Here is a 48,176-nt window from a genome sequence, read left to right as displayed (position 1 = left end):
GTTCAAAAGCGTTGCGAAATGTTGGATTGTACACGATTAAACAAAGTTATCTGAATAATAACAAGATGGCTACTGTAAAAGAAGTGGACACTGCCATGCAAGCCGATATGAACTACTCGGGCGTCCAATCAAACTCTGTTCAAGCGATTCGTAGAGCCTTATTTACAGAAGTAAAAAGCTTTTTTAAAGCATGGGAACAGTGGAAGAAAAAACCGGAAACATTCACAGGCCGTCCTAGGTTTCCGAATTATTCTGGTTCAACGGACAAACGAATCATTGAAATCTATCAGGTTCCAAAAGTGGATGATAACGGGTATTGGATGATTCCGATGAATGTGGCATTCAGAAAAAAATTCGGTTCCATTAAAATACGTATGCCTAAAAACGTAAAAAATAAAAAAATCTCCTACATTGAGATTGTACCGAAGCAAAAAGGTCGGTTCTTTGAGGTGCATTACACATATGAAATGCACGTTTCTCAAATGAAGAAACCATCCACGACTACTAGTAACGCTTTGAGTTGCGATTTAGGTGTAGATAGATTATTAAGTTGCGTAACAAATACAGGTGACACATTTTTAATTGATGGAAAAAAATTAAAATCCATTAACCAATACTTCAACAAAAAGATACGTAATTTGCAGCAGAAAAATATAGAAAATGGAATTTCAAAACGCGTTGTAACGAATAGAATGGCCGCACTTTGGCATAAACGAGAAAGACAAATAAATGGTTACATTTCACAAACTGTGGGTTTGTTGTTCAAAAAAGTGAAAGCATTCGATATAGATACTATTGTCGTAGGGTATAACACGGGTTGGAAACAAAAATCTGATATGGGAAAAAAGAATAATCAAAAGTTTGTTCAAATTCCATTTCATAAACTGATTGCAGCAATTGAGAATAAATGTATAAAAGAAGGCATCCGATTTTTAAAACAAGAAGAAAGCTATACTTCAAAAGCTAGTTTTCTTGATAAAGATAGGGTCCCAGTTTGGGATAAGGATGATAGGACGCATTATCGCTTTAGTGGCAAACGAATCACTCGTGGTCTGTACCAAAGTAAAGCAGGAACATGTATCCACGCTGATATTAATGGTGCGTTGAATACATTGGGAAAATCAAGAGTTGTAGAATTGGATGACAACCTCAAAGTGAAAACGCCGATTCTATTAGAAGTGCAAAMACGTAAGGCTGTTGCTTCGCGCATAGCTTAGTGGGTGCGTCAACCATCCATGTGTACTCGACTTGTCGGGGCTTGTAGCACACGCCRGATTCATCTGAGTGGTGGCTTCTTCTATAAGGAAGAACTGCTCTTTTTCGAAAGGGTGGTGCAAGTGGGGAAACGATTGTTCGTTTCTAGTACCAACCAAAAACATACTTGGGGTGTTACTGTAAGGTGGCATGAATTCTAGAGCGTCAAACTGTCTAGCGATAGACGAAAAGACCTAGCGTTCTAACTCAAGCCCCCACTGAAACGCTTCATCTCAGTGGGGGTAGTTGACTTCTAGTTTTAGATTGTAGTTCATACAATAAGAATAGTATGAAAAAAAGAAGGTGACTACGTTGAAATTACATAAAGCTCTTCATCCAAGTTTTATAAAGCGAATGTATTATATGAGGTTTATTGGGAAGTTTGCAAAAGCTGAGGGAGAGAAGAATGGAGAAAATTTCTTTGTACAATGTCTTTCTTCAATACCTTTAACTTTACAAGAGTTATTTCCGACTGGAAAATATTTGTTTGAAGGATTATGCAGTAATAAAAAGAATGAAAAAATCTTTACTGATTTAAAGAAGCATAAATTAGAAAAGCAACTGGTTATGTTTCGTCTTTATTATGATCGTGGAAATTTATTTCTGGAATTAATATGCACAGAAGAGCCTCGGGAAATAGCATCTTCATATAAAGTGATTCCTTCACCAAAGGTCTCAAATTATAAAAAGAGAGCGTCATTGGAACGGAAGTTAAGCAACGGTTATTTATCATTTCTTATGCCTAAATTACCAAAAGACTTTGAGCCTCCAGAATTATTGTGGCATGAGGGAAGGCTATATGGAAATTTATCGTTAAAATCATCAATAAGTTCAATTTCATATTTTGAGCAAAGAAAAGAATGCAAATATATTGAAATAAACGATTGGATGAAACATGTAGAAATAGCAGTAGATGATCATTTATATTTTGTAAGTGAAAATGTGTATGACCAACTAAATAAACGAATTGCTGAAGAAGGTAAGTTAGTTGAAGTAGAAGATATTAAAATGCAAAAGGATGACTGGGAATGGGATGAGCGTGAATCCTCTTTTTTGCAGTATGTACAAAGTATGGTTCGTAATAAAGGGTTATATTTGGATGATACAGATATATATAATTTTCACATTAGTATTAAAACCAATATGTTAACAATTGTTGGTGGTATACCAGGTGTTGGGAAATCACGCTTTGTGCAAGCTTATGCAGAATCACTTGGTTTACGTTATGGGGAAGAATTAATTTGGATTCCGATTTCACCATCGTATCAAGAACCACATGATATTCTCGGTTACCTTCATCCGAATGGTAATTTTATTGAAAGTGAAACGAAGTTAGTTCGGACATTGTTAAAGGCTAAAGAAAATCCAAATCAATTGTATATAATTGTGTTCGATGAAATGAACATGTCACATATTGAGCATTGGTTTACTCCGTTTCTATCCGTTCTTCAACTTGAAAAGAAAAATCGTATTTTGAGTTTGTATGAGAAAGTACAAGAAATAGAAAATCAAATTCCACCTTCAGTGGAAATTGGTGAGAATATTATTTTCGTAGGCACTGTAAATTTTGATGAAACGACGAAAGAGCTTTCCGATCGATTATTAGATCGAACAAATTTGATTACATTACAAAAAATTCCGTTTTGCGAGATGAGTATAGAACATGAGAAAGTTGTTCAGCAACCTCCGCTGAAAGTAACAACGGGAGAATTTCGACTCAATTGGTTTAGGAATAAAGAGATGATCGAAGTGTATACTGAAGAGGAATTAGAGTTATTGGATAAGTTACATGATGTATTATCATCACACGATATATCAAAAGGAATTTCTTTCCGATGTGCAAGCGCAATCGCTACGTATTTGCAAAATATACCGTTCCAAAATAATCAGTCTTATATGATTAGCAGGGAAGAAGGTTTTGATTTGCAAATAAAGCAGCGTGTATTAACGAAACTAAGGGGGACAGAAATGACAGTGGGCCCTCTACTTTCTGAAGAAGCAAAAAGGGGAGCGACATTGATACCACTTTTACAGTCTCCGCTTGCAAATCGTGTATCTACATTTGAACATTCTTTAGCTTATATAAGACAAAAGCGTAGAGAACTGGAGCTGTATGGCTATGCAAAATGAGGAGCGTTATGAAACAGCAATCGTCGATACGAAAGAAACGCTCCCGTTTGTATTGAAGCTAATTATTGGTACTGAGGGGAAAGGCGATTTTATCCTTTTAAACCGGCTTTGTACGTCTACTACAGCATTAGTTCAATGTATTTATAAAGTACAGGAATTAAAACCACTGAAATTACATTTCCATTATCAAAATCCAATGGATATTACATTCATATGGAATAAAGTATATGAGGGACAAAAGAATATAAAAGAGTCACAATATGAATTAAATGAAAAAAAACAAAGAGTATTAGTGTATGAACATGGAAAAACTGAATTTTTTTATCCGTGGCGCTGTGGCTTATACCATTTTGAAGTGCGTATAGAAGATAAAACTTATTATGGTGCGTTTCAAGTTGTTCCTAAAAACTTTTTTGATGACCAATTTGAAATGATTCAAGATTATGTGAAGTCAATTTTAAACGAGTTAATTTTAGATAGAGGTTATTACAAGAAAACTTTCTCAGCACTTAGCGATATTGAAGATTCTTCTTATTTGGTATTGTTAAGAAAGTTGCCACAAAAAATGAAAAGAATAAAACAAATTTTTAAGAAAGTAGAATCGAATGCGGAATTTGTACACGAATATGAATGGGAAACGAAAGCGCGGAAGGCAACGAGAAAAACTGCCATTATGACGGAAAGAAAGCTTTATGCGAAATATTACAACCGTAAATTTAAGGAGCAAAAAAATAGTATTGAAAATGCATTTCTTAAATTTAAAACGATGCAATTCTATTATTATTTACTTGAAGCAGAAATTTTTGTACGTAAAACTATTGAAATACTAGAAGGAGAAAAGAAGAAAAAGTCAGATGAATTTCAAGCTGTTAAAACAATTATGAAAACGATTGAACGAAATGGATCCGTGACGGATAGGGAAAAACAAAAATATAGAAATCTACATTTACTGAAAGAAGCAGATTTACGGAAAAGTTCTGTGAAAATACAAGAATATAAAATATTAGCTCATATCGTATATGAAAGTGTGCAATACTTTCGAAATTTATTGTATTCTCCATTTTGGAGGGAAGTTTCTGAAACAGCTACCATTAATTCGAACATTTTATCTATACCGCATCAACAATTAATCCACCATTTAGAATTGTTACCGCAACATACGGAGCAACCCCCATCTTTATTATTCGTATATAAACCAACGTTTTTAGTGTATGAGTATTACGCTTTTTTTATCGTTATTTCTATATTAGAACAAATCGGATTTGAAGATAAGAATCCTATTCGTGAACAAATACAAGAACATTTTTATTTAGACGGATTACAAGATGGAACGACAGTGATTTTACATCGAGATGATATAAAAGTGCACGTCGCGTTTAATGATTTAATTGAAACACACCCTCTTATTGCACTAAGCAAAGGAAGTAATTTTTATAACGGAGAGGACACAAAGAAGCCGGATATTCGTTTAGATTGTTATGTAAAGGAAGAAGAGAAGTATGTATATAAATCTTCTATTATTATCGAAGTGAAATACAGCCCTATGTACAATATTTTTCAGCCTGTCGGTAATACGAAAGCAACGGAGCAAATGTATAAATACTGGTCTATTAAGTATGTAGAAGAACAGGATGGTAAACGAATTTTTAAGCGAAGAGCGATTTATGAAGTGATTTGTGTATATCCAGGTAGCCATATGCATAGTAAAAAAATTGAATCTGGATGTGGAGTGTTTTTACAACTATATCCATATAAAACGAAACAAGGAGAAGAGAAGTTGGCTGGGAAGCATGGGATGATTCAAATTTTTGAGAAATGGTTAAAAAGTAATAAAATGTAAAAGAAATCCTTTTTAATGAAGGATTTCTTTAGGTTAAGAAGAATTATATGCAGTACGGAAAGACACATTATACGGTTCGAACTTGATAGTGATTATTATTTTTTATTAGAGTAATTGAATCTTTTTATGTTTGTAATAGTATGGGGAATTAAGGGTTTTTACATGTGCATGAATGACTAATAAGTAGGAATTTAATTCATTTTGCAGAATATAATAAGACATAAATATTTTTAGTTGCATACGAAGATTTGTTCTTATATGATAGTAAGCGAAAGCGTTATCAAAAACAGAGCGGCGATGGGAAAGGCGGTTAAATATGTTCCAGCGTGTTCAAACAAAGGAAGAGCATTTTTGGTTCGAGCAACTGTGGGGAGATTTTTGTGAAGAAAGAAACTTAATGTTTGTAGAACGTAATTTAAATCCATCACGATTTTTATTAATAGAAGATGAACATCATATTGGTACAGTAGAATGTATTAAGTTTACAGTACCTGAACAATCAAATTCTGAGTTTTTCTATCCGTTTTCTAAAAATGATTTAGTGAAAGATTTGAAAAATGTGTATGAAATAGGAAAGTTAAGTATTGCGAAAACGTCTCGGGGGAGAGGACATTTCAAAAGGCTGGCAGCTATTTTATTTATGCATGCGTTAGAGACGAAAGCGGAATGGTATATTGCAGCAGTTACAAAAAGAATGTATATGTATTTACTTACACTCGGTTTTCCAATCGAACCGATAGATAGTCCATTCCAGTTTCATGATACTTTACAAGGTGTACCAGTGCGAATTCATGCTCGAAAAGGGGCTACACATCTGTATTCTTTGAAAGAATTCCGTGATATTATTCAAGGGAATGCTCATGCGCAGGCACTTATTGCAGAATACAGTAAAAATATTATGTTAACAAAATGAAAATATATGAATATGTATAGTATGAAGAAGAGTTACTTATTAAAGGCATCTGTTTTCATACAAAAAGTAGACCCTTATTCTCAGAATAAGGGTCTAAAATATTATAGTCCAAATATACTAAAAATCATTTTACGACGCTTCGGTTTCTTTTCTCTTTCATATGTTGGTTTTGCATCAGGAGTAATGTATATTGGTTCTTCTTTTTTTAGGGCAGCTTCTAGTTTTTGAATTCGTTCTAACATTTCCTCTATTTCGCGGCGATGTTGTAAAAGTTGGTATGTAACGACATCATTTGCTTTATCTTGCATTTGTTCTTCCATTCGATCTAGTCTTCTCGTAATTGTGGTAAATTGAGCTGTTAATTGCTCAAAATCATTCGATGATGTGTTTTGAACAATTGTGTTTACTTGAGTTTTTAATTTTTCTACATCATTTGAAGATGGTTTTTGAGTAGTTTGAGAGTTTTGAGGCTGGTCCATTTGAGAGCGATGGTATTCTAACATTAGATCTAAATCACCTTGTGTGAAAATAAAATGACCATATTTATTTTTTTTAATCGTAAGATTTAATTGTTGTGCAATCCGGACAACAGCCTTTGGGCTAACACCTAATTTCTTTGCGATAAATGGTGTTTTATATTCCAAAATAATCCCTCCTATATATATCCTGTTGAATGATTTCTAGTTATGTAGCAAGTTCCCTTCAGGTGTGACAAAAGAAGTGTGGAATCGGCAAAGAAAGTGTTTTTTCACGAAGTTCAGCTGTTTAGCACATACTATTTATATAAAATATTTTAGTTATCGGAAAATTGGGCTTATTATAGTTTGACGATAATAAGCTAATTAGATTATCATAATTATAAATATCTTTTTTATGTATGCATATAATATATAAAAAGGTGGTTACTAATGTAGAATTTTATTAGAGTATAAGAATGCTTACTTCACTTGAATAAATTTAAGTAGGAGGTGGCTTCCTTGCTTACACTGTAAGTAAGGAAAAGTATTTGGACATATATAGTATAAGTATAGTGATTGTTTTAATTGCCTTAACGGCATTTTTCGTTGCAGCAGAATTTGCAATTGTTAAAGTGAGGAGTTCACGAATTGACTATTTAATTGCAAAAGGAAATAATCGTGCAATATCTGTCAAAACAATCATTACAAACTTAGACGAATATTTATCAGCTTGTCAATTAGGAATAACTGTTACAGCTCTTGGGATTGGGTGGTCTGGTAAACCTGCGCTAAAGCACATGTTTGATGTGTTGTTTGCAAATTGGAACGTCCCTACTCAACTCGCAGACATTTTAGCTATAATTTTAGTATTTTTGTTTATCACATTTTTCCATGTGGTAGTAGGAGAGTTAGCTCCAAAAACATTTGCGATTCAAAAAGCAGAACAAGTGAGTTTCTTTGTTGCTAAGCCACTCATTTTGTTTTATCGTATTGCATTCCCATTCATTTGGATTTTAAATGGATCAGCTCGGTTAATTACAAAGTTTCTTGGGTTGAAACCACCAAAAGGGCATGATGAAGTGCATTCAGAAGAAGAATTGCGGTTGTTAGTTTCAGAAAGTTATAAAAATGGTGAGATTAATCAATCTGAATATAAGTATGTGAATAAAATATTTGAATTTGATGATCGTATTGCGAAAGAAATAATGGTACCACGAACAGAGATGAATATTTTAAATAAAGAAATGCCTGCTGAAGAGGCTTTACAAAAAATGTCTCATGAAAAATATACGAGGTATCCGGTTGTTGATGGTGATAAGGACCATGTAATAGGCTTTGTGAATTTTAAAGATATATTTACAGATTTTGTGAAGCACCGAGTTGTTAGTGAAAAGACAGTGGAGCAATATATTAGGCCAATTATTTTAGTTATTGAATCTATCCCGATTCATGATCTATTTTTAAAAATGCAAAGAGAAAGAACACATATCGCTATATTAATTGATGAATATGGTGGTACATCAGGTCTTGTAACCGTTGAAGATATTTTAGAAGAAATTGTAGGGGATATTCAAGATGAGTTCGATACTGATGAACAACCGGAAATCCAACAAGTTAGTGAGACGAAAACGATTTTAGAGGGAAAAGTACTTGTTAGTGAAGTGAACGCATTATTAGGTTTGACTATTGACGACGATGATGTCGATACGATTGGCGGTTGGATCCTAACAAAAAATATTGAGATTTCCGAGGGTGATACCATTGAGATTGAAAATTATAAATTTTGCGTGAAAAAATTAGATGGACACTATATTAAGAGATTAGAAGTAACGAAACCTTCAGAATCGATTGTTATTGTAGGAGATGAAAAAAAGATTTCGCTCCAAGAACAAATTAGTTCGTAAACTCTGCTTTGTAGCAGAGTTTTTTTGAGCAAAATGTTTTTTTGATGTATTAGGGCTATGATACAATTACACAAGTCAGACCTTTCACTAGGTGAAATAAATGAAATGCATTATTGTATACATATATTCGGAAGGAGAACCACTATGAAAAAACATTTATATATAAATGGGGTATGGAAATCAGTAGAGACGTATAAACCATTGTATGCACCATATTCTGAAGAAACATTAGCGGAGATTGCGCAAGGTACAGAAGATGACGTTAAGGAAGCAATAGTTTCGGCCAAAAATGCAATGAAAGAAATGAAAAAATTATCCGCATACGACCGTGCAACTATTTTAGAAAAGGTTGCACAAAAAATGGATGAGAGAAGAGAAGAGTTTGCAGAGATTATCGCAAAAGAAGCTGCAAAACCAATTCGTGCTGCACGTGGAGAAGTAGATCGCACTGTTCAAACATATAAGTTTGCAGCTGAAGAAGCGAAGCGAATATATGGTGAGACGTTACCATTAGATGCTGCACCAGGAGCAGGTGGCCGTATAGCGTATACAATTCGACAACCAATCGGGGTTATTGGTGCTATTACACCATTTAATTTTCCACTTAATTTAGTAGCACATAAGGTAGGCCCAGCAATTGCGGCTGGAAATACTATTGTGCTAAAGCCTGCCGACCAAACGCCACTTTCTTCGTATGCATTGGTAGAATTATTTGAAGAAGCTGGTTTACCAAAGGGAGCTTTCAATATAATTTCTGGACCTGGATCTGTTGTAGGTGAGGCATTAGTAAAAGATGAGAACGTTGCTAGTATTACTTTTACAGGAAGTCCGAAAGTAGGTATTGGAATTAAGGCAAAAGCCGGGTTGAAACGAGTGACGTTAGAATTAGGATCGAACGCTGCAGTAATTATTGATGAAGATGTTGAATTGACAGACGAAATAATTGAACGTGTAAAATGGGGCGCGTTTGTGAATAATGGACAAGTTTGTATTTCAGTACAACGTGTTTTTGTGCATGAACGCAAAATGGAAGAGTTTATTACAAAATTAACGAAAGCAATGGAAAACGTTGTAGTAGGAGATCCGCTTCGTGAAGAAACAGATGTATCAGCACTTATTTCAAAAAAAGATGTAGAACGTATAAATTCATGGGTGGAAGAGGCAGTTAAGGAAGGAGCTAATGTTGTATACGGTGGTAACAAACGTGATGCAAGGATTTTTGAACCAACTGTATTAACAAATGTTCCAGATTATGTATCTGTTCAGTGCCAAGAAGTATTTGGTCCACTTATGACTGTAAATACATTTAAAGAATTTGATGAGGCTTTAGAACAAGTAAATAATTCACGTTATGGATTACAAGCAGGTGTATTTACAAACAATCTATGTAAGGCAATGCGTGCAATTGATGAATTAGAAGTCGGTGGTGTCATGATTAATGATATTCCAACGTTCAGAGTAGATCATATGCCTTATGGCGGTGTGAAAGAGAGTGGAACAGGCCGTGAAGGGATTAAATATGCAATAGAAGAAATGACAGAAATGAAATTAGTGTGTATTAAAAAATAAAGTAGATCGAGCTTAAACACCGCAATAAAAAACGAGCAGGAAATGTTTACGATTCCATACTCGTTTTTTATTGTTTGTTTTACGTTTCTCGGAACGATTACATTTAATCAAGTGTACCTTTTACTTCATTTCTTGTTTGAAAATATCATCTTCGACATAAATATGTTCTTTATCTACAGCAGTGCTATGAGAGAGTACTAAACCTATTGGTGTTTCAGTACCTTTATTTTGAACAATTGTAAAATGAATATTTTTTTCAGTTGCTAATTTAATGTATTTTGATAAATGTGGGTAAGCAATGCTTCCATTTAGGAATAGTTGTAATGATTGAGAAGAACGTATGTTACCCGTTACTTCTGTATACACATTACTTTGCATTACTTGACCGATTGTTAAAGCGATTTCTACACGCTCACGTAATGTAGTTAAGTACATATTACGTTCTTCTGGTTTGTTTTGCTTTTGGCCATATATGCCTTCTTGGAGATAGTCTTCCACATTTTTATTTACCATATTTTTCACACCTTTCACTTCTTATTGTACGCAAGAATTAAAAAGGATGCAAAAAAAAAGTAGTTTTGAACAGGAAAATAATTAAAAAAATGAGAAGAGAAAGGGATATAGGAATACAACTTATTTAAATAAGAAAGGAAAAATAAATTTTATCAACAGAAATTAACAAAATGTGACAAAAATCTATTAACGAAATGTATTTTTTGTGTTAATATTCAAAATATAAAGGGTATTCGTCGTATGGAAATGGAGGAATGGAGGTTTTTCCAATCGATAAGGATATTAAAGAAGTATTTTGTTCGCACTTGAAAAACAACAGGCACCAATTCGTAGAGAACTGGAAAAACAAAATGATAATTTCCGAAAAAGATCCATTTAAACAAGAGGTAGTTCAAAATGGAGCGAATTTATTAGAGTTAATTATCGAACTTATTATGGAAGATAAAGACATTAATTATCTTCAGCCATTATGTGAGAAAATTGCCATTGAGCGTGCAGGGGCAGATGCGAATATTGGAGATTTTGTTTACAATGCAAATGTGGGAAGAAATGAACTTTTTGAAGCGATGTGCGAATTGGATGTAAGCGCTCGAGAACTGAAACCGATTATGGCCAAAATACATACTTGTTTTGACAAATTAATTTATTATACCGTTTTAAAATACTCAGAAATTATATCGAGGAATTTAGAAGAAAAACAGCAATATATAAATGAAACACATAAAGAAAGGCTTACGATTCTAGGGCAAATGTCGGCTAGCTTTGTACATGAATTTCGTAATCCGCTAACTTCGATTATGGGATTTGTAAAGTTATTGAAGACAGATCACCCTAATCTATCGTATTTAGATATTATTTCACATGAATTAGATCAATTAAATTTTAGGATTTCGCAATTTTTACTTGTATCGAAAAAAGAAATGTGGAATGAATCTGAACGTTTTTTGGTAAATGACTTATTTCAAGATATTATACAATTCTTATATCCAAGTTTAGTTAATGCAAATGTTTTGATTGAAAAGAATTTGCCGTATCCTATTCCACTCGTTGGTTACCGGAGTGAAGTGAAGCAAGTAGTTTTAAATATTTTAATGAATTCGATTGATGCTCTTGAATCGGTGAAAGAAGAGCGGAAAATTATCATTGATGTATTTGAAGAGGATCAGGCTGTTCGCATTGTTATAAAAAATAATGGACCTATGATTCCAGCAGACAATGTAGAGACTATTTTTGAGCCATTTGTAACTACTAAAAAGCTAGGAACTGGTATTGGACTATTTGTATGTAAACAAATTGTAGAAAAACATAAAGGATCCATATTGTGTCGTTCGGATAACGATTGGACAGAATTTCAAATTACGTTTCAAAAGTAAACAGTCTACACCATGCGAATGGTGTAGACTGTTTTAATTTGTAAGTATAACGGTTTCTAATTTTGGATCCTCAGTTGAATAACCAACTATTGAAATTGTGTAAATTGTATTTGGTTCAACGTTGAATTTTGGAATGGTTAATAGTACTTTTTTTGTATCAGCAAGTGAAACTTCAATATCTGCTGTACCAGGGCTAACTTGTAAAAAATCTGTTATTTGCTTAAAGAGTACATTTTCAAATAAATGATCCCCATCTTTTAAATTTACATTTACAACTGGAGTGTCTGGTGAAAAATGTGCAAATCGTATTTTTGCTTGACCAGATGGTAAATGAGTATTATCAAGAATGGGTTGTAATTGGAGATGATTATCGCTATTGACCGCTGCAAGGGTATAAGTGTGATTCCCCATTATTGGTACTAATGCTGAAAATATTGGAGTTTCGTTTCCGACAGGGACAATATCAATACGGTATTTACCTTGCACTAATGATAAATACGGACTGAATTGTTTAAAAGAAATATTTTTGATAACCTTTTGTCCGTTTATTATAATATCAACTGCTGGTGTATGGGGAGCTGTGTGGAAGATTCTCATATGTGACGGTAAAGTCGCTTCTTGTGAATCTCTCTTTTCATATGCTTGTACAAGTTTTGTAATTGCATCATAGTATTTCATATAGAGTTCTACATATCTTTTAGGATTGCTATATTGATAGTAACGAGCGAGCTGTTCGTAACGTGCAGCTTCTTGGCCGTATTTTTCAATTTCGGATTGAGTCATGAACATTCCTCCTTTATCATCATTACAAATATATGCGAAGCTAGAAAGAGGTTATGCAAAAAACTTGCCTTTCTAGAAGGAAAAGTTTAAATGGGGATTTTTTTATTTATAGGCAAACACACATACAAATCGATAATTGTCCTACATAAATTATAAAGGAAAGGTAGTTTGACTTTGATGGAAGGAGTGGAACCATTGGGATGGGGATATCCCCATAGTTATTTGGAATGAAGTTATGGAGGATTTGGTGCTATAGGCTGTGGGACGAATTATGGATTTGTATTATGAGTATTTCTATTAATTTTAGTGATGCGTTGGATAAGGTAATACCGATAAAAGAGCGTCGTGCCGAACTGATTAATGTGGTTAATCGGTTCTTTTTTTATTGTTCTAAACAGGTGGTACTATTTGTTAAGAAATAGTTATGATAAATGAGGTGAAGTAAAATGTCGAATTTTGTTTGAAAATATGCAATATAAAGTAGGATAATAGGAAGGAGAATAACGGGAGTTTCGTCGAAGTTTACACAATGTCAGCAATTGAGGAAAGTTGATATTATATTAAAAAAATATTCAATTTGCTGTTATCTTAAATCAGGAAGGGGTATTTAAGCGTACAGGTAAGGTTGGTCTTCATTTTTAGTTCTGAATTTTCTGTTTTTAAAATAATATTTAGCAGTCATTTGTATATTTTATAATAGTTTTTTGATAAATTCACTGCTTTTGCAGAGGATTCTTTTTTATGAAAGAAACGTCAATTTTCTTCATATACATATACAAATTGGAGAAATGGGGGAGCGCTATGCGCGATTACTTAATTAAACCACTTGTTGGTCAGCCGTATCCGATGATTTCACATGGAAAAGGTGTGTATTTGTATGATCAAAACGGAAATAAATATTTTGATGGTTCGTCTGGAGCGATTACGGCAGGTATTGGACATGGCGTAGCAGAGATAGCAGAAGTTATAAAAAAACAGGCAGAGGAGATCGCTTTCGTTTATAGATCACAGTTTACGAGTGAACCAGCTGAAAAATTAGCGAAGAAGTTAAGTGATTTATGTGTAGGAGATTTGAACTGGAGCTTTTTTGTGAATAGTGGTACGGAAGCAAATGAAACAGCTATGAAAATCGCAATTCAGCATTTTCAGGAGCGTGGCATTCAAGGGAAACATAAAATTTTGTCACGGTGGATGAGCTATCACGGGATTACAATGGGAGCTTTATCTATGTCTGGGCATCCACTGCGCAGACAACGTTTCGTTTCTATTTTGGAAGATTATCCGACTATTCCAGCTCCATACTGTTTTAGATGTCCTGTACAAAAGGTATATCCAACATGTCAACTTTCTTGTGCGACTGAACTAGAAAGAGCGATTGATCGAATTGGTGCAGAACATATTGCAGCTTTTATTGCTGAACCGATTATCGGAGCTGCTGGAGGAGCGGTTGTCCCACCGAAAGAATACTATAAAGTAATTAAAGATATTTGTAGTCATTACGATATATTATTTATTGCGGATGAAGTAATGACTGGACTTGGTCGTACTGGTGCATGGTTTGCGATGGAGCACTGGGGTGTAGAACCGGATATTATGACCCTTGGTAAGGGGCTAGGAGCAGGTTATACACCAATGGCAGCAACAGTTGTAAGTGACCGTGTTATGGAGCCAATTTTACGTGGATCACGTTCTGTAATGAGCGGGCATACGCTTAGTGCAAATCCATTGTCTGCAGCAACGGCTTTAGCTGTTATTGAATATATGGAGAAACATAATTTACCTGAAAAAACAGCAGAAAAGGGAGAGTATTTATTAAAAGGTTTGCAGAAAGTTCAGCAACAATCGACAATCATTGCCGATGTTCGTGGAAAAGGATTGCTAATTGGAATAGAATTGCAACCGTTTACAAAAGCGTCGGAGCTTATTTCAGTTGCTGCTAAAAATGGACTGCTCTTATACCAAGCTGTTTCAGGGCAAGCAGGAAAAGAGGATAGTGCACTGCTTGTTGCACCACCAATGACAACTACATATTCCGAGTTAGATGAATTACTTTCAATTTTTGTAAAGAGCGTGGAAGAGATGATGCAAAAAGGAGGGCATAGTATCGCATGACAACTATTACAAATACATTCGGTAAATTAAAAGAAATAGAGGAAGTAATTTCTTTGTTCCATGATGATATGACATTAATGTTTGGGGGATTTGGAGGAATCGGATCCCCTCCATCTTTAATTCAAGCTGTTTTAGATAAAGGCATTACAAATTTAAATTTAATAGGAAATGATACTGGATTTCCTGATGTAGGAATCGGTCGTCTTGTTACGAATGAAAGGGTTAAATCTTTAGTTACTTCTCATATTGGGTCAAATCCAAATGCGGGAAGACAATTAAATGAAGGAAGATTGCAAATTGAATTCTCTCCGCAAGGAACACTCGCAGAGCGTATTCGCGCGGGTGGTGTAGGGCTTGGTGGTATTTTAGTTGACGTTGGTGTTGATACGATTGTAGAAGAAGGAAAGCGTACAGTTGAAATGAATGGAAAGACATATTTAGTTGAAACAGCTTTAACGGCTGAAGTCGCAATTGTATATGCGAAAAAAGCGGATCCGTTTGGCAATCTTGTATTTGATAAAAGCGCTCGTAATATGAATCCACACGTAGCTATGGCTGGTGACATAACGATTGTAGAAGCAGAAGAAATTGTTCCACTTGGAAGTTTAGATCCAGAAGAAATTGTCGTCCCAGGTGTATTTGTAAATTATATCGTGCCATCGGAAGGAGTGAATTGGAAATGGGTATGGGCGTAGAAGTAAGAGATAAGATTGCAAGACGTGCAGCGAAAGAAATTCAGAATGGTATGCTTGTAAATTTAGGTATTGGAATTCCATCGCTTGTACCGAATCATTTGCCAGAAGATATGAATGTTATGTTCCATGCGGAAAACGGTATTGTTGGTATGGGACCAACGCCAAGTAAAGGGAATGAAGATGAGAATTTATGTAACGCAGCTGGTTTACCAACATCTCTTATTACAGGAGCAAGTTATTTTGATAGCTGCATGGCGTTTGGCATGATTCGAAAAGGATTACTTGATGTTACGATACTTGGTTCGTTACAAGTAAGTGAAAATGGTGATTTAGCGAACTGGATTGTACCAGGAAAACGCGTTCCAGGTATTGGAGGAGCGATGGATTTAGCGCAAAAAGCGAAGCGGGTCGTTGTTGTGATGAATCATGTTGATAAATACGGAAATGCAAAGATTGTTTCGGAATGTACATTGCCATTAACTTCGAAAAAATGTGTAGATTTAATTATTACAGACATGGCTGTCATGGAAGTGACCCAAAGAGGACTTGTCTTACAAGAATTAATGAGTCCATATACTGTAGAAGATGTAAAACGACATACGACAGCTGATTTTCATATGAGCTCAAATTTACTAGTAATTGAATGAGGGGAGTTGTAATATATGGAGCAATTAAAAAAACAAGTTTGTGATTATATTGAGGGTCATGAAGAAGAGAGTGTAAAATTTTTAACACGATTAATTCAAGAAAAGAGCGTATCTGGTGATGAAAGTGGTGCGCAGGCAATTGTTATTGAAAAGTTGCGTGAGTTAGGTCTAAATCTTGATATTTGGGAGCCTGCTTTTAATGAAATGAAAGATCACCCTTATTTCGTATCACCTCGTACAAGTTTTACAGATAGCCCGAATATTGTAGCGACTTTAAAAGGAAGTGGCGAAGGGAAATCTATGATTTTAAACGGGCATATTGATGTCGTGCCAGAAGGGGATGTAAATCAGTGGGACCATCATCCATATAGTGGAGAGAAAATAGGAAACCGCATATATGGACGTGGAACAACAGATATGAAAGGCGGCAATGTTTCACTTATGCTTGCGATGGAAGCGATTATTGAATCTGGTATTGAACTAAAAGGTGATATACATTTTCAAAGTGTAATAGAAGAAGAGAGCGGTGGGGCAGGAACATTAGCTGCTATTTTACGAGGATATAAGGCAGATGGCGTTATTATTCCTGAGCCGACGAATATGAAGTTTTTTCCGAAACAACAAGGATCAATGTGGTTTCGTCTACATATAAAAGGAAAAGCAGCACATGGTGGTACACGTTATGAAGGAGTAAGTGCAATTGAAAAAAGTATGTTTGTTGTAGAGCATTTGAGAAAATTAGAAGAGAAGAGAAATGGTCGAATTACAGATCCGTTATTTAAGGGGATTCCGATTCCAATTCCAATTAACGTTGGGAAAATTGAAGGGGGAAGCTGGCCAAGTTCTGTTCCCGATTCATTAATTTTAGAAGGAAGATGTGGTATTGCGCCGAATGAGACTATAGAGGCAGCAAAAGAAGAGTTTGAGGGCTGGATTGGTGAATTAAAAGATGTGGATAGTTGGTTTGTAAAAAATCCTGTAGAAGTAGAATGGTTTGGGGCTAGATGGGTTCCTGGTGAACTAGAAGAAAATCATCCACTTATTACAACGCTTCAACATAACTTTGTTGAAATCGAAGGGAACGAGCCGATTATAGAAGCTTCGCCATGGGGAACAGATGGAGGTTTGTTCACACAAATAGCTAACGTACCCACGATAGTATTTGGTCCAGGAGAGACGAAAGTAGCACACTATCCAAACGAATATATAGAAGTTGATAAAATGATTGCTGCCGCAAAAATAATTGCATGTACATTACTAGATTGGTGTGAGGTGAAAAAATGAAATACTATGAATCTTTTAGTGAACAGACAAAGCATTATACAGTAGAAGGGATTTTAGATTATTTTAATAAACGTATTAGAGTTGATCACTATACAGGAAATGTTGAAAGCATCATACAAACAATCGATGAATTAGCAAAGAAACATTCTTTCACTAAATGTATTATTAAAGGAAAGGGAGAGCATGTTTCAACATGGCTCTCTTTCGGTTTCTTACTGGAAGCAACGATACCTCATTATTTTCAAGGGCACGATGCGCACTTCTTCGTGAAATATCATAATGATGAAAGACGAAATAGTATTCATTGGACTGAGGAAGATACTATTTTAAGTGGTGTAAAAGAAAAAGAAGTGAAAGAAAAAATAGTCCCAGAGGAATTTGTGTTAAGAAAAGCGACAGAAGAGGATGCGGAAGAATTAGCAATTGTCTTTGGAAAAGTATTTGAAGTTTATCCGACACCTTTAAATGATGGGAATTATGTAAAGCAGACGATGAAGGAAGACGATACAATTTACTATGTTTATGAATTCGAGGGAAAAATTATTAGTACAGCATCTGCTGAAATGAACGTGAAAGAAGGTAATGCAGAATTAACGAATTGTGCTACATTACCTGAATATCGAAAACATGGTTTCATGAAAAGTCTGTTAATTAAATTGGAGGAAGAGCTCCAAGAAAAATCTATTTTTTGTTCTTATACAATTGCTCGCTCGCTATCTTTCGGTATGAATGCAGCCTTTCATCAATTAGGCTATACATATACGGGAAGGCTTGCGAATAATTGCTACATTTTTGATAAGTTGGAAGATATGAATATATGGGTGAAAGATTTATCAAGCTATTCGAAAGCAGTAAGACTCCCGCCTCAAAATTCGGCTGTAAAGCAAAGAAGTTAAGTGGGAGTCGGGTTAATAATAAAGCCCCACTGATTAAAGTTTCACTTAACCATAAATAAGCAATAAAAATATATATACATTTCATCAAAATAATAGAACGGAATCGTCATGCTTATAATCGCACAGAGGGTGCCGGAAATTCGGCGTTGAATTTGCTGGATTTTCGGCAAAAGGGGGGATGACATTGCTAGCAGTTTCGACACAGGAAGTCATTGAAGCGATTTTGGGCAGTATAGATGAGGCCATACATGCAGTAGATGAAAATGGGATTACAATATTTTATAATACAGTTGCTGCAAAACATGATGGATCTAAAATTGAAAATGTGCTAGGAAAGCATTTATTAGAAGCATTCCCGTCATTATCCAGAGAAACAAGTACGTTGATGAAAGTATTAGATACAAAAAAACCAATCGTACACCAAGTTCAACATTACCAAAATTTAAATGGGGAAGACGTTTGTACGGTCAATACAACGTTACCTATTTTAATAGATGGAAATATTGCTGGTGCTGTAGAAATTGCGAAAGATTATTCTACTATTCAAAAGCTTACTGATACGATTGTAGATCTACAATCGAAAATAAAACGATCGACTAGCAAAAAAACGGTGAAAAAGCATGTTGCATTCGAGACAATTGTAACTGATGATTCCCGCTTTAAACAGACGAAAGAGTTAGCACAAAAAGTAGCGCCAACCGATGCGAATGTTTTAATATATGGTGAAACCGGAACGGGGAAAGAGCTATTTGTGCAAGCGATTCATGAAGCTTCTAAACGAAAAAACAAGCCGTTTATTGCACAAAACTGTGCAGCTTTGCCAGAGTCGCTATTAGAAAGTTTGCTGTTTGGCACGACAAAAGGTAGTTATACAGGGGCAATMGAACGAGCAGGATTATTTGAACTTGTAGATGGAGGGACATTATTTTTAGATGAACTGAATTCAATGCCGCTTGATTTACAAGCAAAAATGCTACGTGTATTAGAAGATGGAGTTATTCGTCGCATTGGTGATAATAAGACGAGAAAAGTAGATGTTCGCGTTATTACTGCAATGAATCAGCCTCCAGAAGTATGTTTAAGAGAAAATAAAATTCGCACTGATTTATACTATCGATTAAATGTGTTTTCATTATATATCCCGCCGCTTCGCGAAAGAACTGAGGATGTACTGTTATTAGCGTCTTACTTTTTGAAAGAATATAATAAAAGTTATAAAAAAGGTGTACTTCAAATTGATAAGGAAGCGAAAGAAAGATTACAAGCTTATCAATGGCCTGGAAATGTTCGTGAGTTAAAGCATACGATTGAACATGCTGTCATTATTACAGAAGGGAATTCGTTAACAGCAAATTGCTTGCCACGAACATTTCGGAAAGAGAAACTTCCGAAGAAGAAAAGTATATTACCGCTTAGGGAAGCTCTTCATCAAATGGAAAAGGAATTAATAGATCAAGCGTTAATTGAAACGGAAGGGAATATTTTGCAAGCAGCAAAAATGTTAGGTATTCCGCGTCAAACGCTTCAATATAAACTGAGCAAGTATGACAAAACCGCCGAATAACCGGCGGTTTTTGTGTGTTTGCACCAATAAAAGAGCGTTTACATATATAACAAGTAATGAATATGATAGTAAATATCGTTTTAGTACAGCACTTAAAAATATTTATTCTCTTATATAATAGGGTATTTCTCGCATTTACTTATCAAGAATATGAAGTTGGCATAATTATTGCTTATATAAAGGATGAGCGTATAAAAAGGGGGAATAGCAATGTTACATGATGTATACAAACCAAATCGTCACTGGAAGGATATTGAATTATGGAAAGATGTTACAGAAGAACAATGGAATGATTGGGTTTGGCAATTAACGAATACGATCAAAACTTTAGATGATTTAAAGAAAGTAATTAACTTAACACCTGACGAAGAAGAAGGCGTTAAAATTTCAACGAAAACGATCCCGTTAAACATTACACCGTACTATGCTTGGCTAATGAATCCTGATGACCCACGCTGTCCGATTCGGATGCAATCAGTACCGATTTCGGAAGAGTTATATAAAACAAAATATGATTTAGAAGATCCTCTTCATGAAGATGAAGATTCACCAGTTCCAGGATTAACTCATCGTTATCCAGACCGTGTACTATTTTTAGTAACGAATCAATGTTCTATGTATTGTCGTTACTGTACACGTCGTCGTTTTAGTGGACAAATTGGAATGGGCGTACCGAAAAAGCAATTAGATGATGCGATTGCTTATATTAGTGAAACACCACAAGTACGTGACGTTTTAATTTCTGGCGGTGATGGACTTCTAATTAATGATAAAATTTTAGAATATGTATTAAAGAATTTACGAGCAATCCCGCATGTTGAGATTATTCGTATCGGAACGAGAGCACCAGTTGTATTCCCACAGCGTATTACAGAAAACCTGTGTAACATAATTAAAAAATACCATCCAGTATGGTTAAATACTCATTTTAACACTTCTATTGAGATTACAGAAGAATCGAAACTAGCATGTGAAATGCTTGCAAATGCAGGTGTTCCAATTGGAAACCAAGCTGTAATTTTAGCTGGAATTAATGACAGCGTTCCAATTATGAAAAAACTTATGCATGATTTAGTGAAAATTCGTGTTCGTCCATATTACATTTATCAATGTGATTTATCAGAAGGTATCGGTCATTTCCGTGCACCAGTTTCGAAAGGTCTTGAAATTATTGAAGGCTTACGTGGACATACGTCTGGTTATGCAGTACCAACTTTCGTTGTCGATGCACCGGGTGGAGGCGGAAAAATTGCGCTTCAGCCAAACTATTTAATTTCACAAAGTGCGGATAAAGTTGTTCTTCGTAACTTTGAAGGGGTTATTACAACGTATCCAGAACCAGAAAACTATATCCCAGGAAGAGCAGAAGGCTACTTTAAAGAAATTTATCCGACTTATGAAGAGAAACGTTCTGATATCGGCGTTGCAGGATTGATGAGTGATAAGAAATTTAATCTTGTTCCAGATGATTTACAACGTATGAATCGCCGCAAAGATTATGAAGTCAATGAAACGCATGCTTCTTTAAAAGATAAACGTGATAAGCGTGATCAATTAAAAGATAAAAAATATCAAGCACAAATAGCAAAGTTAGATGATGACAAAAAAAATGAGGGTGACGTAGTATGAATTGTATGTGGTGTGACAGTACAGAAGCGAAAGAAAGCTTGAATACTGTATATTGGGAATTACCAGATGGTACGAAAGCCATTGAAATCCAAGAGACACCATGTATTACTTGTTCCTCATGTGGAATGGACTATCAAGCAGACCATACTGTAAAAGAAATTGAAGATCAGTTGTTTTTAATTTATACGAAAGATTTGCCAAAACAACTAACATACGAAGAGTTGATGGGAAGACCACGTTTATTAAAAAGGAATTATTTCGACTTCTAACCAGCTTTTATGCTGGTTTTTTTCTTTTTTGCCTTGTATAATGTACCCAAGTTAGAAAGGTAGGGAATATTTTTGAAAAAGACATTTTACCATTATATGATGAAGCACCGTGCAGCTTTATTTAAAAATGAAATATCAGATTTAGCAGAGGCGATGTATGATGATTTAAGTTTTCCGAAGCAATCTGAAGACTATGATGTAATTAGTTCATACTTAGAGTTAAGTGGAATGCTAGAAAGTATGTCTATATTTGATGATGCATGGGATTTATATATACAAGAGAGATAACGATATGAAGTTTTAGGGAAATGAAAGCATAATGAATACATTACTTTGAAAGAAGTGAAGTATTCATTATGCTTTTTTATTTACAATACGTCTTGTTGTTAGAACATAAATGAAAAGTGAAAGCTAGTTTAAATACTAGCTTTTTTAAGTTATATACAAATTCTACTTTTTTATTGAAAAAATTTATGAATATAAGCTTCTGTGATAAGCGTTTTTATGTAGGTTGCATATACTGTTATCAAAATCACGACGTTTAAAAAAGGAGAGATATTGATGGCAAGGAAAAAACAACCTAAATATAACGTAGGAGACATAGTCGTGATTACGCTATATGGAACCGTTGGGAAAGTTACAAATATGAAAGTTTTAGATGGAGTTTACGTATACGAAGTAAATAATCACGATGGATTTTATGTAGAACAAACTTTGCAGCATGTTACAGAACAAGAAATGAAAAAGGGCGACACAGAGTGGATTGAATTAAATTATAACTTTACTTTTGGTGATCTCGTGCAAGTAACTGGATATGATAAAGATGTTTTTCGTATTGTTGGTTTTCGTACAGAAGTATGGAGATATAAAAATGATGCATGGGAAGATACTATATATGAATTGTCACGAATTACTGATGGTGAATGGTTAGAAGCTGATGAATCAGATTTAACATTACTTGCCAATGCACAAACGGCAAATGCAATTTTGAAGAAAATGAAACAAGATAAAGCTGGTATGAATAAATTGGATTTAGGAAAATTGAAGTCGATTAACAATTCGAAAAAAGTAAGTGTAAAGACGAATCGCCAAGAAATTATTGATGGGTTATTAGATATTTATAATGATTATCATTTATTATTCGATACATTTAAAGATGAAGAATATAAAATTGTTATGGATGTTGTTCAAAATTATTTAGTTAAATTGACAGAGAAAAAATAGTTAACTAGAAAGAGAGAATAAATTGAACAACAACATATGCAGTATAAGGTATGCCTACAATTATTAAAAAAATAAAAAGCCATTTAATAAGAGAGTCTGCCCATTGATCTTCATGCATGAACTCTTCTTTTGTTTGCCCTACTTCTTGATCTACTTCATATTGGTATTCCATTATTATTTCCCCCTTTGGATAGCTTGTACTAACATCGTATGCCCTTTACCTACATGATATGACTTATAAAAAAAGAAAAACTATTTTTCTAATCTCATATACATAATTTTGAGATTTTTTCATAAAACAGAAATAAAGGAGTGATGCTCATGAAGGAAATTGAAGTCGTAATTGACACGGAAGAGATTGCGGAGTTTTTTTATGAGCGACTAATTGAAAGAGGGTACGTTCCAAAAAGAGAAGAAATTGAGGACCTGGCAGATATTACATTTGAGTATTTATTAGAGAAATGCATGATCGATGAAGTTTTTGATGAAGAGGAAGATTGAAAGTAACGGCGGGCTTAACTCGTCGTTTTTTACTCTTTACAAACTTGTCACAAATATAGACAAGAATTGTTGGTATAATTAAAAGAAAATTTTATACAAGAGGTGAAGGGATGTTCAAAAAAATTATTGATTCTTTATTAGGAAAGAAAAAACATCGTTCGTATTCAAGTAGTGATTATCGTCATAGAGGGCGCTCATATTCAAGTAGCGATAATAAACGACGTTCATCTGGTTATGGGCATCAGCATTATAAAAGAAAACGTAAAAGCCGTAGTTTCTTTTCAAGTAGCTGATGAAATGGCGTCGTATACTAGCTTTATTTGATAGACCACTGCGAAAAAATACAATCGTTGCAGAGCGTTATAAGATTGAATCAGTAATTGGAATGGGCAGTTATGGGGTTACATATGTCGTTAATGATTTACAAATAAATAAATATAAAGTCTTAAAACAATTAAGGAAAAGTAAACAAAGATATGAGTCTGGTAGAAAATCATTTGAGCAAGAGAAAGTGATTTTACAAACATTAAATCATGCGTCAATTCCTAATCTACATGATCATTTCATATGGGAGAAAAAGAACTTTTTTGTGATGGAGTATATGCCGGGGGAAAATTTCGAAGATCATATTTTCTTAGATGGGCAAGTATATGATGAACGTGAAGTTTTTGAAATTTTATATGAAGTACTAGGAATTGTTTCGTATTTTCATAGTAAAGGTATCATTCACCGAGATTTACGTATTCCAAACATATTAATGAAAGAAAATCAGATTAGTATTATTGATTTTGGATTGGCTAAATTGAAAGGTGAGGGTGATGAGCGAGCTATAACTTATGAAGGTGAACAAGCTTTGATGCGAGAAGTTCACTTTCGTAGCGACTTTTATGCGCTTGGTCATTTCGTATTATTTTTATTGTATGCTAGTTATCAATCGACTGAAAAAAAGGAAAAACCTTGGTATGAAGAGTTAGTGCTGGAAGAATATAATCGCGACATGCTGATGCGAATGTTACAAATGAAAGCGCCATACTATGAAAATGTACAAGATTTGAAAAAAGATGTAGCTTACGCTTTAGAAAGGATGGAGACCCCATGTTTCAAAGGTTTTTAGCAAGCGTTGGAATTGGAAGTGCAAAAGTAGATACTGTTCTTGAAAGAGATGAGTATACAGTTGGAGAAGAGATAGTAGGGAAGGTTCATATAACTGGAGGTTCAGTTAGCCAAGAAATTGAAAGCATTTACTTAACGTTGTCGACGTCATATGTAAGAGAAGTGGATGATAAAAAAGTAACTGCATCGTATGATTTAGAGCGAGTTCGTTTAACAGATCCATTTTCTGTAGAGCCAAATGAAAAAGTGGAAATTCCATTTTCGTTTTTAATGCCAATTGAAGCACCACTAACACTTGGAATGAAAACGGTTTGGGTTCATACAGGTCTTGATATTAAACGTAGTATTGATCCAAGTGACCGTGATTATATTCAAGTATTGCCGAATGCGCTATTGAACAGTGTATTAAATAGTGTAAATCAATTAGGTTTTAAAGCGCGTCATATAGAATGCGAAGAATTACCGTATCGATTACGTAAGCAAGTTCCATTCGCACAAGAATTTGAGTTTATTCCAGTTTCCGGAGAGTATTATGGGAAATTAGATGAATTAGAATTATTAATTTTGCCAAGTGCCCACGATCGATTAGAAATTATTATGGAAGTAGATAGAAAATCACGTGGATTGGCTGGTTTATTCGCAGAAGCACTTGATCTTGATGAGAAGGTTATTCGCTTTACAGTAACAAACGAAGATATTCCAACGATGCAGCAAAAAATTAACAATAATATTTTTTAATAAACTATGCATAAAAAAGAAATGGAGAGGAAAACTAAAACAACCGCTCCATTTTTTTGCATAGTGAGGTTATGTATGTGAAACGATACCGACATTTATACTTGTTAAGTTGTACACTACTCATTTGTTTTGTCGCACTATCACTTTCGTATCATACCGCTTGTATTGAAAAATTTGATAATGTAGTCGCACACTTTATTCAAAGTTTCCGAAACGAGTATTTGACAACCTATTTTACTTGGGTGTCCTTTATCGGTTCAAAAAGAATATATTTCCCGTTACTCATTATACTTGTAATGTATTTTCTTCTTAGAAAAAAAATATTAAGTGCATTACTTCTAACAATTAATTATTACGGATCACGTTATTTGAACAGCATGCTCAAACTATGGTATGAACGAGCACGACCTGATGTGACGCAGCTTGTTACAGCAACTGGATATAGCTTTCCGAGCGGTCATACGATGAATGCTACTGCTTTTTTAGGATTTATTGCATACGTCACAATTACAGAAGATCGTATTTCATTGCATAAAAAGTTGCTGATTATTTTTATAGCAAGCTTCGTTGTATTATCTATTTCAGTTAGCCGAATTTATCTTGGCGTGCACTATCCATCTGACATATTAGCCGGATGGGCAGCGGGCGGTAGCTGGCTCGTTTTATGTATTATATTTCATAAGGCGTTCATTAAAAAAGAACCTATGTCATAATAGGTTCTTTTTGCATGGGCTCCACATGAATATGAGCATGGTAAATTCCGAATTTTTTTCGAAGCATATCTTCAATATTGTCAGTAATACAATGGCTTTCGCTAACATCCATTCGAGCATCTACTTCAATTGTAATATCCACATACGTTTGGTTCCCATACATACGAGCACGAATATCTACAATATGTTCTACACCTGAAATATGCCCTATAGCATCAGCGTATTCATCCATTTTTTCAGGATCAATTCCATCCGTTAGCATATGAGAAGCTTCTACGAAAATTTCCCACGCGGTCTTACAAATAATAAGACCGACAAGTAAAGCTGCAATAGGGTCCAAAATAGGCATTTGGAACTGTGCTCCGACTATACCTACTACTGTACCAATACTTACAAGAGCATCTGATAAATTATCTTTTGCAGCAGCCTCTAATGATTTACTTTTTGTTCGCATTGCAATCTTTTTCGTATACTTGTATACACCGTACATAACGACAGCAGAAAATAAAGCTACCCATGCAGCAAGTACATTAGGTGCTGCTTGTTTCGGATTGAAAAACGATTGAATTGCACTAATAACAACTTCTAATCCGACCGTTGCCATAATAAAGGAAGCAACAAGTGATGCGATTTGTTCTGCACGCGAATGCCCATATGGATGATCTGGGTCACGAGGCTTACGAGAAATTTTCAGGCCAATTAATATTGCTAAAGAAGCACCAATATCCGTTAAGTTATTCAAACCGTCAGCACGTAATGCGCTAGAGAGGGTAATATAACTGATGATGATTTTCATAGAGGATAAAAATATGTAGGCTATAATGCTGACAATAGCACCTTTATCAGCTTCTTTATGAGAAAGAGAATCCATTTTAATCACTCGCCTTTCTACAAGGAATTTCTTTCTATACATAGAGTATCAAACGAAACTCGTGTGGGTCTATACAAACATTGTTGACGTTTTATAGCTTTTTAAGAAGGGGATAACAAAGTTTCGTTAAKGAAAAAAATGTTGAAAAGTACAAAGCGGAAAATTGTTTAAACCATTAACGATGATTATGGTATAGGAGAAGGTGGCGTGAATAATGATTCGCATAATTCCATTCATATATATATTTCACAAAATAACTCTTCGTAATTCCTCGTGGGAGTAATATATAAGAAATGATAAAAAATTAGTGGATAAGAAGAGGAGAATAATATAAAAATGTTCATTTTCTATAAAGAGAAAAATACAAATAGCATACTAAGAAACGAAAAAACCTCTGAAAATATTTTCAGAGGTTTTTCGTTTCTTAGTATGCTTCTAAAAACTCAGTAACTTGCTCTTCAGTTTTTGCGTTAGCACTATGTAAGTGGCCAAGCTTCTCGCCATTTTGATAAACAAGCAGGCTTGGAATACCCATTACTTGATACTCTTCCGCGATACTTGGGAATTCATCTTTATTAATAGAATACCATTCAAACTTATTGAATTCTTCCATTACATCTCCGATAAAGTTGTCCATACGCACGCAATCCGGGCACCATGTTGTAAAGAACTTAACAACTACTGGCTCCTCGCTTGCGATGATGTCTTTGAATTCTTGTTCAGCTTTGATTTCTTTCATGTTTTTGACTCCTCTCAATGTCACACGGATAAGCTAGTATTTTTTATGCAAAATCCGTAACTGCAAAATCTTCGACTGCTTTTTCTTGTAGGTCTGGTATACATATGAGTAGGTGTCTAATGTGATCCCTACTCTTTTATGTCCTAATCGTTTACTTACGATTTTCGGATTTACGCCTTATATCCTGCAAACGAATATTAGGAACCTCACTTTTCTTTATAAGCTTTTTCAGGAGCTGTGTCAAACTTCTGAAATTGCACGGGTTACCATTATAGGTTGGGCAAACTAAATCATAATTATTATTTCCATCGCCATACCGTTCTTTTTCTTCATTGATTTTTTGAAGATGTCCTTGAAGAGCCAGCAGAGTAATTTCAGGTAAAACAATTAATCTCTTTCCTGAAGATGTTTTAGGCTCATGAAACTCTTTGGTAATATGCGAGAGGGAATGATTAACAGATAAGGTACGTCTGTCAAAATCAATATCCTTCCATACAAGAACGTTGAGGAGCTTGGTTACAAAGGTTTGCAGAATGGGAAAAGGGGAGCAGCGTGAGCAATGATGTTCGAGGCTATCCAAAAGGAAAGTACGCAGCATAAGTAAAAAAGGACGAGCAGTTGTACCTGCTGTCCTTTATAGGAGAAAAATTATTCTGGATTAGAACTACGAATAACCAGAAAAACGCTTTTAATCAGTGTTGTCAAAGATGTAATAATCTATGCAACAAATGACCTTAGAAGGAATTCAAAACACCAAAATGACTCGTATTGGTATATCGGCTCAAAAGTAGTATATGTAAAAAGAAAATTCTCATACAAAAAGCAGACAACAATTTTGGTTGTCTGCCAGCGAGTCGAATGAGTTAGTCGATCGTGATAAATTGCTTTCCTATTACAAGAAGAGTGAAGCTGCTAGTTCAAACAGCTTGTAGGTAGTCTTTTAGATATTTTAAAAAATATACAGAGAAAGCAGATAAGTGACGAATCTACCTGCTTCTGTTGTAACAAAAGAAAGAAGTATTAGCCGTGAATATGACGGCTTGAAAATAGTATGTATTGATTTGGAAAAATTATTCAAGGGGGAAGAGAAGAATGGCATCGATAGTGAATAGTGTATGTGAAATAATTCGGTAAATGAGTGAAACGAAAGTAGAACGCATCCAAATCACATACGAAATTGGCGATATCATAGAGCAGAAATGCAGACGTTGTTATTACAATCGTTCAGATAATGCTTGTTTTAGTATTAGTGTTTGTAAAAACTGCCCGACTGGTCAAGAATTACGTCAGTTGGGTAGATATTTTGATACACAACCGAAAGAGCACGGTGGAAAACGAAAAGACAAACCCATCGGACTTACTCCGGAGCGTGTGCGCGAATTGAATCAACAAGGCATTCCAGATAAAGATATTAGCATTATGTATGATCGTAGTCCTTCTTATGTCGGGAAAATGAAAAAGGAATGGAAGCAAGCTGGTATATGGAGAGGACCAACAATAATGCGGGAAATCAACCGGTGTCGCCAGTAGGTCCAGTAATACCAGTAGGTCCGGTGTTCCCTGTCAATCCCGTATTCCCAGTTGGCCCGATTGATCCGGTCGGTCCAGTAGCACCTGTTGAACCAGTGGGACCTGTAGGGAATTGAAAGGGTTGCATAGGTGAAAGTGTCGGCCCAATCGAACACGGATTTAATGCAGTAGAAGATAAAAACTCGTCCAATATAATTCACCTCTAAAAGTTCGTATTACTAATAGTAAATGCAATGATAGAGCAAAGTGTAATGGACAAGCGGTTGTATTTAGGAAATTTAATAAAAACGCTATTTTAATAGCAAGAAGGGAGGGGTGGCTTTGATTAAAATACTTGAATTATTCGGAGGAATCGGAGCGCCAAGAAAGGCACTTGTTAATTTAGGGATAGATCATAAAGCAATTGATTATGTAGAATGGCAAACGTGAAATATGACTTTGTATGGATTCCACGTTATGGCGGTAATAAGCCAGCATATCCTTGTGATATTTGGCAGTACACGGAAACAGGAAATGTACCCGGTATCGGTAAATGTGATTTGAATTATCTTGTGGGTAGCAAGTCATTAGCTTGGTTTACGAACCAATCACAAACTACTGAAAAGGTAAAAGAACAACCGCAACAAGATAATGAGAAAGTTGAAGGAATCGCAACTTCAAAATACGCAGATGGTTATGGCGTGAATTTATATGAGAATCCTGCTGATTCGCAATACACAGGAAATATCACGAAAAAAATCCCGTATCTTATTTTTAAAGGATATTGGGGTGGCGGTGATAAGGATATGATTTGTTTAGGTAGCGAGAAGCAGTGGGCGAAATTAGAGCATTTTGATGTGCAATGGTTCTGCGCATACTCTAAATATCCTCCAGGATACGGAATTGCGGTTCATAGCGAACCTGAGTGTACGAATCATATTGATAACATCGATGGTACGGTTCCTTATCGTGTTTGGGGTAAACACTTAGATGCTATTGATATAGGTGGTAATCGATGGATTAAAGCGGAGCATGTAACGATTAAGTAATGTAAAAAGAGCCGTCCTGTTGGGCGGCTTTTTTCTTATTTATTCTCCAAATGTTTCTTTATTCATATTTAATTCACCGTTTTTTATCATTTCTTCTCCATAGATATTTTCCATTAGCTTTTGATGATCTTCTTGCTTCTTACGTTCTCCATCTTCTGGAGTCTCCTTAGTTTCCTCTATGGCGTTTTGTTCCGCCTGTTTTCTATAGTACTCATTTATTTCATCATATTTCATCGGTAAACCTTTTTCAAAAAGTGTACGGTGCACTTTTTATAATTTTATCGAATCATACTTTGCGGTCTATGACAACAACTCTGTCACTACCCCCATACACTGGAATCTAAAACATTTGTAAAAAATAGCATAGTTGTTACAAAACCTATATCGTTACCAATAAAAAACCTTGAAAGGCAAGCCAATCAAGGTCTCTAAATTTTTTTAAATGTCTAATAAAGTATTCACACCTACATTATTTTCTAATAATTCGGTTAGCGATGGTGCAATTTTCACTGCCTCCTCAATATCCAAATCTGCGAATCTGTTATAGTATATTCCAAAACCATCTTTACCCTGTAGATAGATTAATGCACCGCCTCCTTCATCATCACCAATTGCGAGTGAATTCGGGAGATATTTCTGCACTTCATAAGCTTCATTCATTTCAATGCACCCCGAAGCTCCCCAAATTCGAATATAAATTTGGTCGTTAACATTAATTTCAATGTCTGAAGCTAGCTGAATTATTTCTATATATTCTGTAGGTACATCTATTGTTGAAAAATCCTGAAGCGCTTTAATTTCTTCTTCTTTCGAAGGAGATTTTTTGGCATCAATTCTATACACACTACTGATATTATCTAATCTGTTCATTAATAATCAATCCTTTCATATTTAACTCCTAGTTTATCTAGCATCTTGTATTGTTGTTCAAGAACTTGGCTAGTAGTATCACGTGAAAAACCAGCTTTAGTTAAATCACCCACCATGAATTGCATTTCTTCTTGTAAAGTAGTACTCCATTTCCCTACCCCTGAAGCCACCCGTTCATTTCGTCTCGCAGTTTGAGCATTAGTAATGATTGTATGTGGTAGTCCTTTTCCAGTCTCGACAGTTATTGTTGGAGCAAGTTTCGAATCATACCCATACTGACTGAAATTATTTTTTGCCCATTCTTGTTGTAATCCATGATGAGATTGTAATCGCCCACCATTTGGCCCATCTCCTTTTGGCTTAGGTAAGGAATCTTTATGTGTTTTATTAAAATGAACATAATTAATTTCACCTTTACGCATTCCGCATGTAATAGCAAGAAGATAAGCGATATAATAACGTTTTTTTTTGCATGTTCTAAAAAACGAAGAACTTCTTCCTCAATTAAAAATCAGGGGGATAACGCTGATTTAGTGGAAAGAGCTCATTATATCACTCTTTCAGAGGAGGTGAGTTAGGATACGAAAATGGTTAAAGAAACTATTTTCGAAAAAACGCCCACCCTGCATTGTTCGTGAGGAACAATGCAGGGTGGGCTAAACTGATAGGATCTGTGAAAATTGTGCCCAAATTATGCATGGAAAAGGTATTGAAAGAGATGAATAGTACTCTTTACATCTTATTCCATATATAACAAAGCTGGTTAGCTTCTGATTCAAGCGCTATTAAATGATCATTATTAATAGAGTTATTCGTATACATTCTGTTCTTTTGGATGTTAAGAACCGTATAATTCACATCGTTATGTTCATTTGAAAATGTCGATTCGTTTAATAATGTCAGCGTTGAGTTGATGTTGTATTTATCAATTCGCTCTTTTTTTCCTTTGAAAAACAGTTTGATAAGATGCGGCTCATCATTAATGAGCAAACCGAGTTCAGGTGATGAGCGGACGATTAAATTATCTGATATCCAATGTGATTTACCTGGATCGAACCAAGAGACGTCTTTGTTTTTAATAAATTTTTTGTACTGTTTTATGACATCAATGTAGTTTTGCTTTTTCTTCTGATCAACCGTTTGCACTAATGTTTCGAAACATTCAAAAGGTAGTTCGTTTTGATGAAATTTAATAACAGTGTCTCGTAATTGTTTCCAGTAATCAAAAGCTGGTTGGTATTCCGGTTGAGATTTTAGATTTTTCACAAAGTTTGTTTTAGCTGCACTACTTTTCAGTGTGAAGTCTAAAAATTGTGTAAGTCCTACTTTAATTTCTGCCATATTACACCCCCTTTTCAAACATTACTAATTCGATAATGGAAAGGAAAATCCTGCATTTTTTAAGGGGGTGAGCTAGATGCTAGAAAACCCGATGTCCATGCACAATGGCTATGGTAAAGCTGATTCGCAAGAACAAGAGGGAATTATTACAACTTCTATCGATATCGAAAAGTTACAAGATGTCATAAGTCGAGCGGTAGTGATTTTGCAGGAGTGTCCAGAAGATGCTGAACTTGATGATTTAAATGGGAGCATTAATGAAGCGTTGGAATTGTTACAAAAGTATTTGGGGCAATAAAAAAGGACGAGCAGTCGTACCTGCTGTCCTTTATAGGAGGAAAATTATTCTGGACTAGAACTACGAATAACCAGAAAACGCGCTTTTAACCAGTGTTGTCAAAGATGTAATAATCTGTGCAACATAAAAGCTTAGTCGGAATTCAAAACACCAAAATGGCTTGCGTTGGTAAACAGGCTCAAAAGTAGTATATGCAAAATGAAAAATTCCATACAAAAAGCAGACAACAATTTTGGTTGTCTGCCTGTGAGTTGAATGAGTTAGCTAATTGTGATAAATTGCTTTCCCATTACAAGAAGAGTGAAGCTGCTAGTTCAAACAGCTTGTAGGTAGTGTTTTCGATATCTAAAAAAATATACAGAGAAAGCAGATAGGTGAAGAACCTGCCTGCTTACTACTGTAACAAAAGAAAGAAGTACTAGCCGTGGATACGACGACTTGAAAGTAGTATGTATTTTTATTTAAAAAATATTCAAGAGGTGAAGAAACATGGAGTGTTTGATAAATGGTGTCTATGAAATAGATAATGATTTTTTTGGTCCAATAAACTTTGCTAATGTTGTAGCTGTTTCATCCATAATTCAATTGAGTGCAGGGGATTTAGTCGAGATTTTTGCACAAAGTAGCGTAGCTGGAGTTATTAGTAATGTAGAAGATAGTACGCATTTTGAAGCTGCAAGATTCCCGTCTCCAAAAGTATAAGTGGTATGAAACCTTGTAAGTAATTTAATATCAGGACATTCCAAAATTTATACTCATCCTGTACAAGAACGGATAATTTATTTGTAGTGCATGAAGTATTTTAACGGTGTACAAGCTGTTTTGAAAGTGCTGAATAAATGAACTATGTACTGTTAAATAGTGTCTGATGATTGTAAACGAAACAGTCGAAGAAGAGTAGCGGTGTATGCAAAAAGAAATGCATGATGTTTAGGTAAAGAAAGCTTACTAGTTAGGGGATCTTACCGATTTAGTTTATGAAAAAAGGCCCTGTTGTCTCCAACAGGGCCTTTCCTAAAATGGCAAAGAGTAACTCTTACCTTACTCCTTGTCCATAGAGTACACAAAAATTATACGTTTGTACAGGTCAATAATTTACAATAATAATATTTGAATATAATGCTTACAGGTAATTCTAAAGGATGAAAAAGTATTTGTTATAGAGTAAGTGTTGATTTTAAAGTGTTTTAAAGAGAATGTTTACAACTCAACGATAATAAAGGAATATTGAAATAATAAAATATGAAATATTGCATATCTCACTTAACAATATAATCTATTCAATAATAATAAAATCGTACAGAGGAGTTTTTTCTGAAAATCCGAGTTGATGAAACTAGATAATTTGTATTACTGATTTAACCAGAATATTACATGAGTGCTTTGTTTTTAAAAGTTATACTTTCTCTTCGCTCTGCCTTATGGTGGAGCATTTTTATTTTTGTAATCGCAATAACCTGTCCAAACTTTTCAAGTCTAGCATACATATTATGCAGTAGTAGATTAGAAAGGAGCACTATATATGTCTTGTTATTACTACTGTAAGAATTGTGAGAGTTACCAAAAGAAAAATCATGATTGCTGTAAAAAAAGAAGTGATTATTATAATAAGTGCGGTAAAAGATGTGATGACTGTTCTTGCGATCATAAGGAGAATAACCTTGTAAGAGCATCTGCATTTAGAGCTGTAAATACAGTTAATCAAAACCTTCCAGCTAATACTTTTGTTAAAGTATTATTTCAAAATGAACAATTTGATTTAGCGAACGAATATAACCGAGCAACATCAGATTTTACTCCGAAGACTAGAGGAGTTTATTCCGTAATTGGGACGATTGGTTTCTTTCCGAACGATACAAATTTAAATTATAGAGCGCGTGTAGAAGTTCGAGTGAATGGAAATGCGGCAATTGCTATAGATAACGACTTTTTTGGTCCGATAAATTTCGGTAATGTCGTAAGTGTTTCAACAATACTTCAATTACATGCAGGTGATATTGTCGAGATTTTTGCACAAAGTAGTATAGATGGGGTTATTAGTAGTACAGAAGACGGTTCTCATTTTGAGGCTGCAAGATTCCCATCTCCAATTGTATAAATATTAAAAAGAAAAAAATTTATTAACTCTGCTTTTCGGTGGAGTTTTTTAATTTCATAATAGCAATAGCTCGTCCAAACTTTTTAAATTTATTTTGCATAGTATACAACAATAGATTTAGAAAGGGGATATAAATATGTCTTATTATTATTGTAAGCATTGCAATGGCTATAAAAAGACAAAGCATACTTGTTGTAAGAAGAGTACAGATTATTACGATAAGTGTTGTGATAATGAGAAAGATAAACTTGTAAGGGCATCTGCATTTAGAGCGGTTAGTACAGTAGATCAAAATGTCACTGCAAATACTTTTGTTAAAGTATTATTCCAAAATGAACAGTTTGATTTAGCGAATGAATATAATCCAGTAACATCAGATTTTATTCCGAAGACTAGAGGGGTTTATTCTATTATTGGTACAATCAGCTTTGCACCTAATGATAGTAATACGAATTATAGAGCGCGTGTAGAAATTCGGGTAAATGATAATCCAGCTATAGCGATAGATAATGACTTTTTTGGTCCACCCAATTTTGCAAATGTCGTAGCTGTTTCAACAATACTTCAATTACATGCAGGAGATGTAGTTGAAATTTTTGCTGAGAGTGATGTAGATGGACTGATTATACAAAATGATCCAGGATTTATTAGTACGCATTTTGAAGCTGCAAGATTCCCATCTCCAATAAAATAAAAAACATGTTTGTGATTTATGGACTATTTTTTAAAAAAAGGCCCTACCTTATGGTAGGGCCTTTTAGTTAAAGGTGTTAAATTGGTAATATATTAAAATAAGTTCATAAACACTTGATAAGCAACACCTAGAGTTAATATGATAGCTAACAGTTTTGCTACCCATCTCGGTGCATTTAAATTTAGTAAAAGGGAATGACATATACTAAATGTAATGCCGAGTGTTAAAAGAATTGCGATAAGATATAAAATTAATAGGAATAAAGGTTGCTCTATGGAGCCGAAGTCAATTTTGGGTGGATTCATGTAATATGTACCTCGTTTTTTATTAATATATTAATGAAATAATGAAGAATATAAGGAATTGGAAGAGTAATGTAATAAATACTATAAAAGTAAATTTGAAGTTATGGATGGAGTAGATAAAATAATCTTTGAAAGACTATTCAAAGCCAACATTTGTTTAAGTTTAATATACAAGAACGAACGTTCTTGGTATACTGGAAAATAAAAAAGGTGCGTTTACATGACAAATTTTAGTAATATAATTGAAAAACTAGATGAAATGATTTACAAACCTAATAATCTATTAATTACTAAACGAAAAGAAGAAAAGCAAAATTCAGAATATGCAGGAGGGGTATTCCAGCTAAATAATAGAAGCATCCGATTTAGGGTATCAAAAATTACGCCTAATAAGATTGGACAATTTGTTTCTTTTTGGGAGAAGAATGCCTCCATGAGCAATCAGGCATTTTCTTATGATTCAGCGCCTAACCTTTTAGTTATCACTTGTATAGCGGATAATAACCTAGGACAATTTATTTTTCCAAAAGAGATTCTTCTAAAAGAAAAAATATTAAAAACTCAAAATCAAAAAGGGAAAATGGCTATGAGGGTTTACCCTATTTGGGATAAACCTATTAGTAATCAAGCTAAGAAGAGTCAATTGTGGCAACTTCATTATTTTGTCGATTTAAGTGATACTGAAAATGTAGCTACAGATAAATTATTAAACTTATATTTATAGCACATAATAAGAAAAGATTGAAATATTCAATGTTCGTTCAGATGATATTTGGAAATATTAACAGGGTAAGCCGTTAAGTAAAGAATAAAAAAGGAGCATACAAATAAAGTATGCTCAAAAAAAGATAGGTTTTATGAGTGGAGAATCTCCATACGATAATATATGCGCATTTCATTAATATGTGTAAAATATCAACAGAATATCAATTAATGAGTTATTTTAGTTTTTTAATGAAGTCATGTTTTGTGAAATGAAAAAGAGCCGTTTCTTTTGAAAGATGCGGCTCTTTTTATTATTTTGTTATCGTACTGTTCGAAATGATAAATCATAAAATTATACGATTAACAATTTGATAATGATCGGACTTCAGTTATATATTTCTTGAAGTCTGGATATTGAGATACAGTTTGGCAGGTAGTGGTGAGTAGTTGATTAATTAAAGATACATTTGTAATTACTTCGTTACAAGGACCATAGAATGTAACTTTTAGCTTTGAATTCGGGGGAACTTTGAATACGATAGGGATTTTTTTCATTAAATAAACTCCTTACATAACAGAGGTTATATGTTTATTTCCTTTTAATTAGGAAGACATATTAATATAATATGTAATTTTTATTGTAGTTGATTATTACATATACTGTATAAGTTGATGTAATTTCTATTACGTATCAAAATAGTGTTGTGAAAAAATATATATCATGTTTATAAAAAGCTTAAAAACAGACTAATATGAGGGAATAAGCGTTAATTAACTTGTCTCTATATAATAAATTGTAAAAAGGCAGCTTTTTTTAGCTGCCTTTTTACAGGGAGATTGAAAAATCTTGGAGGTCATTCATGAGTATAAGCAAAAATTGCTTATATGTAGTATGTACATTATTTATAGTTTTATTCCAATATTTAGTATGAAATAAACGCAAGTTTATCTTTTACAAATGCAAAAAAAGAAGGACTTATTTATTATGGATAAAAAGAAATTATTTAGTTTTAAAAAATGATGAAAATATATTTATTTGTCTTATAGAAGCTTGCTATTAGGCGTATGGGTCTAGCAATAAAACAAGCTTTGAATAAGATAATAAAAAGGAGTTGATTAGTAATGGGTTATATTGTAGATATTTCGAAATGGAATGGAAATATTAATTGGGATATTGCAGCGTCTCAGCTAGATTTAGTTATTGCTAGAGTTCAAGATGGTTCGAATACGATCGATTTTATGTATCAAGGTTATGTGAAAGAAATGAAGAAACGTAGTATCCCATTTGGGAATTATGCATTTTGCCGTTTTATATCTATTTCAGATGCAAAAAAAGAAGCACAAGATTTTTGGAATCGTGGCGATAAAAACGCTAAATTTTGGGTGGCAGATGTAGAAGTTCAAACAATGATAGATATGCAAGGCGGGACTCAAGCATTTATTGATGAATTACGCCGATTAGGTGCAAAAAAAATTGGTTTATATGTAGGACATCACACGTATGTATCATTTGGAGCTCGCAATATTGATGCTGATTTTATTTGGATTCCTCGTTATGGAGGGAATAAACCAGCATATCCTTGTGATATTTGGCAATATACTGATTCAGGAAATGTTCCTGGTATTGGGAAATGTGATTTGAATCAATTAATTGGGAATAAAAATCTTTCTTGGTTTAAAGGTTCAAATCAAACAAATCAATCTAGTATTGGAGACAGTAAGCGACCAAATGGAATTGGTATTGCAGTTTCAAAATATGATGATGGATACGGCATTAATTTATATGAAAATCCTGCGAATCCGCAATTTATAGGAAGACTTACGAAAAAAATCCCATATTTAATCTATAAAGGTTATTGGGGAGGTGGCGAAAAAGATATGATTTGTTTAGGTGGTGAACAACAGTGGGCTAAGTTAGAACATTTTAATGTACAATGGTTTTATGCATATTCAAAGTATACACCTGGATATGAAATTAGAACGTACGATGGGCCAAACGGGAATGATACAGGTGCGGTCGATGGGAGGGTTCCTTATCGTATTTGGAATCGTCAAGATGGATATATAGATATAGGTGGGAACAAATGGATCAAAGAAGAACATGTGCAGATTAAATGATGTTAAAAGTCGGATTTATGCCGGCTTTTTTATTTAATAAAGCTTGTCTCTGGCATGAAGAGAAATACTTGCAGAAAACACATTGATTTCACAATAGCGCTGTATAGTTCCTAATATACATTTATCAAAGTGAGGTATTTGAATTGAAAAAGAAAAAGCTATTTATGGGAACTATTATTGCATGTGTGGCGCTAACATTGTCTGCGTGTGGTTCCTCAGAAAATGTTGCAACATCAAAAGTAGGAAACGTGACAGAGAAAGAGTTAAGTAAAGAATTAAGGCAAACATATGGAAAAAGTACTTTATCTCAAATGATGTTAAATAAGGCATTGCTAGATAAATATAAAGTTTCAGATGAAGAAGCTAAAAAACAAGTAGAAGCAGCGAAGGAACAAATGGGTGACAAGTTTAAAGTGGCTTTAGAGCAAGTAGGATTAAAGAATGAAGATGAATTAAAAGAGAGAATGAAGCCAGAAATTGCACTTGAGAAAGCGATTAGAGCGACTGTCACAGATAAAGATGTGAAAGATAACCATAAACCTGAAATGAAGGTAAGTCACATTTTAGTGAAAGATGAAAAAACTGCGAAAGAAGTAAAAGAGAAAATAAATAATGGTGAAGATTTTACTGCTTTAGCGAAACAGTATTCGGAAGATACTGGTTCAAAGGAACAGGGCGGAGAAATAGCTGGTTTTGCTCCTGGTCAAACTGTGAAAGAGTTTGAGGAAGCTGCGTATAAATTAGATGCAGGACAAGTAAGTGAGCCAATAAAAACATCTTATGGTTATCATATAATAAAAGTGACGGATAAAAAAGAATTGAAACCATTTGATGAAGTAAAAGATACGATTCGAAAAGATTTAGAACAACAAAGACTGCAAGATGCGACAGGTAAATGGAAACAACAAGTAATCAATGATCTATTGAAAGAAGCAGATATTAAAGTAACAGATAAAGAATTTAAAGATACATTTAAATTCTTAGATGAGAAATAAGGTTTAGAAGAAAAACAGAGATTTAGCATAATGCTATATTTCTGTTTTTTTGTTTTCAATAGAAAAGGGAACTCATATAGAGTTCCCTTTTCGCGTTAGTGTGTGAGTTATAAATAGATAGTAAGACAATACAATATTACATTTAAATATTAAGAATTACAATAGGAAAATTTGGATGTAGATAAAAGGAATAAGCAATTAAATTCGCAAAATGTTGAAATGATAATGTTTTAGTTAATTAATTTTGTTAAATATAAACTAAATATATTTTCTTGGAGAGTGAATTGAGGACATAATTTAAAGAATGGTACATATCATATTTATTGGAGTATAAATTAACTTTATAGGAAGTGACATGTTGAACATTTAGTACAAAAGGATGTTCTTAATGATGATAAGAATTATTTATCCCGCTATTTGTGGGAGTCTTACTGCTCGTAAAACCCCACTGATTATTAGCCTTCACTTTATTAAAATAGGATGAATATTTTTATATTTACTAGATTATTAAATTAATTTGGGGGAGAATATATGAAAGTTATTTTTAAGAGAGAAGGCGGAGGGAAAATTTTTGAATCATCTAATGAAAATATAAGCGTTCTATTAGCTGTATTAAAAGAAACAAAAGGGATAAAGATTGGGATGGTTGAGTATGAAGTATTAGAATATAAACTGGAATATTATCGGAATCCGAAAAAAACAGAAACAGAGAGAGAATTACATATTATAATGCAACCCAAGCATATTCAATAAAGAAAGTGAAAAATTGATGAGTGTGAATCTTACTGCCTACAAATAGCAGGATAAATGGTAGTAATTGTCGATATGTATGAAACTTATGAGGAATGAATTGTTTTACATCATAAGTTTCTAAAGCTTTGTGAGTTCGTTCATAATAAAAGTGTATGCTTTTGTTGAAGGATGGTTAATGAGATATAGCTGAAATTTGTATTCCAGAAAGAACGTTAGTTAGGATAGAAAAGTAAAATTAGAAATATAATTAGTTCAATAAAAGCGGCTTCACATTAGGTGGAGTCGCTTTTATTGTTGCTACACGTATTCTATGATGCGATAGGAAGTGCAAAGAAATTTGATTAATAAAAGGGAGTAATAAATGAGTATGAATAAACTTCATATATTAAAGTTGCATTTTGTTTGAAAAATTTACATGTTGCACTTCCGTAAGAACGTTCGTTCGTGTATAATTAGAACGAATGTTCTTTCGAAGTGGAGATGTCTACAAATTCATAAATAGTTTTGAATTGGAAAGCTACGCTACGTATAAATAAGAGATGGATAAAGAATGAAGCGATAAGGCTTCTAACCGCAAGGGCTGCGGAGATAGCCTAATAAATTAGAGTTCGATAGAACTCTTTACTTAGGAATCCCCCACTTCTAAACGAAGTGAAAGTGGGGTAGTTCAAGAATGGATAGATATAGAAAATTGAGGAGTAAAGAAAATGAATTATGTAAAGATACAGGAAAAAGGAAGAGAGTGGGTTCCGTTTACAGTAATGTCGGAACAATTATTAAGTATGAAAAAAATTATTGGAGAGAAATTAAAAGTCCAAAGACCGCTAATAACAAATGAAGCGAAAGACAGCATTTCAGACAAATTATTAACTTCATTATTGTCTGAAGAAGAGATGTTAGTGACATATTTTGAAGAAGGATACATACTTACGAGTTATATGACAGTGGTTCATATAAATCCAATTCAACAAATTGTAAAATGTACAGATGCATTTTATAAAACATATATATTTTCTGCAATGGACATAATTGATGTAACCTAAAAGAAGCTGAATTTTGAAGTTTAGCTTCTTTAATTTATCTAGCTATTTACGGACAGGCAGATTCACACCTCAAAATTCGGCTGTGAGTCAGGCTACCTGTTAAAACCTAATTTTTTGAAGAGGTGAAGAACTAAATGAAAAAGAAGCTAGCTACAAGCTAGCTGCTTAGTCCCAGGGAAAGGGAGAAAAAGATTGGCACTCAAAAAATCAATGATAGCTGTGTATCAGCCTGAGTATAGTATAGACAAATTTTAAAATGTTATACAAAAATGATTACAGATCTGGTTAGGCCGTACCAACTTGGTTTTGATCTGCTAGATCAGAATCAAATGTATTAGTCGCGCTAACCCCACTAAAAGTGTTCACTACGAAACCAACGTTAGATGCGCCAGAGCCGTTATAAGCTTTCGTATTCTCTTTTGGAGAAACATTGTAGAAATCACCTAAGTTGAAAGATCCGTTACTATTTTGTACAACTAAATTCCCAACAACTGAGGGCATAATTTTCACCTGCTTTATAAGTAATTGTTTGCATTACTATATGAAGGTATAGTCTAATTGGTTCATTTGACAAATATTCCGGAATAGAAAAATGTTTGAAGCTTTGTTTAATCAATCGAGCAAAAAGTATGTTAAAATTAATGAAGAGCTGAATTTTAAAAAGAATAAATTCGAATAATTAATATATATGGAATTAAAGGAGGCGAAATGTAATGGATAATGTTATAAAAACAGTGGATTTAACAGATGCAGAATCAAGTAAACTTATTGCTTATATTTATAGTAATGATGTCACATTGATCGAAAAAGCATTTTGTCCTAATGAAATAAAATTAAAGTTTAATGAAATAGCAATTTTATCGGCAATTAAAACCGCATATATTACGAAAGTATCTATAAGGAAAGAACTTGAAGCAATTTTTCACGATACAGGCGTTTTATTAGTAAAGCAAAATGTTGAAAGGAATAGTATTCAATCTATAACAATGCATTTTGAGCAATTTAAAAAGTTGCAAAATGAGATTGAGAATTTAAATAAAAGTATGTTATAAGACTAGGTGGAAATTTATTGATAGAGGTGGGCTCTGTTAAGTTGAAAAAGTGGATTGAAAAGTATTTGGATAAATCGAACCGTAAACATAAATATACTTTCATTAAGGTGTAACCTATATTTATCGATGTGAGAAATGTAGGGAATAGAAGATACAATTTAAAAATAATAACGATACAAACAAAAAGAGTAACTATGATGGTTACTCTTTTTGTTTGTAATATGTAATATCAAAAATACTTCTAAAGTATGAAATGAATTGATACTTAAGTGAGAAGTTGAATAAGAATAAAAAGAGTAATATTAATGGAAAGGAGGAGATGAAGTTGGAGCGAAACGACATTGGGAAACTTGTAATTATTACTGGAGTAACGCAAGGGTTAGGACGTGCAATGGTTGATAGGTTTCATGAATTGGGGTGGAACATAGCAGGGTGTGGACGCTCAAAAAATAAAATTGAAGAGCTTAATAAATATTACGGTGCTTCACATGATTTTCAAATAATTGATGTTTCAAATCATCACCAAGTTAGTAAATGGGCAAGTCGTATTCTTAATAAGTATAGGGCTCCCGATATGTTAATAAATAATGCATCGATTGTTAATCAAAATGCACCTCTATGGAAAGTTACCGCACAAGAATTTGAAAGTGTAATGAGTGTAAATGTGAACGGGGTAGTAAATGTCATTAGGGCGTTCGTCCCGGCGATGATAGCTAGGAAAGAAGGAATTATTATTAACATGAGCTCTAGTTGGGGAAGAGAAGGCGAGGCTGAACTTGCGCCATATTGTGCCTCGAAGTTTGCTGTTGAAGGTATCACGCAGTCAATGGCAATGGAACTGCCAAATGGTATGGCAGTAGTTGCTTTAGATCCAGGTGGCAGTATTAGCACTCCAATGCTTCACTTATGTGCACCTCAATATGTAAAAGAATCTCCTACACCTGAAATGTGGTCACATAAAGCAATTCATTATATATTAAATATATCAATAGATAAAAACGGTGAGTCATTGACATGTCCGGCATACATTCATTGAGAAACTCCTTGTCAAAAAGAGCGCCTGAAAGGTGCTTTTTTGTATTATTAGTACATTATGTGATGCACAAAATTACATATGAAAAATAGAATAATGAATTAAAGGTGATATTTGTTTGTTTTGAATGTACTAGAAAATTTAAATATAGGTGATGGGAAATGAACCTACGCGATTTAGAATTGACAGGTGCCTGGTTTCAAGTAGGAGGAAATCTTATAGCAGCAATTGGAACAACTAGAGGGTTTGCAGGGGAAGAAAAGATTGAGTCGGATCTCGTAATTGTAGGGAGTTCATTACAAGCTCTCGGATATATATTACAAATTATAGCAACTAATGATGCGAAAGATGAAGATAAATGTGAGAAGCAAGAGGTAACTATAGATAATAAAAATAAAGCGCTAGCGAAAACGGGGATTGAGTTATTAGCTTTAGGTAATATTTCAAATGTAATAGGAACGTATTTTAATCTCAATGAACAAATGAAAGAAAATGATTTCCTTATAATTACTGGAAATAGTTTGCAATCAATTGGCGCTTTTTTAGGAGTAGAAGTAGCATTGAATGAGATAAATGGAATACAGTGGATTATCGTATTAGGGAATTCAATGCAAAGTTTAGGTGCGGGATTACAAGCATATGAAGGTATTAAAAATATACCAAAAGAAGAAAAGGGAAAAGAAGACAGTAATATAGATAAAGAAGATCAACGTATAATAGGGCTAATAGGTATTTGGATACAGGCGATAGGTACTGTAATTTCAGCAATTGGATTAACCGAAATAGTAGAGGAACAACGATTGGAATCTAAGAAAAGGTGATGAAATACTCATTTCAATGAAGTTTGGAGTATTTCAATTTTAGAAGTAGGACAAGATGGATGTGTTAATTGTTTTTGTAGGCTTTTTCATATAGGCGTAGAATATACATATAAACGAACAGGTGAAAATAACTTGTTAACGTTAGTGAGAGGTTCCTCATTTAGTTATACTATTATATGTGATTTTTGTAATGATGAGTTCTTATATACGCTTTTAGAAATAACATGATTTCATAGGTTTGATAGTGTAGGAGATGGATGGGGAAGAATCGAAAAATAAACATTAAGGAGTTTTTCAGACATGATGTACTTATTAGCAATTTTACTTCCGCCGGTAGCTGTTTTATTTTGCGGAAAGCCGTTTCAAGCGATTATTAATTTCATTTTAACCTTAATTTTTTGGGTTCCAGGAGCGATACACGCAGTTCTTGTCGTACATGATAAAAAAGCCGACAGGCGACTTAAAAAACAAGTTCAAGCGTATGATGAAATTAATAAAAGAAATAGAAGGTAAATTGCGATTGACATACAAAAAAGAAAGGGGATTTGATTCGCCTTTCTTTTTTGTATGCCAATCAAGTTTAAATTTTAGTATAGCGGTAAGAATTTTTAATATAAGTATTATGATAATAACTTTTAGAGTGTGCATTTAATAAACCGGTGTAAATGCTTTCTGGCACATTAAAGAAATCATACATACCATTCTTTAGTTGAATACGTAAAATCATAGAAAAAGGATTATAGCCAACAGCAACTAATTTTTTTGAAATAACGGGAGATAGCTTCATCATTACGCAACTCCTTATTTTTCATTTTAGATGGTTTCTTGTAGAGAAGGGGATTGTCGTGTTGAAATCCTAATAATTAAAGGAGTATTATACTTATATGCAATATATTAAATGTTTGTTATACGTAATTATAAGGAAGTTCACACGAAGTACATATCGTTGTGCTATTTTTATTTCACCTTTGATTTATAAATAAGAAAATATTGACCATTTGAAAAAAAGGTATATTATTTATACGAGGTATTAAAAATTCACTTCTTACATTCTATGCTTTAAGGGGCAGTATTATTAGAAAAAATAGAAGTGAAAATAGTTTGTATAAGAAGTATTCTAAAATGTATAATCTGTGAATTGGGAAAATATTGAATGCTCCAGGTCAATATACTTTCTTGATTAAATGTATTTGGGAAAGTGACCTCAATATTTTCAAGTAAATCAACGGGAGAATTGAAAGGCAGGAGAAAGTAACATGTCAGAAAATTATCGTTCTCGAGAGGAGCGACGACAAGTTCAAAAGAAAAAACAGCCAGCTTCTAAAAAAACAAAACCAAAAGGTAAAACATCGTTTTTTCGTAAATTTTTAATCAGTTGTTTACTACTTGGTATTGTAGGTTTAGTGGCAGGGGTTGCTACCTTTTTCGTAATGATTAAGGATGCACCAAAACTTGAGAAAGCAAAACTTGTTAATCCGTTATCCTCAAAAATTTATGATAAAGACGGGAATTTGGTATATGAATATGGGAAAGAAAAGCGGACGAATGTTACGTATGATCAAATCCCAAAATTAGTAGAAAATGCATTTTTAGCAACAGAAGATTCGCGTTTTTATGAGCATAGCGGAGTAGATTTTAAAGGTACTGCTCGTGCAGTTTTAGTTAGTCTTAAGGGAGATTATGGCTCTCAAGGTGGTAGTACGATAACGCAGCAAGTTATTAAAAACTACTTCTTATCGATGGAAAAAACGTCAAAACGTAAGGTTCAGGAAATATATTTAGCGTATAAGCTAGAACAACAATATTCAAAACATGAAATATTAGAGATGTATTTAAATAAAATTAATTTAGGAAACCGTTCATATGGAATCGCAACAGCAGCACAAAACTACTACGGTAAAGAATTGAAAGATTTAACATTACCAGAAGTTGCGATGCTAGCTGGCTTACCAAAAGCACCGAATAACTATGACCCAACGAAAAAAGAAAATGTTCAAAGGGCAACAGAAAGAAGAAATACTGTACTAAACTTAATGAATAGACATGGTTATATTACAAAGGCAGAAATGGAAGAAGCATCGAAAGTACCAGTGGATAAAAATATTAAGAGTGCAGCTGAACTACAAGCGATGCCATATACTGCATTTATGGATGCAGTAGTGAAAGAAGTAGAAAAGGAAATACCAGATGTTAATATTGGATCTGATGGTTTAGAAATTTATACAACATTGGATCCAAAAGCACAGAAATTAGCTGATAATATTTTGAATACAAATATTATTAATTATCCAAATGATAAATTCCAAGGTGCTTTCACATTTATGGATACGAAAACTGGAGAAGTTCGCGCTATAGGTAGTGGGCGCGGTGAAAATAAAGCAGTATTTAAAGGGCATAATATGGCGATTGAATTAGATCGTGCAGCTGGTTCAACGATGAAACCAATTTTTGATTACGCTCCTGCAATTGAATATTTAAAATGGGCTACGTATCATCAAATTGATGACTCTCCATTTAAGTATTCAACTGGCCAAGAAGTTAGAAATGCAGATAGAAGTCATTTAGGGCCAATCTCAATGCGTGAAGCACTAACAAAGTCACGTAATATCCCAGCTATTAAAACAGCTAAAGAGGTAGGTATTAGTAAATCGAAAGAGTTCTCTGAGAAATTAGGTATTACATTTAATGTAGCACCGACAGAATCAACAGCGATCGGTACAAATGAAGCGTCACCAACTGAAATTGCAGGTGCTTATGCGGCATTTGGGAATGACGGTAAGTATACGAAGCCGCATTTTGTTAAGAAAGTAGTTTATCCAGACGGCAAGTCACAAAGTTTTGGACAAAAACCAAAATCAGTTATGGCGGATTCTACAGCATATATGATTACTGATATGCTTCGTTCTGTAGTTACATCAGGTACTGGTACATCGGCAAATGTGGCCTCTTTAGATGTAGCTGGTAAAACAGGTACAACTAACTATTCTTCAAAACAACTAGCACAATATGGAATTCCAGAAAGTGCAACTCGTGATAGTTGGTTTGCAGGATATACACCGCAATATACGATGGCAGTATGGACTGGATATACGAAAGATGGTAAAGACGAGTATATTAGTAGTAAAAATACGAAAATTGCACAGTTGATCTTTAAAGAAATGATGAGCGAGATGGCTACAGATAAATCACGCTTTAAAATGCCAAGTAGTGTTATTCAAGAAGGTAGTGAATTGCGTATAAAAGGTGAAAAACGTGATTCATCTCCAAATACTAGCGTACCGGATACAACGGAACAACCAAAACAAGATCAACAGCAAAAAACTGAAGAAGAGAAAAATCAAGAGGAATTAAAGAAACAGGAAGAACTTAAGAAACAAGAAGAGCAAAAGAAACAAGATGAACTTAAGAAGCAAGAAGAGCAAAAGAAGCAAGAAGAGCAAAAGAAACAAGATGAACAGAATAAGCAAAATGAACAAAACAATGGAAATGGTCAAGGAACTCCAAATCCACCAACTAATGGAGGTGACCAAGGAACTCCAAATCCACCAACCACTGGAGGTGGCCAAGGAACTCCAAATCCACCAACCACTGGAGGTGGTCAAGGAACTCCAAATCCGCCAACCACTGGAGGTGGCCAAGGAACTCCAAATCCACCAACCACTGGAGGTGGTCAAGGAACTCCAAATCCACCAACCACTGGAGGTGGCCAAGAAACTCCAACCCCACCAACTACTGGCGGGAACACAGGAGAGGCTCCTTC

General features: G+C 34.1%; 51 protein-coding genes and 5 pseudogenes (1 of these 56 cut by a window edge). 40 read left to right on the top strand and 16 right to left on the bottom strand.

Annotated features, from left to right (window positions below):
• From AC1DS7_RS02210 to AC1DS7_RS02195, 4 genes are all read left to right on the top strand, one after another.
• Positions 1–1,217 (top strand): RNA-guided endonuclease TnpB family protein (locus tag AC1DS7_RS02210; protein WP_476998748.1); only part of this gene is annotated, 1,217 nt, incomplete at its 5' end.
• A 349-nt stretch (positions 1,218–1,566) separates the two neighbouring features.
• Positions 1,567–3,384: an AAA family ATPase gene (locus AC1DS7_RS02205; protein ID WP_002012669.1), complete on the top strand. Its 1,818-nt coding sequence runs from the start codon at positions 1,567–1,569 to the stop codon at positions 3,382–3,384.
• Positions 3,374–5,224, top strand: a complete 1,851-nt coding sequence (locus tag AC1DS7_RS02200) for a hypothetical protein (protein WP_016102078.1) — start codon at positions 3,374–3,376, stop codon at positions 5,222–5,224. The genes AC1DS7_RS02205 and AC1DS7_RS02200 overlap by 11 nt, the downstream gene beginning before the upstream one ends.
• A 316-nt stretch (positions 5,225–5,540) precedes the next feature.
• Positions 5,541–6,137, top strand: coding sequence for a hypothetical protein (locus AC1DS7_RS02195; protein WP_002085820.1), 597 nt, complete (start codon positions 5,541–5,543; stop codon positions 6,135–6,137).
• A gap of 101 nt (positions 6,138–6,238) precedes the next feature.
• Here the strand turns inward: AC1DS7_RS02195 and racA are convergent, their stop codons facing one another.
• Positions 6,239–6,781 (bottom strand): chromosome-anchoring protein RacA, encoded by a 543-nt coding sequence (gene racA, locus AC1DS7_RS02190; protein ID WP_002012665.1) that lies wholly within the window; start codon positions 6,779–6,781, stop codon positions 6,239–6,241.
• Positions 6,782–7,143: 362 nt separating this feature from the next.
• On the opposite strand from racA, the gene AC1DS7_RS02185 reads away from it, so the two are divergent.
• Together AC1DS7_RS02185 and AC1DS7_RS02180 are read left to right on the top strand one after the other, a co-directional pair.
• On the top strand, positions 7,144–8,499 hold the full coding sequence (locus tag AC1DS7_RS02185; RefSeq protein ID WP_002127238.1) for a hemolysin family protein: 1,356 nt from the start codon (positions 7,144–7,146) through the stop codon (positions 8,497–8,499).
• 144 nt (positions 8,500–8,643) lie between these two features.
• Positions 8,644–10,068, top strand: coding sequence for an aldehyde dehydrogenase family protein (locus AC1DS7_RS02180; RefSeq protein ID WP_016102077.1), 1,425 nt, complete (start codon positions 8,644–8,646; stop codon positions 10,066–10,068).
• Positions 10,069–10,188: 120 nt separating this feature from the next.
• Here AC1DS7_RS02180 and AC1DS7_RS02175 read toward each other — a convergent pair whose 3' ends face one another.
• Positions 10,189–10,581 carry a YueI family protein gene (locus tag AC1DS7_RS02175; RefSeq protein WP_002141658.1) on the bottom strand — a complete coding sequence of 131 codons (393 nt, stop codon included), beginning with the start codon at positions 10,579–10,581 and terminating at the stop codon, positions 10,189–10,191.
• 254 nt (positions 10,582–10,835) lie between these two features.
• Here AC1DS7_RS02175 and AC1DS7_RS02170 point away from each other — a divergent pair, with 254 nt between their 5' ends.
• Positions 10,836–11,954, top strand: a complete 1,119-nt coding sequence (locus AC1DS7_RS02170) for a BA2291 family sporulation histidine kinase (protein WP_002065228.1) — start codon at positions 10,836–10,838, stop codon at positions 11,952–11,954.
• 33 nt (positions 11,955–11,987) lie between these two features.
• Here the strand turns inward: AC1DS7_RS02170 and AC1DS7_RS02165 are convergent, their stop codons facing one another.
• The gene (locus AC1DS7_RS02165) at positions 11,988–12,737 is read right to left on the bottom strand and encodes a DUF4397 domain-containing protein (RefSeq protein ID WP_002012659.1); all 750 of its coding nucleotides are present in this window, start codon (positions 12,735–12,737) and stop codon (positions 11,988–11,990) included.
• A gap of 801 nt (positions 12,738–13,538) precedes the next feature.
• Here AC1DS7_RS02165 and AC1DS7_RS02160 point away from each other — a divergent pair.
• The 10 genes from AC1DS7_RS02160 to AC1DS7_RS02115 all read left to right on the top strand — a co-directional run bounded on the left by AC1DS7_RS02160 (position 13,539) and on the right by AC1DS7_RS02115 (position 23,057).
• Entirely contained in the window at positions 13,539–14,849 is a 1,311-nt protein-coding gene (locus AC1DS7_RS02160) for an aspartate aminotransferase family protein (RefSeq protein WP_033708325.1), read from the top strand.
• Positions 14,846–15,544 carry an acetate CoA-transferase subunit alpha gene (atoD, locus tag AC1DS7_RS02155; protein ID WP_002085805.1) on the top strand — a complete coding sequence of 233 codons (699 nt, stop codon included), beginning with the start codon at positions 14,846–14,848 and terminating at the stop codon, positions 15,542–15,544. Before AC1DS7_RS02160 ends, atoD begins: the two co-directional genes overlap by 4 nt.
• A complete protein-coding gene (locus AC1DS7_RS02150; protein WP_476998747.1) occupies positions 15,529–16,191 on the top strand; it encodes a CoA transferase subunit B in 663 nt (220 codons plus the stop codon). Before atoD ends, AC1DS7_RS02150 begins: the two co-directional genes overlap by 16 nt.
• 15 nt (positions 16,192–16,206) lie before the next feature.
• Positions 16,207–17,475, top strand: a complete 1,269-nt coding sequence (locus tag AC1DS7_RS02145; RefSeq protein ID WP_012260890.1) for a peptidase — start codon at positions 16,207–16,209, stop codon at positions 17,473–17,475.
• Positions 17,472–18,371, top strand: coding sequence for a putative beta-lysine N-acetyltransferase (gene ablB / locus AC1DS7_RS02140; protein ID WP_016102075.1), 900 nt, complete (start codon positions 17,472–17,474; stop codon positions 18,369–18,371). The genes AC1DS7_RS02145 and ablB overlap by 4 nt, the downstream gene beginning before the upstream one ends.
• Before the next feature lie 178 nt (positions 18,372–18,549).
• Entirely contained in the window at positions 18,550–19,935 is a 1,386-nt protein-coding gene (gene rocR / locus AC1DS7_RS02135) for an arginine utilization transcriptional regulator RocR (protein ID WP_002012652.1), read from the top strand.
• A 210-nt stretch (positions 19,936–20,145) separates the two neighbouring features.
• Positions 20,146–21,564, top strand: a complete 1,419-nt coding sequence (gene kamA / locus AC1DS7_RS02130) for a lysine 2,3-aminomutase (protein ID WP_002012651.1) — start codon at positions 20,146–20,148, stop codon at positions 21,562–21,564.
• Positions 21,561–21,833, top strand: a complete 273-nt coding sequence (locus tag AC1DS7_RS02125) for a YokU family protein (RefSeq protein WP_002085797.1) — start codon at positions 21,561–21,563, stop codon at positions 21,831–21,833. The genes kamA and AC1DS7_RS02125 overlap by 4 nt, the downstream gene beginning before the upstream one ends.
• Before the next feature lie 72 nt (positions 21,834–21,905).
• Entirely contained in the window at positions 21,906–22,121 is a 216-nt protein-coding gene (locus AC1DS7_RS02120) for a YozE family protein (RefSeq protein WP_002085796.1), read from the top strand.
• A 273-nt stretch (positions 22,122–22,394) separates the two neighbouring features.
• Complete coding sequence (locus AC1DS7_RS02115; RefSeq protein WP_002012647.1) at positions 22,395–23,057, top strand: hypothetical protein; 663 nt, start codon at positions 22,395–22,397, stop codon at positions 23,055–23,057.
• A gap of 4 nt (positions 23,058–23,061) precedes the next feature.
• On the opposite strand, the gene AC1DS7_RS02110 is transcribed toward AC1DS7_RS02115, so the two are convergent.
• The gene (locus AC1DS7_RS02110; protein ID WP_000456534.1) at positions 23,062–23,229 is read right to left on the bottom strand and encodes a DUF3930 family protein; all 168 of its coding nucleotides are present in this window, start codon (positions 23,227–23,229) and stop codon (positions 23,062–23,064) included.
• Positions 23,230–23,378: 149 nt separating this feature from the next.
• Here AC1DS7_RS02110 and AC1DS7_RS02105 point away from each other — a divergent pair, with 149 nt between their 5' ends.
• From AC1DS7_RS02105 to AC1DS7_RS02085, 5 genes are all read left to right on the top strand, one after another.
• Positions 23,379–23,558 carry a YozD family protein gene (locus AC1DS7_RS02105; RefSeq protein WP_002012644.1) on the top strand — a complete coding sequence of 60 codons (180 nt, stop codon included), beginning with the start codon at positions 23,379–23,381 and terminating at the stop codon, positions 23,556–23,558.
• A 110-nt stretch (positions 23,559–23,668) separates the two neighbouring features.
• Positions 23,669–23,851 carry a hypothetical protein gene (locus AC1DS7_RS02100; RefSeq protein WP_002141661.1) on the top strand — a complete coding sequence of 61 codons (183 nt, stop codon included), beginning with the start codon at positions 23,669–23,671 and terminating at the stop codon, positions 23,849–23,851.
• Positions 23,851–24,672: a serine/threonine protein kinase gene (locus tag AC1DS7_RS02095; RefSeq protein ID WP_429691020.1), complete on the top strand. Its 822-nt coding sequence runs from the start codon at positions 23,851–23,853 to the stop codon at positions 24,670–24,672. The genes AC1DS7_RS02100 and AC1DS7_RS02095 overlap by 1 nt, the downstream gene beginning before the upstream one ends.
• The gene (locus tag AC1DS7_RS02090; protein WP_002141664.1) at positions 24,654–25,409 is read left to right on the top strand and encodes a sporulation protein; all 756 of its coding nucleotides are present in this window, start codon (positions 24,654–24,656) and stop codon (positions 25,407–25,409) included. Before AC1DS7_RS02095 ends, AC1DS7_RS02090 begins: the two co-directional genes overlap by 19 nt.
• A 77-nt stretch (positions 25,410–25,486) precedes the next feature.
• Positions 25,487–26,122, top strand: a complete 636-nt coding sequence (locus tag AC1DS7_RS02085; protein ID WP_002127255.1) for a phosphatase PAP2 family protein — start codon at positions 25,487–25,489, stop codon at positions 26,120–26,122.
• On the opposite strand, the gene AC1DS7_RS02080 is transcribed toward AC1DS7_RS02085, so the two are convergent.
• The 3 genes and pseudogenes from AC1DS7_RS02080 to AC1DS7_RS02070 form a co-directional block, all read right to left on the bottom strand.
• Entirely contained in the window at positions 26,112–26,993 is an 882-nt protein-coding gene (locus AC1DS7_RS02080; protein ID WP_002085782.1) for a cation diffusion facilitator family transporter, read from the bottom strand. The genes AC1DS7_RS02085 and AC1DS7_RS02080 overlap by 11 nt on opposite strands.
• 424 nt (positions 26,994–27,417) lie before the next feature.
• Positions 27,418–27,732 carry a thioredoxin family protein gene (locus AC1DS7_RS02075; protein ID WP_002012639.1) on the bottom strand — a complete coding sequence of 105 codons (315 nt, stop codon included), beginning with the start codon at positions 27,730–27,732 and terminating at the stop codon, positions 27,418–27,420.
• 43 nt (positions 27,733–27,775) lie between these two features.
• Positions 27,776–28,099, bottom strand: a pseudogene (locus tag AC1DS7_RS02070) (site-specific integrase).
• Positions 28,100–28,709: 610 nt separating this feature from the next.
• Here AC1DS7_RS02070 and AC1DS7_RS02065 point away from each other — a divergent pair.
• Together AC1DS7_RS02065 and AC1DS7_RS02060 are read left to right on the top strand one after the other, a co-directional pair.
• The gene (locus tag AC1DS7_RS02065) at positions 28,710–28,844 is read left to right on the top strand and encodes a hypothetical protein (protein WP_256491187.1); all 135 of its coding nucleotides are present in this window, start codon (positions 28,710–28,712) and stop codon (positions 28,842–28,844) included.
• A 178-nt stretch (positions 28,845–29,022) separates the two neighbouring features.
• The gene (locus tag AC1DS7_RS02060; RefSeq protein WP_476998746.1) at positions 29,023–29,262 is read left to right on the top strand and encodes a hypothetical protein; all 240 of its coding nucleotides are present in this window, start codon (positions 29,023–29,025) and stop codon (positions 29,260–29,262) included.
• Here the strand turns inward: AC1DS7_RS02060 and AC1DS7_RS02055 are convergent.
• Positions 29,246–29,452: pseudogene (locus AC1DS7_RS02055) on the bottom strand (exosporium leader peptide-containing protein); the annotation flags it as partial. The gene AC1DS7_RS02060 and the pseudogene AC1DS7_RS02055 sit on opposite strands and share 17 nt — an antisense overlap.
• A 131-nt stretch (positions 29,453–29,583) precedes the next feature.
• On the opposite strand from AC1DS7_RS02055, the pseudogene AC1DS7_RS02050 reads away from it, so the two are divergent.
• A pseudogene (locus AC1DS7_RS02050) lies at positions 29,584–29,679 on the top strand (DNA (cytosine-5-)-methyltransferase); the annotation flags it as partial.
• A gap of 5 nt (positions 29,680–29,684) precedes the next feature.
• Positions 29,685–30,290 (top strand): annotated as a pseudogene (locus tag AC1DS7_RS02045) (N-acetylmuramoyl-L-alanine amidase); the annotation flags it as partial.
• Positions 30,291–30,329: 39 nt separating this feature from the next.
• Here the strand turns inward: AC1DS7_RS02045 and AC1DS7_RS02040 are convergent.
• The 4 genes from AC1DS7_RS02040 to AC1DS7_RS02025 form a co-directional block, all read right to left on the bottom strand.
• Entirely contained in the window at positions 30,330–30,524 is a 195-nt protein-coding gene (locus AC1DS7_RS02040; RefSeq protein WP_476998745.1) for a hypothetical protein, read from the bottom strand.
• A gap of 204 nt (positions 30,525–30,728) precedes the next feature.
• Entirely contained in the window at positions 30,729–31,160 is a 432-nt protein-coding gene (locus tag AC1DS7_RS02035) for an SMI1/KNR4 family protein (protein ID WP_033709048.1), read from the bottom strand.
• Positions 31,160–31,582 carry a hypothetical protein gene (locus tag AC1DS7_RS02030; protein ID WP_201067189.1) on the bottom strand — a complete coding sequence of 141 codons (423 nt, stop codon included), beginning with the start codon at positions 31,580–31,582 and terminating at the stop codon, positions 31,160–31,162. The genes AC1DS7_RS02035 and AC1DS7_RS02030 overlap by 1 nt, the downstream gene beginning before the upstream one ends.
• A 310-nt stretch (positions 31,583–31,892) precedes the next feature.
• Positions 31,893–32,501, bottom strand: coding sequence for a hypothetical protein (locus tag AC1DS7_RS02025; protein ID WP_476998744.1), 609 nt, complete (start codon positions 32,499–32,501; stop codon positions 31,893–31,895).
• 76 nt (positions 32,502–32,577) lie between these two features.
• On the opposite strand from AC1DS7_RS02025, the gene AC1DS7_RS02020 reads away from it, so the two are divergent.
• The 4 genes and pseudogenes from AC1DS7_RS02020 (at position 32,578) to AC1DS7_RS02005 (ending at position 35,591) form a co-directional block, all read left to right on the top strand.
• Positions 32,578–32,799, top strand: a complete 222-nt coding sequence (locus tag AC1DS7_RS02020; protein WP_040963065.1) for a hypothetical protein — start codon at positions 32,578–32,580, stop codon at positions 32,797–32,799.
• A 516-nt stretch (positions 32,800–33,315) separates the two neighbouring features.
• A pseudogene (locus AC1DS7_RS02015) lies at positions 33,316–33,501 on the top strand (hypothetical protein); the annotation flags it as partial.
• Between the two features lie 820 nt (positions 33,502–34,321).
• On the top strand, positions 34,322–34,897 hold the full coding sequence (locus tag AC1DS7_RS02010; RefSeq protein ID WP_305927469.1) for a C1q-like domain-containing protein: 576 nt from the start codon (positions 34,322–34,324) through the stop codon (positions 34,895–34,897).
• 136 nt (positions 34,898–35,033) lie between these two features.
• Positions 35,034–35,591 carry a hypothetical protein gene (locus AC1DS7_RS02005; RefSeq protein WP_002065254.1) on the top strand — a complete coding sequence of 186 codons (558 nt, stop codon included), beginning with the start codon at positions 35,034–35,036 and terminating at the stop codon, positions 35,589–35,591.
• 92 nt (positions 35,592–35,683) lie between these two features.
• On the opposite strand, the gene AC1DS7_RS02000 is transcribed toward AC1DS7_RS02005, so the two are convergent.
• Positions 35,684–35,896: a hypothetical protein gene (locus AC1DS7_RS02000; protein WP_098634971.1), complete on the bottom strand. Its 213-nt coding sequence runs from the start codon at positions 35,894–35,896 to the stop codon at positions 35,684–35,686.
• Positions 35,897–36,116: 220 nt separating this feature from the next.
• On the opposite strand from AC1DS7_RS02000, the gene AC1DS7_RS01995 reads away from it, so the two are divergent.
• Positions 36,117–36,620: a MepB family protein gene (locus AC1DS7_RS01995; protein WP_476998743.1), complete on the top strand. Its 504-nt coding sequence runs from the start codon at positions 36,117–36,119 to the stop codon at positions 36,618–36,620.
• A gap of 341 nt (positions 36,621–36,961) precedes the next feature.
• Here AC1DS7_RS01995 and AC1DS7_RS01990 read toward each other — a convergent pair whose 3' ends face one another.
• Positions 36,962–37,156 (bottom strand): hypothetical protein, encoded by a 195-nt coding sequence (locus AC1DS7_RS01990; RefSeq protein WP_002189528.1) that lies wholly within the window; start codon positions 37,154–37,156, stop codon positions 36,962–36,964.
• Between the two features lie 567 nt (positions 37,157–37,723).
• Between AC1DS7_RS01990 and AC1DS7_RS01985 the strand changes: the two genes are divergently transcribed.
• The 4 genes from AC1DS7_RS01985 to AC1DS7_RS01970 all read left to right on the top strand — a co-directional run bounded on the left by AC1DS7_RS01985 (position 37,724) and on the right by AC1DS7_RS01970 (position 41,510).
• A complete protein-coding gene (locus AC1DS7_RS01985; RefSeq protein ID WP_476998742.1) occupies positions 37,724–38,719 on the top strand; it encodes a glycoside hydrolase family 25 protein in 996 nt (331 codons plus the stop codon).
• 143 nt (positions 38,720–38,862) lie between these two features.
• On the top strand, positions 38,863–39,714 hold the full coding sequence (locus AC1DS7_RS01980; RefSeq protein ID WP_002031835.1) for a peptidylprolyl isomerase PrsA: 852 nt from the start codon (positions 38,863–38,865) through the stop codon (positions 39,712–39,714).
• A 531-nt stretch (positions 39,715–40,245) separates the two neighbouring features.
• The gene (locus tag AC1DS7_RS01975; protein WP_002012623.1) at positions 40,246–40,467 is read left to right on the top strand and encodes a hypothetical protein; all 222 of its coding nucleotides are present in this window, start codon (positions 40,246–40,248) and stop codon (positions 40,465–40,467) included.
• Between the two features lie 707 nt (positions 40,468–41,174).
• Positions 41,175–41,510 carry a YolD-like family protein gene (locus tag AC1DS7_RS01970; protein WP_002085766.1) on the top strand — a complete coding sequence of 112 codons (336 nt, stop codon included), beginning with the start codon at positions 41,175–41,177 and terminating at the stop codon, positions 41,508–41,510.
• A gap of 285 nt (positions 41,511–41,795) precedes the next feature.
• On the opposite strand, the gene gerPF is transcribed toward AC1DS7_RS01970, so the two are convergent.
• Complete coding sequence (gerPF, locus tag AC1DS7_RS01965) at positions 41,796–42,011, bottom strand: spore germination protein GerPF (protein WP_001141569.1); 216 nt, start codon at positions 42,009–42,011, stop codon at positions 41,796–41,798.
• Positions 42,012–42,223: 212 nt separating this feature from the next.
• Here gerPF and AC1DS7_RS01960 point away from each other — a divergent pair, with 212 nt between their 5' ends.
• The 4 genes from AC1DS7_RS01960 (at position 42,224) to AC1DS7_RS01945 (ending at position 44,929) form a co-directional block, all read left to right on the top strand.
• Positions 42,224–42,562 carry a hypothetical protein gene (locus tag AC1DS7_RS01960; RefSeq protein ID WP_002031841.1) on the top strand — a complete coding sequence of 113 codons (339 nt, stop codon included), beginning with the start codon at positions 42,224–42,226 and terminating at the stop codon, positions 42,560–42,562.
• A 325-nt stretch (positions 42,563–42,887) separates the two neighbouring features.
• The gene (locus tag AC1DS7_RS01955; protein ID WP_002085764.1) at positions 42,888–43,598 is read left to right on the top strand and encodes an SDR family oxidoreductase; all 711 of its coding nucleotides are present in this window, start codon (positions 42,888–42,890) and stop codon (positions 43,596–43,598) included.
• A 158-nt stretch (positions 43,599–43,756) separates the two neighbouring features.
• Entirely contained in the window at positions 43,757–44,416 is a 660-nt protein-coding gene (locus tag AC1DS7_RS01950; protein ID WP_002035373.1) for a DUF6944 family repetitive protein, read from the top strand.
• Positions 44,417–44,716: 300 nt separating this feature from the next.
• Entirely contained in the window at positions 44,717–44,929 is a 213-nt protein-coding gene (locus AC1DS7_RS01945) for a YqaE/Pmp3 family membrane protein (RefSeq protein ID WP_002085763.1), read from the top strand.
• A 67-nt stretch (positions 44,930–44,996) separates the two neighbouring features.
• On the opposite strand, the gene AC1DS7_RS01940 is transcribed toward AC1DS7_RS01945, so the two are convergent.
• Positions 44,997–45,206 carry a KTSC domain-containing protein gene (locus tag AC1DS7_RS01940; protein ID WP_002085762.1) on the bottom strand — a complete coding sequence of 70 codons (210 nt, stop codon included), beginning with the start codon at positions 45,204–45,206 and terminating at the stop codon, positions 44,997–44,999.
• 466 nt (positions 45,207–45,672) lie between these two features.
• Between AC1DS7_RS01940 and AC1DS7_RS01935 the strand changes: the two genes are divergently transcribed.
• Positions 45,673–48,176: the 5' portion of a PBP1A family penicillin-binding protein gene (locus tag AC1DS7_RS01935; protein ID WP_012260900.1), read on the top strand. 16 nt of this gene lie beyond the right edge of the window; the window shows 2,504 of its 2,520 coding nt (coding positions 1–2,504); the start codon lies at positions 45,673–45,675; its stop codon lies beyond the right edge, outside the window.

This window comes from Bacillus sp. P4_E1, assembly GCF_056401715.1.
Note: the sequence above shows the minus strand (reverse complement) of the source record. Positions and strands in the feature narration are given on the sequence as shown.

Coding starts and splice junctions, on each gene's coding strand:
- AC1DS7_RS02200 (WP_016102078.1), top strand. CDS start 3,374: ATGCAAAATGAGGAGCGTTATGAAACAGCAATCGTCGATACGAAAGAA.
- AC1DS7_RS02195 (WP_002085820.1), top strand. CDS start 5,541: ATGTTCCAGCGTGTTCAAACAAAGGAAGAGCATTTTTGGTTCGAGCAA.
- AC1DS7_RS02180 (WP_016102077.1), top strand. CDS start 8,644: ATGAAAAAACATTTATATATAAATGGGGTATGGAAATCAGTAGAGACG.
- AC1DS7_RS02175 (WP_002141658.1), bottom strand. CDS start 10,581: ATGGTAAATAAAAATGTGGAAGACTATCTCCAAGAAGGCATATATGGC.
- AC1DS7_RS02170 (WP_002065228.1), top strand. CDS start 10,836: ATGGAGGTTTTTCCAATCGATAAGGATATTAAAGAAGTATTTTGTTCG.
- AC1DS7_RS02165 (WP_002012659.1), bottom strand. CDS start 12,737: ATGACTCAATCCGAAATTGAAAAATACGGCCAAGAAGCTGCACGTTAC.
- AC1DS7_RS02160 (WP_033708325.1), top strand. CDS start 13,539: ATGCGCGATTACTTAATTAAACCACTTGTTGGTCAGCCGTATCCGATG.
- atoD (WP_002085805.1), top strand. CDS start 14,846: ATGACAACTATTACAAATACATTCGGTAAATTAAAAGAAATAGAGGAA.
- AC1DS7_RS02150 (WP_476998747.1), top strand. CDS start 15,529: ATGGGTATGGGCGTAGAAGTAAGAGATAAGATTGCAAGACGTGCAGCG.
- AC1DS7_RS02145 (WP_012260890.1), top strand. CDS start 16,207: ATGGAGCAATTAAAAAAACAAGTTTGTGATTATATTGAGGGTCATGAA.
- ablB (WP_016102075.1), top strand. CDS start 17,472: ATGAAATACTATGAATCTTTTAGTGAACAGACAAAGCATTATACAGTA.
- kamA (WP_002012651.1), top strand. CDS start 20,146: ATGTTACATGATGTATACAAACCAAATCGTCACTGGAAGGATATTGAA.
- AC1DS7_RS02125 (WP_002085797.1), top strand. CDS start 21,561: ATGAATTGTATGTGGTGTGACAGTACAGAAGCGAAAGAAAGCTTGAAT.
- AC1DS7_RS02115 (WP_002012647.1), top strand. CDS start 22,395: ATGGCAAGGAAAAAACAACCTAAATATAACGTAGGAGACATAGTCGTG.
- AC1DS7_RS02110 (WP_000456534.1), bottom strand. CDS start 23,229: ATGGAATACCAATATGAAGTAGATCAAGAAGTAGGGCAAACAAAAGAA.
- AC1DS7_RS02105 (WP_002012644.1), top strand. CDS start 23,379: ATGAAGGAAATTGAAGTCGTAATTGACACGGAAGAGATTGCGGAGTTT.
- AC1DS7_RS02100 (WP_002141661.1), top strand. CDS start 23,669: ATGTTCAAAAAAATTATTGATTCTTTATTAGGAAAGAAAAAACATCGT.
- AC1DS7_RS02095 (WP_429691020.1), top strand. CDS start 23,851: ATGAAATGGCGTCGTATACTAGCTTTATTTGATAGACCACTGCGAAAA.
- AC1DS7_RS02090 (WP_002141664.1), top strand. CDS start 24,654: ATGTTTCAAAGGTTTTTAGCAAGCGTTGGAATTGGAAGTGCAAAAGTA.
- AC1DS7_RS02080 (WP_002085782.1), bottom strand. CDS start 26,993: ATGGATTCTCTTTCTCATAAAGAAGCTGATAAAGGTGCTATTGTCAGC.
- AC1DS7_RS02075 (WP_002012639.1), bottom strand. CDS start 27,732: ATGAAAGAAATCAAAGCTGAACAAGAATTCAAAGACATCATCGCAAGC.
- AC1DS7_RS02040 (WP_476998745.1), bottom strand. CDS start 30,524: ATGAAATATGATGAAATAAATGAGTACTATAGAAAACAGGCGGAACAA.
- AC1DS7_RS02035 (WP_033709048.1), bottom strand. CDS start 31,160: ATGAACAGATTAGATAATATCAGTAGTGTGTATAGAATTGATGCCAAA.
- AC1DS7_RS02030 (WP_201067189.1), bottom strand. CDS start 31,582: ATGCGTAAAGGTGAAATTAATTATGTTCATTTTAATAAAACACATAAA.
- AC1DS7_RS02025 (WP_476998744.1), bottom strand. CDS start 32,501: ATGGCAGAAATTAAAGTAGGACTTACACAATTTTTAGACTTCACACTG.
- AC1DS7_RS02020 (WP_040963065.1), top strand. CDS start 32,578: ATGCTAGAAAACCCGATGTCCATGCACAATGGCTATGGTAAAGCTGAT.
- AC1DS7_RS02010 (WP_305927469.1), top strand. CDS start 34,322: ATGTCTTGTTATTACTACTGTAAGAATTGTGAGAGTTACCAAAAGAAA.
- AC1DS7_RS02005 (WP_002065254.1), top strand. CDS start 35,034: ATGTCTTATTATTATTGTAAGCATTGCAATGGCTATAAAAAGACAAAG.
- AC1DS7_RS02000 (WP_098634971.1), bottom strand. CDS start 35,896: ATGAATCCACCCAAAATTGACTTCGGCTCCATAGAGCAACCTTTATTC.
- AC1DS7_RS01995 (WP_476998743.1), top strand. CDS start 36,117: ATGACAAATTTTAGTAATATAATTGAAAAACTAGATGAAATGATTTAC.
- AC1DS7_RS01990 (WP_002189528.1), bottom strand. CDS start 37,156: ATGAAAAAAATCCCTATCGTATTCAAAGTTCCCCCGAATTCAAAGCTA.
- AC1DS7_RS01985 (WP_476998742.1), top strand. CDS start 37,724: ATGGGTTATATTGTAGATATTTCGAAATGGAATGGAAATATTAATTGG.
- AC1DS7_RS01975 (WP_002012623.1), top strand. CDS start 40,246: ATGAAAGTTATTTTTAAGAGAGAAGGCGGAGGGAAAATTTTTGAATCA.
- AC1DS7_RS01970 (WP_002085766.1), top strand. CDS start 41,175: ATGAATTATGTAAAGATACAGGAAAAAGGAAGAGAGTGGGTTCCGTTT.
- gerPF (WP_001141569.1), bottom strand. CDS start 42,011: ATGCCCTCAGTTGTTGGGAATTTAGTTGTACAAAATAGTAACGGATCT.
- AC1DS7_RS01960 (WP_002031841.1), top strand. CDS start 42,224: ATGGATAATGTTATAAAAACAGTGGATTTAACAGATGCAGAATCAAGT.
- AC1DS7_RS01950 (WP_002035373.1), top strand. CDS start 43,757: ATGAACCTACGCGATTTAGAATTGACAGGTGCCTGGTTTCAAGTAGGA.
- AC1DS7_RS01945 (WP_002085763.1), top strand. CDS start 44,717: ATGATGTACTTATTAGCAATTTTACTTCCGCCGGTAGCTGTTTTATTT.
- AC1DS7_RS01940 (WP_002085762.1), bottom strand. CDS start 45,206: ATGATGAAGCTATCTCCCGTTATTTCAAAAAAATTAGTTGCTGTTGGC.